This is a genomic window from Brucella sp. JSBI001 (assembly GCF_026014005.1).
In the GTDB taxonomy this organism is placed as follows: domain Bacteria; phylum Pseudomonadota; class Alphaproteobacteria; order Rhizobiales; family Rhizobiaceae; genus Brucella; species Brucella anthropi.
In genome coordinates this window covers 516,241-573,165 of the sequence record NZ_CP110339.1, presented here as the reverse complement: position 1 = coordinate 573,165, position 56,925 = coordinate 516,241, and the positions used below count along the sequence as shown (strand labels likewise).

The following is a 56,925-nucleotide window of genomic DNA, read 5'->3' as shown; positions in this document are numbered from 1 at the left end:
ACGAAGGTGACCCAGAAATGCAGCTTGGCCGTAAACTCATTGTACATGTAGCCGCTCATCTTCGGGAACCAGTAGTACCAGCCCGCGAAGATCGCAAACACCGCACCCAGCGACAGAACGTAGTGGAAGTGCGCCACAACGTAGTAGGTGTCGTGCAGTGCGCGGTCGAGACCGGCATTGGCGAGCTGAACGCCCGTCACACCACCTACCGTGAACAGGAAGATAAAGCCGATTGCCCACAGCATCGGTGCGCGGAACGTGATCGAACCGCCCCACATCGTCGCGATCCACGAGAAGATCTTGATACCCGTCGGAACAGCGATGACCATCGTGGCGAACACGAAGTAACGCTGCGTGTCGAGTGACAGGCCAACCGTATACATGTGGTGAGCCCAGACGACGAAGCCCACGACACCGATTGCCACCATGGCGTAAGCCATGCCGAGGTAACCGAAGATCGGCTTGCGCGAGAAGGTCGACACGATGTGGCTGACAATGCCGAAGCCCGGCAGGATCAGAATGTACACTTCCGGATGCCCGAAGAACCAGAACAGATGCTGGTAAAGGATCGGATCACCACCACCGTCCGGCGTGAAGAAGGTCGTTCCGAAATTGCGATCGGTCAGCAGCATGGTGATGCCGCCTGCCAGAACCGGCAGCGAAAGCAGCAGCAGGAATGCCGTCACCAGAACAGCCCAGGCGAAGAGCGGCATCTTGTGCAGCGTCATGCCCGGAGCGCGCATATTCAGGATCGTGGTGATGAAATTGATCGCGCCGAGAATCGACGAAGCACCGGAAATGTGCAGCGCCAGAATGGCGAAATCGATTGCCGGACCAGGCTGGCCGGTCGTCGATAGCGGCGGATACAGTGTCCAGCCGCCACCAGGGCCCCAACCACCGGGTGCCGAAGGCATGAACAGCGAAATCATCAGCAGCAACAGCGCAGGCGGCAGAAGCCAGAACGAGATGTTGTTCATGCGCGGGAAAGCCATGTCCGGCGCGCCGATCATCAGCGGCACCATCCAGTTGGCAAAACCACCGATCAGCGCGGGCATGACCATGAAGAAGATCATGACCAGAGCATGCGCGGAGGTGAACACATTGAACATCTGCTTGCCGGCATCAAGCGCGGCATCGCCCTCAACACCGTAAACCATGGACGCCAAGCCATGGAAAATCTGGATGCCCGGTTCCTGGAGTTCGGCGCGCATCGCGATCGACAAAGCGCCGCCGATGATACCGGCGATGATTGCAAAAATCAGGTACAGGGTACCGATGTCTTTATGATTGGTCGAGTATACCCAACGAACCCAGCCGTGCGGCTTGTGGTCGTCGTGAGCACCATGCTCGTGAGCTGCTGTGCCAGCCATGGAATTCGCTCCCGTTTTTCAACAGTCTTGGCGTTCGGGATCAGAGACCCGCCGCAGCCACTTTATCGTTTGCGCCACCTTCAACAGCGGCCTGAAGCGCCTTGTTCGCGCCGTTCAGATCCGATCCCGCAGCGGCGATCCAGGTCTGATACTGCTCTTTCGAGACAACGCGCACGGCGATCGGCATGAAGCCATGATCCTTGCCGCAAAGCTCAGAGCACTGACCGTAGTAGAGGCCTTCCTTGTCTGCTTTGAACCAGGCTTCGTTGATACGACCCGGAACAGCGTCCATCTTCACGCCGAAAGCCGGAATGGTCCACGAATGGATCACATCGGCAGCAGTGACGAGAAGACGAACCGTTTCGCCGACCGGAACCACGACTTCATTGTCGACGGCCAGAAGACGCGGATAACGCGCGCGGTCTTCCTTGCCGGCAGCGGCGCGATCGCCATCCTTCAGAAGAAGGGCATCAAAGCTGACCGGATTATCGACTTGATATTCGTAACCCCAATACCACTGATAACCCGTCGCCTTGACCGTCAGCGTCGGATCTTCCGGCGAATACTGCGCCGTCAGAAGCTGGAAAGACGGAACCGCCAGAAACAGAAGAATGATCACAGGCCCGATGGTCCAGACCACTTCAATAGCGGTATTGTGGCTGGTTTTGGACGGCTCCGGGTTCGCGCTCGCACGAAAACGAAACACCACCCAAAGCAACAAAAACAGAACCAGCAAGGTAATTGGAATGATAAACCAGAGCGTATAGCGCTCAAACCAATGAATCTGTTCGGCAATTCCAGTCGCTGCGTCCTGAAATCTCCATTCCCAGGGACGGGGCTGGTCCGCAAAAGCGGCACCAGTCGTCCACAGCACTGCAAGAGCGCCGCCGAAGGCGCCCTTCGTTGTGGCAACAATCTTATCCACCAGAACTCTCTCCCTTTTCGCCCTTTCGAGCTGGACGCCGGACGCTAAAGACGGCCGCATCCCCCGTCGGCGTTCAAACCACACCTTAGCGCACACCGCAAGGAAGGCGAATATGTTCCTGTGCGGCATTTTTGCGCGCAGTCCATGTGGGAAAGAGCCGATGTCCGAGTTTAATCAATGCGCCGGAGCTGCTCGTTTTCACCGTGAAAACTTGGGAAAACCGTACGAAACCCATAATGAAGCCATGATTTGACAAGACGTTTCCTTTAACGTGCCGCGTGACAATCGACGCAACAGACGGTATCACCGTTGCTATGATGGCCAGGACTGATAATCGCCAATCACGGCGCTTTTCATGGCCAATGCAGCGCGTTAACGTCCCGGTGATTCGATCTGGAGATTTCATGACTTTTCGCATGCTTGCCCGCCGCACGATCAGCCAGCGCCTCGCAACACTTGCAACAGGCGTCAGCTTGGCGCTTGCCGTTGCAGCGCTTCCTTCGGTTGCTCAGGAAACACCGGCGCAGTTACAAACCCCACAAGAGGCCCCCGCTGCCCAGTCGCAGGCGGCTCCGAGCAGCCCGCAGCAGAGCGGCAAGCTCAAGTCGCAGCATGGCGCATGGTCCGTTCTGTGTGATACGCCCGCGGGCGCCAAGACTGAGCAATGCGCGCTGATCCAGAATGTGGTCGCCGCAAAGCGCCCCGAACTGGGGCTTTCGGTCGTCGTTCTCAAGACCGCAGACAACAAGGCGCGCATTCTTCGTGTTCTGGCGCCACTAGGCGTTCTGTTGCCCAACGGTCTCGGCCTCAATGTCGACGGCAAGGATATCGGTCGCGCCTATTTCGTCCGCTGCTTCGAAGACGGCTGCTACGCCGAAGTGATCCTTGAGGATGAACTTCTCAAGACATTGCGTTCCGGTAAGGCTGCGACCTTCATCGTCTTCCAGACGCCGGAAGAAGGCGTGGGCATTCCTGTCGATCTCAAGGGGTTCGGTGAAGGCTTCGACGCTTTGCCTTGATAACAACTGAGATGACCGGTTGTTCTCAACCGATTTAAGGCTTACATCCTGCAGCAAACACATGCTGCAGGATTTATTTTATGAAAAGCCTGATCGACAGTTTCGACGCCAGCCGCGACGATATCGAGCGTCTTGTCGCCCAAAGCCTGAAGGGCAGCGACGACGGAGAGCTCTTCGTGGAATATCGCGAGGCGGAGGCGCTTGTTTTCGACAATGGTCGTCTCAAGACCGGCTCCTTCAATCAGGATCAGGGATTCGGCCTGCGCTCGGTCGCAGGCGAAGCCATCGGCTATGCCCATGCGGGCGATCTTTCGCTTGCCGCCTTGAAGCGCGCTTCCGATGCGGTTTCTGCAACCCTTAAGGGCTATGGCGGAAGCTATTCGGCGGCACCTGCCGGCACGAACCGTCACCTTTACCCGGATGAAAACCCCATCGGTTCGCCGACATTCGATTCCAAGGTGCAGCTTTTGCAGCAAATAGACGCCTATCTGCGTGCCAAGGACCCGAAAGTACGTCAGGTTTCCGTTTCGCTCGCAGGCTCGTGGCAGCAGGTCGAAATTCTGCGCGCCGACGGTCATTTCGTACGCGATATACGGCCTATGGTGCGCCTGAGCGTTGCGGTAGTTGCAGGCGATGGCGACCGTCAGGAATCAGGTTCGCATACGGTTGGCGGACGCAAGGGGTTTGGCGAGTTCATCACCACTGAAAGCTGGCAGCATGCCGCCGATGAGGCATTGCGGCAGGCACTCGTCAATCTGGAAGCTATCCCCGCCCCGGCAGGCACATTCGACATCGTTCTTGCCAATGGTTGGCCAGGCGTCATGCTGCATGAAGCCGTCGGGCACGGGTTGGAAGGTGACTTCAATCGAAAGAAGACCTCTGCCTTTGCCGGTCTGCTTGGACAGCAGGTTGCCTCCAAGGGTGTCACGGTCGTCGATGACGGCACGATTGCCGAGCGCCGGGGTTCGCTGACCATCGATGACGAAGGCACCCCGACCAATCGCACCGTGCTGATCGAAGACGGTAAACTCGTCAATTATATGCAGGATCGCCAGAACGCCCGCCTGATGGGCATGGAAGCTACTGGCAATGGACGCCGCGAATCCTATGCTCACGCACCTATGCCGCGCATGACGAACACCTACATGCTTTCCGGCGACAAGACGCCGGAAGAGATCATCGCCTCCATGAAAAAGGGCATCTATGCCGTTTCCTTTGGCGGTGGTCAGGTCGATATCACCTCCGGCAAGTTCGTATTCGGCTGTACGGAAGCCTACATGATCGAGGACGGCAAGGTCGGCGCGCGATCAAGGGAGCGATGCTGATTGGCAATGGTCCGGATGCGATGCAGCGGATTTCGATGATCGGCAACGATATGAAGCTTGATACGGGTAGCGGCAATTGCGGCAAGGGTGGTCAGTGGGTACCTGTCGGCGTCGGCCAGCCGCATCTGCGCATGGATCAGGTAACGGTGGGAGGCACGGCTGTATAATAGCCCTGCCGTCTTCCGCGCTTTCGCTCAGATGCCTGCTTTTTGTGTCATCTAACTTGCAGATATCACCGGTAAAGTGCAGGCTGTCAGGGTAACAGCCTGCATAGCGATATTCGATGTCAGGCCGATCTGGAGAGAGGAATGCCTGAATCGCCTTACGACTGGACGGGCAAGCGAACGGAAAAACGTGACCGGCAAAAGCGTATGCTGGTCGTGACAGCCATCACGATGGGCACACTCATTCTTGTCCTCGGCATGGTGGACGGCCTGCTGATCCTGCTGGACTGATATGCTGCCGATTTACGAAATCGATTGTGCCGGGATAGAAAACCCTGACGATCTTTGGCGGCGGTATCTTTCCGCTGTTCCAGCCCAAGACCCGGAATCATTCGGTTACACACTCGACTCATTCTGGGACGCTGTGCAATGGCAAGGTCCAGGCTGGCCCGGTGAATGCGAACTCGTTTTCAGGAACTCCGAAGCTCTGGGCAAATTGAAAACACGCGGCGGCAAGCCGTTTCTCGAAGCGTTCAAGCGCCTCGTGAGCGAAACAGATCGGATAGTCGTCAGATTCGCGTAAAAACCGGGTCTCGATTTATATGCCCGGATTTTCTTCCAGCAAACCGGTCACGAAATCGAACAGACCCGGGCGGCGGTCACGACGAAGACGTTCAGCTTCAATGATCGACTTGATGGCCGCAAAGGAGCGATCAAGATCTTCATTGATGACAATATAATCGTACTTCACCCATTTCTGGATTTCAAAACGCGCATTCTGCAAACGGGTCTCGATGACATCCGCCGTATCTTCCGCGCGACGGTTCAGGCGCTGCTGCAATTCGCGCATGGTGGGCGGAAGAATAAAGATCGACACCACATCGGCTGGCATCTTTGCTTGCAACTGGTCTGCACCCTGCCAGTCAATGTCAAACAGCATATCCTGACCGTCGGCCAGCGCGATCTCAGCCGTTTCGCGCAGCGTGCCATAGAAATTGCCATGGACCTCGGCCCATTCAATCAGCTCATCATTGTCACGAAGGCGTTCAAACTCGCGGATCGTCTTGAAATGGTAGTGAACCCCTTCGATCTCGCTCGGGCGGCGCTGGCGCGTCGTCACGCTGATCGACAGCGAGAGGTTCATCTTCTTGTCTTCCAGCAACAACCGGGCAATGGTGGACTTACCGGCTCCGGATGGCGACGAGATCACCACCATCAAGCCTCTACGTGCGACGCCATTTTCAACCGAAGAGATGGCCATGATACCTGTTACTCCAGATTTTGTACTTGTTCGCGAAACTGGTCCACGACTGCCTTCAGTTCCAGACCGATGGCTGTGATCGACGCTGCATTCGATTTGGAACACAGTGTATTAGCTTCACGATTAAATTCCTGTGAAAGAAAATCGAGCTTGCGCCCGACGGGGCCACCATCCGCCAGAAGCTTGCGGGCAGATGCCACATGGGTCTCCAACCGGTCAAGCTCTTCCTGAATATCGGCCTTGGTCGCCAGAAACGCCGCTTCCTGATAGAGCCGCGTCTCATCAAGCTCGCGTGCGGAATCCATCAGCAGCGCCACCTGTCCAGCGAGACGGGCCTTGATCGCGTCTGTGCTCCGCGACGGGTCGCAGCGGGCATTCACGGTCAGGCGCTCGATACTATCGACATGCGCGGACAGAATAGTGAAAAGAGCCTTGCCCTCCTGCTTGCGGGCATCGGCGATTGCTTTCAGCGTTTCCTCAAAACCTGAGACGACAGCGGCTTCCAGTCCGCCGCGCTCGTCTTCGTCATCAGCCATCTGTGCCTGATCGATGATACCGCGCAACGAAAGAATGCCGTCTACGCTGGCGGGGGCCAGTCCGTGCGTTGCCTGCAAATCCGCACCGAGTTTCAGGATCTCGGCGAGCATGGCCTGATTGATACTGAAACCGGCCTGTGCCTCGCTGCGTTCCACGCTGAGGCTTGCCTGAAAATTGCCACGCGAAAAATGACGCGCCAGCATGGAGCGTACAGGATGTTCGGCGGCTTCAAGGCCTTGCGGCAAACGCAGCCGAAGGTCGAGCCCCTTACCATTGACGGAACGCACTTCCCAGACGATGCGCGCTTCTCCGCCTTCCATGGCATGTTGCACGGCATGGCGTGCAAAACCGGTCATGCTTTGGAGCGCCATGCGTTCCATCCCCCTCAACTCACGCCCGCGACAGTGCGGACTTACTCTAAAAACCAATCCGAAGCCGGTGGCGAACACCGGCTTCGGTTACACATTCTCAAACCCACCAAAGCCGTAGCGAAAAGCTACTGCCCCGCGCTTTGGTTTGTATTGCTGCCGCTATTGTTCTGTTGCTCGATATTCTTTTGCTGTTCCACGGAGCGCCATTTACGGACGTTGGCGTTGTGTTCCTGCAGCGTCTTCGAGAACACATGGCCACCCGTGCCATCGGCAACGAAATAGAGGTCTTCCGTATCCAGCGGATTAGCGACAGCTTCCAGCGCAGCCTTGCCCGGATTGGCAATCGGCGTCGGCGGAAGACCGTTGATCACATAGGTATTGTAAGGTGTCGGCTTTTCGATGTCCGACTTGAAGATCGGCCGATCAGAAGGTTTGCCAGCTCCGCCGAACAGGCCATAAATAATGGTCGGATCGGACTGGATGCGCATGCCCTTCTTCAAGCGATTGACGAAGACCGACGCCACATGCGGGCGTTCCGACGCGATACCGGTTTCCTTTTCAACGATGGAAGCCAGCGTCACAAATTCGTTCTTGTCCTTGATCGGCAGGTCGGAACCACGCTTTGCCCAGGCGTCGTCCACGAGCTTCTTCTGGGAGGCGACCATACGATCGATGATTTCCGAACGCGTCGTGCCACGCGTGAAATTCAGCGTATCGGTGAAGAGCGAACCTTCCGGCGGCATGTCCTTCGGCATGTCACCAACCAGTGTCGGATCAGCCGAGATACGATCGAAAATCTGCTTGACCGTCAGACCTTCCGGAATGGTCAGCGGATACATGATGGATTTGCCGCTGATGAGGATATTCATCACATCGCGCATCGAAGCGCCCGCCGGAATGGCGTATTCGCCCGCCTTCAGATCATTTTCATGACCGAGCGTCCGCATCCCATAGCGGAAAATACGCGCATCACTGACGATTTCACGATTTTCCAGGCTGTTGGAAACTTCGGCGATACCAGCGCCGCGCTTGACGAGAAACGTCGTTTCGGCAGTAAGCGGACCTTGTCCGTCAAACTGCATCTTGCCGAAATAGAACAAGGCCGACGCGCCGAGCAGAACAAGCACGACCAGCGACAGCATGAAATTCATGAAAACGACGATCTGGCTGCGCGCATGGCGCGAACGCTTGCGCGGCGGCGGCGTTCCCGGCTCGGGCCGCAGAGCTTCAGACGCGGATTTCGGCACGAACGGCTTTGAAGTCGCGTTCGTTTCCTGCGTCGCGCCCTTGGGCTGCTCGTCTGCAGGGGGTGTTCCGGATGGCGCCTCTGAATTCACTCAATCACCTCGGTCCAGAGTATTTCGTTGGTTCAAACCAAACCACGAGAACGGCTCTGTCTATCTATTTTGGCGAACCTCCCGACACATTGTGCCGAATGCCCGCCCAGAACGGCTTTTTGCACTTATTTCGTCAGAGTGGCTGAAACTCTTCGGAGTCGTGACCACACTAACCGCTGTTCGCGATTTTAAACATCGCATCCGGTTTTATTTTGGCAAAAACGCGGAGAAATCCCCGCGTTTTTTTAAATTCGATATTCTATTTTCAGCGATACTGATCAGGAGTATCGGCGCAGGACCAGCGAAGCGTTGGTTCCGCCAAATCCGAAGGAGTTCGACAGAGCCACATCGATCTTGCGTTCACGCGCCTTGTGCGGAACCAGATCGATCTTCGTCGAGACAGCCGGATTATCGAGATTGAGCGTCGCCGGCGCGATATTGTCGCGGATGGCAAGCGTCGAGAAAATCGCTTCGGCTGCACCGGCAGCACCAAGCAGATGGCCGATAGCCGACTTGGTCGAGGACATCGAAATCTTCGACGCAGCATCGCCGACCACCCGCTCGACAGCGCCGAGCTCGATAGTGTCAGCCATGGTCGACGTGCCATGGGCGTTGATGTAATCGATCTGGTCCGGCGTGATTTCAGCGCGCTTCAGGGCAGCGACCATGCAACGTTCGGCACCCTCGCCGCTCTCGGTCGGAGCAGTGATGTGGTAAGCATCGCCCGAAAGACCGTAGCCGATAACTTCCGCATAGATTTTCGCGCCGCGCGCCAGTGCGTGTTCCAGCTCTTCGAGAACCACAACGCCCGCACCTTCGCCCATCACGAAACCGTCACGGTCTTCGTCATAGGGACGGGAAGCTGCGGTCGGATCGTCGTTACGCTTGGTGGACAGCGCCTTGCAAGCGGCAAAGCCTGCCAGCGAAATGCGACTGACCGGCGATTCCGTTCCACCGGCAACCATGACATCCGCATCGCCGAAAGCGATCAGACGGGCAGCGTCGCCGATAGCATGTGTGCCGGTTGCACAAGCCGTTACAACCGAATGGTTTGGACCGCGCAGCCCGTGCTTAATGGAAACATGGCCGGAAGCCAGATTGATCAGGCGGCCAGGAATAAAGAACGGAGAAATGCGGCGCGGGCCCTTGTCGCGCAGCGTGTAGCCGGCCTCGACAATACCTTCGATGCCGCCAATGCCGGAACCGATAAGAACACCGGTACGGACCTGATCTTCGTCGCTTTCAGGATGCCAGTCGGCATCGTCCAGCGCCTGATCGGCAGCGCCGACAGCATAAACGATGAAAGGATCAACTTTGCGCTGTTCCTTGGGCTCCATATGGAGGTCGGCGTTGAAGGTGCCATTGGTGCCATCGCCAACCGGAATGCGGCAGGCTATCTGGCAGGCCAGATCGTCAACTTCAAATTCCGTGATGCGGCGAGCACCGCTTTCACCGGCAATAAGACGCTTCCAGGTCTCTTCGACACCGCTGGCAAGCGGCGACACCAGACCAAGACCGGTGATGACGACACGCCTCATATCCACCCCTTAAAACTTTGTTATGTCACGAACACCGCCCCGCAGGCTTTAACCGGCAGAACATATGTCCGGGCCTGATTGGAAGGGATGGTGCTCCAATTGTTGAAACCGGAGCCTGCCATTGCGAACACGATCTTCGATCAGCGTTCCAGCAGATTCACAAACAGGCCGCTGAACGGCCATTTTGCATGTGCGTCCCGATCGTGAAGACGAAAGAAACGACTTAAAATAAGCAGGGCTGGGATTCGCGAGAACCCCAGCCCAATGCCCAAGTTCAGATTAGGCGGAAGCCTTGTCGATGAACTTCACAGCGTCGCCGACCGTAAGGATCGTTTCGGCAGCGTCGTCAGGAATTTCAACGCCGAATTCTTCTTCGAAAGCCATGACCAGCTCGACCGTGTCGAGGCTGTCTGCGCCGAGGTCATCGATGAAGCTTGCGCCTTCCGTGACCTTGTCGGCATCTACGCCCAGATGTTCAACAACGATTTTCTTGACGCGCTCTGCGGTATCGCTCATGTCGGAACCTCGACCTGTGTGTTTGTTGCTCTGCCTTGGTTAGCGGCATGCAGGATTGTAATCAAGTTATAAGATGTCTGCCAAGTTTCGAGCGAAGCCGCCCGGACAGTCATCCTGTGGATATTCCTTTCGGAACAGGATCGCGGCACTTCTACTCAGAATGCCGCAATTCTCGATGGGCGCATTACCATGCTTCTTGAGCAAGGCAAAGCGCCTTTTCCTTCTTCAGCCCCCGTATTAAGGCATTTTATACCATAATAGGGAGAAGAAGGAGGGTTAGATCATGGCCATGCCGCCATTGATGTGCAGGGTCTGGCCCGTCACATAGGCAGCCTGGTCGCTTGCCAGATAGACAACTGCCGCTGCAATATCACCACCAACGCCCATGCGCTTCATGGGGATATTGCTCATGATCGCTTCCTTCTGCTTTTCGTTCAGCTTATCGGTCATGGCCGATTCGATGAAGCCCGGAGCGATGCAGTTAACCGTTACATTGCGGCTGGCGATTTCCTGCGCCAGCGACTTGGAGAAGCCAATGAGGCCTGCCTTCGACGCGCAATAGTTTGCCTGACCCGGATTGCCGGTCACGCCAACAATCGACGTGATGTTAATGATACGACCATTGCGGCGGCGCATCATCGGATGGGTCAGCTCACGCGTCAGATTGAATACCGACGTCAGGTTGACGTTGAGAACCGCATCCCAGTCTTCGTCGCTCATGCGCACAAATAGGCCGTCGCGGGTAATGCCGGCATTGTTGACGAGAATGTCGACGCCGCCCATTTCCTCTTCCGCCTTCTGGCCGAGAGCCTTGACGGCTTCACGGTCAGAAAGATTGGCCGGAAAGATGAAGGTGCGGTCACCAAGTTCAGCGGCAAGCTCTTTCAGCTTTTCTTCGCGTGTGCCGTGCAGGCCGACGATTGCGCCCTGCGCATGAAGAGCGCGGGCAATCGCTTCGCCAAGACCACCGGTTGCGCCGGTTACCAGAGCCTTGCGGCCAGTCAGATCAAACATGCGAAATCCCTTTTAGCTTCTCAATTTCCATCGCATGATCTTATCCGAAAAGTCTGCAACTTTTCGGGATCAAGCGCCGAGAACAGCAAGCGCTGCTTCGATTTCTTCAGCCGAACCAACGGCGGCGCCAGTCACATCCTTCGAGATGCGGCGCGCCAGACCAGTCAGAACCTTGCCTGAACCTACTTCATAAAGCGTGGTGACGCCATTGGCCGCAAACCATTCGACCGTTTCGCGCCAGCGCACCTGACCTGTAACCTGCTCAACCAGCAGATCGGCAATCTCGTTGGCGTCGGTAACCGGCGCTGCGCGCACATTGGCGATGAGCGGCACGATCGGATTGTGCTTTTCAACCGAAGCAAGCGCTTCACGCATTGCGTCAGCAGCGGGGCTCATCAAAGTTGAATGGAAGGGAGCGGATACGGGCAGCATGATGGCCCGCTTGGCGCCCTTTTCGGATGCAAGCTTTGCAGCCAGCTCGACCGCAGCCTTGGAACCGGAAATAACGAGCTGCCCACCACCATTATCATTGGCGATCTGGACCGAGCCGGATGCCTTGGCTTCAGCGCAAACAGCTTCCACGTCGCCATGCTCCAGGCCGATGATCGCGGCCATCGCGCCTTCGCCAACGGGAACAGCCTTCTGCATCGCATTGCCGCGAATGCGCAGGAGGCGCGCCGTATCGGCAAGCGAGAATGTTCCGGCTGCGCAAAGTGCTGAATATTCACCAAGCGAATGTCCGGCAACGTAGGAAACCTTGTTTTTCAACGAAAAGCCGCGCGCTTCCATGACGCGCAGCACGGCCATTGAAACAGCCATCAGCGCAGGCTGGGCATTGGCGGTCAGCGTCAGGACATCTTCCGGCCCTTCGAACATGGTAGCGGAAAGCTTTTCGCCCAGTGCCGCGTCCACTTCATCGAAAACGGCGCGCGCTTCAGCGAACTGTTCGGCCAGAGCCTTGCCCATACCCACAGCCTGACTGCCTTGTCCGGGGAAAGTAAATGCTACCGCCATTGATGCCTCGTTCTGGTTTTGAGCATATGATAATGTCGAAACCGATATCCGTTTCGCCGACATGCCCTGCAATTAAATGCACAATTTGGCGGGATGTGCCTCAGTGAGGGCAGCAAAGTCAAGTATTTCCCGGTTTTTGTGCGGTTTGCGCCTTGCAAAGCCGGGGAAAAACACGTAATAGCCGCCCGTTCATTGCTCGGCACCAGCTGGGGGCTGAACGGAGGGCCGGTTGTTTGTGCAGTTAAATTCACGAACATCCGTAGAGTCACAAGCGCTTCTGCCTCCCGTGTCTCCGCTCTCGATCGTCTCAGTGAGCGTCCTTTCTTCACCGGTTTTCCGGCAAAAGAGAAGTCGCAGAGGCTTAGCCGTTGGTGTCGGCATGTTGTAACAGAAGAAAGGCAAAGCCAATGGCTCTTTATGAACATGTGCTTCTTGCCCGCCAGGACATTTCCCAGCAGCAGGTCGACGCTCTCGTCGAACAGTACAAGGGTGTCCTCGAAGCTAATGGCGGCAAGGTCGGTAAGGTCGAAAGCTGGGGTCTGCGTCCCCTCACCTACCGTATCAAGAAGAATCGCAAGGCGTATTACACGCTCGTAAACATTGACGCTCCGGCTGCAGCCGTTGCCGAAATGGAACGCCAGATGCGCATCAACGAAGACGTTCTTCGTTTCCTCACCGTTCGCGTTGAAGAACACGAAGAAGGCCAGTCGGCCATGCTCACCCGCCGTGACGACCGTCGCGAACGCGATGGTGATGATCGTCCGCGTCGTCGTGAAGGCGGTTTCGACCGTGGTGATCGCGGTGACCGTGGTGATCGCGGCCCACGTCGCCCACGCGACAACGAAGCTGGTGAAGGAGCATAATCATGGTTGATATCAATCAGATCCCGACCCGTCGTCCTTTCCATCGCCGTCGCAAGACGTGCCCGTTCTCCGGCGCAAACGCACCGAAGATCGACTACAAGGACATCAAGCTTCTGCAGCGTTACATTTCCGAACGCGGCAAGATCGTTCCTTCCCGTATTACGGCTGTCAGCCAGAAGAAGCAGCGTGAACTCGCCAAGGCGATCAAGCGCGCTCGTTTCCTCGGCCTGCTGCCTTACGTTGTGAAGTAAGAACAAGATTCTGGGAGGCGTTCTCGCAGAGATTGCCTCCCACTCCCCTTTCCTTCATTGCGATGGGCGCAACGAAGCGTAATAAAAACCCAAGTTGGGGCAGCGGCCTCTAACTGCACGAACCGGCAAGACCGGAGCAGGACAGCGAAACTGATGAAATTCAATGGAACCATTATCGGTATCGGCATATTGGCGGGGCTTGCCTCGGCCTTGATGTCGTCCGGCGTCATCGCCCAGGGTGGTGCGATGGCTGCTATGGCCATGGTTCTCTACTTCCTGACACCACTTCCCATCTTCGTTGTTGCCCTTGGCTGGGGTTCGAGCGCCGGTATCGTTGCCGCCGCCACAGCTACGGTTGCCGTCGGCGTTGTCGCCGTCCCGCTTGCAGCACTTCTGATGGCATTGACCAGCTTCATTCCCGCAGCAACCGGCGCCTATCTGTCCGGCCTCGCGCGGCCAGCCGAAGAACTCGGCGGACCGCAGGATGTTCTGGTCTGGTATCCGCTTTCAGACATTGTGTTCCGGCTTGCCATGATGGTGGCGCTCAGCTTCATCGTCATCGGTGCGATCCTGGGCTTTGGCCCGGACATGGCGCGCGAACTCGCAAATACGCTTATCGACCGGGTTGCCGAAGCCGATCCGCAGTTCACGGCCAGCGATGACATTCGCAGCAATGTAACGTCGCTTCTGATGGTCGCCTTGCCTGCAATCCAGCCGGCAACCTGCCTCGCGATTCTCGTTGGCAATCTTTATCTGGCACAGCGCCTGATCTCCATGTCGGGTCGCCTGCGCCGTCCGCGTGATGACTGGCCCGCAACACTGCGTATGCCGCGCCCGGCCTTGCTCGTCTTCGCGGTCGCTCTTGCGGTTGCATTTGTTCCCGGCGGCGCCGGATTGATCGCAACCGTCGTTGCAGGCGCGCTTAGCGCTGGTTTCATGATGTCAGGTCTTGCCATTATGCATTTCCGCACACGCGGCAAGGTGTGGCGCCCGGTAGCGCTGTGGCTCGCTTACTTTGCGATCATACTCTTCGCATTCCTGCTTTTCATCTTCATGGTTCTCGGACTTTTCGACACTTCGCGCGGCGCGCCGGTCTCGAAAATGCCGGGCGCTGACAGTCAGTAACCGAATCAGAAACTCGAAAGGAAACTCCAATGGAAGTCATTCTTCTGGAACGCATTGGCCGCCTCGGCCAGATGGGCGAAACCGTCAAGGTCAAGGACGGCTATGCTCGTAACTTCCTGCTCCCGCAGGGCAAGGCTCTTCGTGCCAACGAAGCCAACAAGAAGAAGTTCGAAGGCCAGCGCGCTCAGCTCGAAGCCCAGAACTTGGAGCGCAAGAACGAAGCTCAGGCCGTCGCTGAAAAGCTCAATGGCGAAAGCTTCATCGTTGTACGTTCGGCTGGTGAAACCGGCCAGCTCTACGGCTCCGTTTCGACCCGTGACATCGCCGACATCATCTCAGCCAATGGCTTCACCCTGCACCGCAACCAGGTTGAACTGAACCATCCGATCAAGGCGATCGGCCTGCACGAAGTCTCGATTTCGCTGCATCCGGAAGTTCAGGTTCAGGTTACGGTCAACATCGCACGTTCGACCGAAGAAGCCGAACGTCAGGCAAAGGGTGAAGACCTGACCTCGATCGAAGCCATCTACGGCATCGAAGAGCAGCCTCTGTCGGAAGAAGTTTTCGACGAAGAGGACGAAGCTGAAGATCAGGCTTAATTTAGCCACCTATTATCTATGGGAATGCAAAGCCAGACAGTCCGCATTCCCATCGTGGTAAACTTTATATGATCGTGCCCGGCGGCCTCCGCCGGGCATTTTCTCTTTTCAGATCGGCAAAACTCCTTATTCTACATATTAGTATTGGATTGGAGAGGTGCTGACGGAAACGTCCGCGTTGCTTGGGCATTACTCCCGAGGCCGATTGACCGAGGGGATATTGCCTGAAAATCTGATGACAGAGCGGCTCTGATACTTATGCACCGCCGCCTGCCATGCAAACGCATGGACGTACGCCTGCTTCGATCCCCAAGAGGAGATGGGGCCGATGTATGGAATGATGCGTACTGTTCTTTCGCATATGATTAAAACCGGCGACCTAACGGTCACCGATTCTAGTGGTGCGCTTACCCGGTACGGCGACAGGACTGGCGAACCAGTTCATATACACTTCAAGACAAAGCACGCCGAGCGGGCCGTAGCCCTCGATCCGGAGTTGAAACTCGCCGAGTGTTTCATGGATGGCGAGATCGATTTTCTGAACGGCAACATCTACACGCTGCTTCAGGTTGTGTTCGAGAATACCGGACCGACTGCGGCGACCGAACCGTGGATGAAAGCTCTGGCGAAGCTGCGTATTTTTTTCCGCCGCTTCCAGCAGATGAACACGATTTCGCGGTCTTCAAACAATATCAAAAGTCATTATGATCTTTCCGGTGAACTCTACGACCTGTTTCTCGATCCGGACAAGCAGTATTCCTGCGCCTATTTCGATCCACCAAACGCTACACTCGCCGAGGCGCAGCTTGCCAAAAAGCGCCATATCGCGGCGAAATTATTGGTGAAGGAGGGCGACAAGGTGCTCGACATTGGCTGCGGCTGGGGTGGTATGGGGCTCTATTTGGCTCGTTATCTCAAGGCCAATGTCACCGGCGTAACCTTATCCGAAGAGCAGCATGCCATTGCTAATCAGCGAGCGCAGGATGAAGGACTGGCTGACCGTGCGAAGTTCGAATTGACCGACTATCGCAACATCGACGACAAGTTTGACCGGCTGGTATCGGTTGGCATGTTCGAGCATGTTGGTGTCGGGCATTTCGCCGAGTATTTCCAGCACGTCGCTCGCCTAATGAAGCAGGATGGCGTTTTCCTTCTGCATGCCATCGGACGTGCCGATGGGCCGGGAGCGACCAATCCGTTCATCCGCAAATATATCTTTCCGGGCGGGTATATTCCGGCACTTTCTGAGGTTCTACCGCATATCGAAAAAGCCGGCCTCTATGTCACCGACATAGAAATCCTGCGGCTTCATTATGCGGAAACGCTCAAGGCTTGGCGGGAAGCGTTCATGGCCAATCGTGACAAGGCCAAGGCGCTTTATGACGAGCGTTTCTGCCGCATGTGGGAGTTTTATCTGGCTGCGTCTGAAAGCGCTTTCCGCTGGCAGAACATGATGGTGTTCCACATTCAGATCGCCCACAAACAGGAATCCGTTCCGCTAACCCGCAACTATATTGAGGCCGAGGAAAAGCGTCTCAAGCGCCTCGACAGCGCGCCCAAAGGCGCCAACAGCGAGGGGCGGGCCGTCAAGAAAAGCATGAACGCCTGAGGTGAAGCCGATCTGCTATAAATAAGGCGGGCCGTTCCGTTGGAGCAGCCCGCTTTCTCTGATCTTATTCCGGCTTTGGCACGCCTGCTTCCCATTTGTCCCAGTGGGTGACGATGTCGCTCACGACCGGAGCGCCGACGAGGTAGATGTTTTCGACCGTTTCCGCAAACCCCCCTGCCGTTTCGCCCGGCGCTGGATCCAGATGCTGCAGCGTGGTTTCTTTCGGATTTCCCTGATCGAAGTTTACCGAACCACGCAGGCTGAGGATGCGGTCTGTACCGTGCTGCCGCTTGATAACGAGCGCAAGCGCTGCGGCTTCCATCTCGGTGGCGAGATAGTCGTCGGCACCATAGAGCTTGGCTATATACTGAGCCTCTTTCGACAATCCGGGACCATGGAAAAATGTATCTCCGGTCATATGCGTGCCCGTCTTCAATGCCGGTTTCGCCTGCGCAGCCTTGTCGGGATAACGCATGCGATACGCCTGGGCCTCCGGCGAATCGCGAAGCTCCGCATTGGAGCCCAAACGCATTGCCGCTGCGACCAAATCAGGATCAAGCTTGAAAACACGATACTCTTCATATCCCTTTCGTGGGATGAATACCGGTTCGCCCGGCTTGCCTTCTTCCGGTGCCCAGCGATGGCCCAAATCGTAATCGACGAGCCACGTCGCCCAGCTGACATCACCTATCGTTCCGCGTGAAGGTGGTGTGCCGGCCACACCGGACAGGATGTAATAAGTTTTAGAGAAGTCGAAGGCTGGGTCGAGCATGATTGCCTGCATGCTGGCCGAGGAGTTCACCTTACCCATGCCGAGAACTGAGCCGCATACACCGTCAACGTTGCAATAAACGGGTTTCAGCGCCCCTTTGACTTCGATGGGCTTCGCATCCTTCCAGTAATGCTCGTACCACCGTTGAAACTCACCGGCCCGATCGCCACTGTTCTGACCGATCTCGAACATGGCGGCGATAAACACTTTGACCTTGATCGGTTCCGAGGCTGCCGACGAAGCCGTTGATGAAAAAAAGAGAGCCAATGCTGTCAGAAGCCAGGCTGCAATGGTGCGGTGTCGCATGAATATTCCTCGTGAATGTAAGGCGGGCTTTGCTTTGAATGCCCGCACAGATCAGGGAGCTTTGGGGTGGGAGAAGATTAATATCGCCGATTGCTCCCCGCAATCTCCGTCAATAGGAAGTGCATAAAGGCAACGCCTGAACTGTGGATCAGTGTGAATCATGGTATAGGTTTTCTCTTCCATCAGGAATCATCCGAAGCTGCGTTGCGTTTGGCATCGCTTGATGGCTAGCTGGGTGCATCAGGGACAGGATTTAGAATCATGGCGGAAGCGGCGGTACGCAAACTCGACGATGCGCGGGATCAGAAAGACGCGCTCTATCGGGAAGCACCCCATAATATTGAAGCGGAACAGGCGCTGCTGGGCGCGATCCTGATCAATAACGATGCCTTTTACCGGGTATCGGACTTCCTCAAGCCAACCCATTTTTTCGAACCCTTGCACCGCCGCATCTATGAAATCACGACCGATCTCATTCGCGTCGGCAAGATGGCCAATCCCGTAACGATGAAGACCTTCCTGCCTACCGAAGGCAAGGTGGGTGATCTCACGATCTTCCAATATGTGACTCGCCTCGCAACCGAAGCCGTCACCATTATCAATGCCGAAGATTACGGCCGCGCGATTTACGATTTGGCGACGCGTCGCGCGCTGATTGGCATTGGCGAGGACATGGTGAACGTTGCCTATGATGCGCCTGTCGACATGGCACCGCAGGAGCAGATTGAAGACGCCGAACGCCGCTTGTTCGAGCTTGCCGAAACAGGGCGTTATGATGGCGGTTTCCTGCCCTTCAAGGATGCAGTGACCACAGCAGTTGACATGGCCAACGCCGCCTTTATGCGTGATGGCCATCTTTCGGGTGTTTCCACCGGCATCCATACGCTCGATGGCAAGATGGGCGGTCTACAGCCTTCCGACTTGATCATCCTTGCAGGCCGTCCGGGTATGGGCAAGACCTCGCTTGCCACCAACATCGCATTCAACATCGCCAACGCCTACGAAGGCGAACAGCAGGCCGATGGTAGCGTAAAAGCCATAAATGGCGGCGTCGTCGGCTTCTTCTCGCTCGAAATGTCGGCGGAACAGCTTGCAACCCGTATCATTTCCGAGCAGACGGAAGTCTCCTCTTCAAAAATCCGTCGTGGTGACATCACCGAAACCGATTTCGAGAAGCTTGTTGCATGCTCACAGGTGATGCAGAAAATCCCGCTCTATATCGACCAGACGGGCGGTATCTCCATTGCGCAGCTTGCAGCGCGAGCACGCCGCCTGAAGCGCCAGCGTGGCCTCGACGTTCTGGTGATCGACTACGTGCAGTTGATGACCGGCTCGTCGAAGGCCTCAGCGCAGAACCGCGTGCAGGAAATCACCGAAATCACTACCGGCCTTAAGGCGCTCGGCAAGGAACTCAATGTTCCGATCATTGCGCTTTCACAGCTCTCCCGTCAGGTGGAGAGCCGCGACGACAAGCGCCCGCAACTCTCCGACCTTCGTGAATCGGGCTCCATCGAGCAGGACGCCGACGTGGTGCTTTTCGTGTTTCGCGAGGAATATTACGTCAAGAACCTCGAACCGCGTGACGAATTCGACCCGAAATATGAAGAATGGAAGCAGCACTTTGAAAAAGTGCGCGGCACAGCTGACGTCATCATCGCCAAGCAGCGTCACGGACCGACCGGCACCGTCAAGCTCGCCTTCCAGTCTGAGTTTACGCGATTTGCAGATCTGGCCGAGGGTTCCTATCTGCCGGATCAGTATGAATAGTAAGATCACGATCAAGATGGAGCGCGTCTGATGGCCAAAGCGCGCGTTCAATTCATCTGCCAGAATTGCGGCGCGGTTCATTCGCGCTGGGCGGGCAAGTGCGATTCCTGCGGTGAGTGGAACACGCTTGTCGAGGAAGGCACCAATAGCGGCATTGGGTCTGGTCCCGGCGCCATGTTGTCCAAGCGCAAAGGTCGCGCCGTCGCCCTTACCTCCCTGTCTGGCGACATTGAAGATGCGCCACGCATCATTTCCGGTATCAGCGAGCTTGACCGGGTTACCGGCGGCGGTTTCGTGCGCGGTTCAGCCCTTCTGATCGGTGGCGATCCCGGGATCGGCAAATCCACGCTGTTGACGCAGGCTGCAGCCGCCCTTTCCAATCGTGGCCATCGCATTGTTTATGTTTCGGGCGAAGAAGCCGTCGCGCAGATACGTCTGCGTGCGCAGCGTCTCGGTGTGGCATCGTCAGCGGTGGAACTAGCTGCCGAAACCAACGTCGAAGACATCATCGCTACTATTTCTGATACCAAGCGACCCGATCTCGTCATCATCGATTCGATCCAGACGCTCTGGACCGATATGGCTGATTCTGCTCCCGGTACGGTCACGCAGGTGCGTTCGTCGGCACAAGCCATGATCCGCTATGCCAAGCAGACTGGTTCAGCAGTCGTGTTGGTGGGACATGTTACCAAAGACGGCCAGATTGCAGGCCCTCGCGTGGTCGAACATATGGTCGATGGCGTCCTCTATTTCGAAGGTGAAGGCGGACATCACTATCGCATCCTGCGCACGGTGAAGAACCGTTTCGGCCCCACCGACGAGATCGGTGTATTCGAGATGTCCGATGGTGGGCTGCGTGAGGTTTCCAACCCGTCCGAGCTTTTCCTCGGAGAGCGTAACGCCAAGGCTCCAGGTGCGGCAGTCTTTGCCGGCATGGAAGGCACGCGCCCGGTGTTGGTGGAGATACAGGCGCTTGTCGCCCCTTCCTCGCTCGGCACCCCGCGTCGTGCGGTCGTCGGCTGGGACGGCGGACGACTTGCCATGATCCTCGCCGTGCTCGAATCGCATTGCGGCGTTCGTTTCGGCCAGCATGATGTCTACCTGAATGTCGCGGGCGGTTATCGTATCAGCGAGCCTGCCGCCGATATAGCTGTGGCTGCTGCACTAGTTTCATCCATGGCCGGTATTGCCCTTCCGCCAGATTGTGTTTATTTCGGCGAAATCAGCCTTTCCGGTGCTGTTCGCGCGGTAACGCATGCAGTACAGAGGCTCAAGGAAGCCGAGAAACTTGGTTTTCGGCAGGCAGAAGTGCCCGGCGGCAGTGGCGAACTTTGGAAAGATCGCAACTTCCGGCTTATGGAAACTTCGGCTCTGCCCGACCTTGTTGCGCGCATCGCGGCTTCAGGCTCCGGAAAGAAGCAATAAATCTGGAGTTTTATGACTGGAAGAATCTGTCAACCTTCCGGTGATAAGCTCCAGCATCTTTGACTGCCCTGCGTATTAAAGTGATTGCGCACAATAACTGAGGACAGGCAGAATGCCGATAACCATGCTTGATGGAATTCTACTCGGGATAACGCTGGTTTCAGCCGTTTTGGCGATGGTGCGCGGTTTTTCCCGCGAGGTGCTGTCGCTGGTATCGTGGGCGGCTGCGGCCGCTGCGGCCTACCTTTTCTACCAGCCGGTTCTGCCTTTCGTGCAGCCCTATATCAACAACGAAACCATAGCGAAGATTGCCGCCGCTGGCGCCGTCTTCCTCGTCGTTCTGATCATCGTTTCGCTGATCACCATGAAGATCGCCGATTTCATCATCGACAGCCGTATCGGCGCGCTTGACCGCACGCTCGGCTTCCTGTTCGGCGGCGTGCGCGGTGTGCTTCTCGTTGTCGTTGCCATGCTGTTCTTCAACTGGCTCGTCCCAACGAACCAGCCAGCCTGGGTGACAAACGCGAAATCGAAGCCAATGCTCGATTCGTTCGGCCAGCAGCTGATCGACCTTCTGCCGGCTAATCCCGACCAAATGATCGACAAGTTCAAGCCACAGCAAAATGCTCCGGCCTCTGGCGAGCAAGAAGAAGCGCCTGTTCCGGACGATACGCCTGCACAGCAATAAGCTGTTCCAAGATATCGAGAAGCCGTCGGCACTGCTGGCGGCTTTTTCAATTCTGGATGCAAAAGCCGACAGATGTGAAATAGCCAAAATGACGCGTACACATTGTCATTTCGGTTCCGCGAACATATTTCAGGCGGTAATTTGCGAGATTATTCTTGGACATCGTGCGATACTAATGTTCATGAGACTATATCGACGCAGCGGTGAACTCTTCGCTTTTAACAAAAAGCCATCTTGTGATAGAGAGGCGCTTTAGTTGCCTCTGCAATCGAAAGGCCTTGCGGCAATGACCAGCCATTCTTCTGAAAATGCCTCCTTTATGCTGGACGAAGACACCCTGCATGAAGAGTGCGGCGTATTTGGCATACTTGGCCATGAAGACGCAGCCGCGCTGACCGCATTGGGCCTGCATGCCCTCCAGCATCGTGGGCAGGAAGCCGCCGGTATCGTTTCTTATCACAATCGCCGTTTTCATTCCGAACGCCATATGGGTCTCGTCGGCGATCATTTCACCGATGCAGCAACGCTGAACCGCCTACCCGGTGACCGCGCCATCGGCCATGTGCGTTACTCCACCACCGGCGAGACGATCCTGCGCAACGTGCAGCCATTGTTCGCGGAACTGGAAGTCGGCGGCATTGCCATTGCCCATAACGGCAACTTCACCAACGGCATTACGCTGCGCAAGCAGCTGATTGCTTCCGGCGCGATCTTTCAGGCAACTTCCGATACGGAAGTCGTGCTGCATATGATTGCCCGTTCGCGCCATTCATCTTCTTCCGACCGTTTCGTCGATGCGATCCGGCAGGTCGAAGGCGGCTATGCCATGCTGGCGCTGACCCGAACCAAACTGATCGCGGCGCGTGACCCTATCGGCATCCGCCCGCTCGTCATGGGCGAGCTCGACGGCAAGCCAATCTTCTGCTCGGAGACCTGTGCCCTCGACATTATCGGTGCGAAATATGTTCGCGACGTCGAAAATGGCGAAGTGGTCATCTGCGAGATTCAGAAGGACGGCTCCATCACCATCGAATCCATCAAGGCTGAAAATCCGCAGCCCGAACGGCTCTGCCTGTTCGAATATGTCTATTTCGCCCGTCCCGACTCCGTCGTCGGCGGTCGCAGCGTCTATGTCGCGCGCAAGAATATGGGCATGGAGCTTGCCAAGGAAGCCGGCATCGAAGCGGATGTTGTCGTGCCGGTGCCTGACGGCGGCACACCTGCCGCACTCGGCTTCGCGCAGGCAAGCGGCATTCCGTTCGAATATGGCATCATCCGCAACCATTATGTGGGCCGTACCTTCATCGAACCGACGCAGCAAATTCGCGCGCTTGGCGTCAAGCTGAAGCATTCCGCCAATCGCGCCATGATCGAAGGCAAGCGGGTCGTGCTGGTGGATGATTCCATCGTACGGGGCACCACGTCCGTTAAGATCGTCCAGATGATCCGCGACGCGGGCGCAAAGGAAGTGCATATCCGGGTGGCAAGTCCAATGATCTACCACCCGGATTTCTATGGTATCGACACCCCCCATGCCGATAAGCTGCTGGCCAACCAGCACAAAGACCTGGAATCCATGTGTCGCTACATCGGCGCGGATTCCCTGGCGTTCCTTTCCATCGACGGGCTTTACAAGGCTGTTGGTGGGAAGCCGCGTGATCCGAAGGCGCCAGCTTTCACCGATCACTACTTCACGGGCGAATATCCGACCCGCCTTCTCGATCAGGAAGTAGAGAGCAACGTGCATACGCTGTCGCTGCTCGCAAGCAACGGCTGATCGCCCAATTCTTCACGCAGGCGGCCCAAAAGGCCGCCTGTTTCATGTTCTTGCATCATATGGGGACTAGATGAGCATCGACCTTACGGGCCGCATCGCACTGGTAACAGGCGCATCGCGCGGTATTGGCTACTTTCTTTCGCTTGAACTGGCAAAACGCGGCGCGCATGTGATTGCGGTTGCCCGCACCGTCGGCGGACTTGAAGAATTGGACGACGATATCCGCAAACTGGGAGGCAATGCGACGCTAGTGCCTCTCGATATCACCGACATGGAAGCGATCGATCGTCTCGGCGGCTCCATTCATGAGCGCTGGGGCAAGCTCGATATCATGGTTGCGAATGCGGGTGTCCTTGGCACGATTTCACCGATTGGCCATGTCGAGGCCAAGACGTTCGAGAAGCTCATGAACGTCAATGTTACTAGCGTCTGGCGCCTCATTCGGTCCACTGATCCGCTGCTGCGCGCTTCCGACGCGGGACGTGCCATTCTGCTTTCCTCCGGCGTGGCGCATACCTGCCGCGCTTTTTGGGGTCCCTATGCTGCCTCGAAAGCTGCTGTCGAAGTCATGGCACGCAGCTGGGCTGAAGAAACGAAGCAGATGAAGCTCAAGATCAACTCTGTCAATCCGGGCGCCACCCGCACCGCCATGCGCGCGCAGGCCATGCCGGGCGAAGATCCTGAAACGCTGCCAACACCGCAGTCAGTCGCTGAAAAGATCGTCAAGCTCGCCGATCCGAACCTTGAAGTTAGCGGCAAGCTTTTCGACGTGCGTCAGGAACGCTTCCTCGACTATCATCTGCCGAGCTGATTTCGGTCCTCCGGCCTTGCCTATATGCAAGGCCGGTTCTATGTATTTACTTATTAAGTTTTCCCGCCTGGCCATCTGTTGGCTCTTTTTTCAGCGGGCATTTCTCCCCCTCTCAGACCCCTTTGTCACGTGCTGCCAAATTTGGCGCGCGTTCCCTTTGCTATTGGAGGACTTATGACCAAAGATCACCAGCGTTTCATTATCATCAGCGGCGGACCCGGATCAGGCAAAAGCACACTGATCGATGCACTCGAGAGGCAGGGCTTTTCCCGCACCGTGGAAGCCGGACGCGCCATTATTCAAGATCAGGTCGCTATCGGCGGCAAGGCCCTGCCCTGGAGTGATCGCGCGATTTTTGCAGAGCTAATGCTTTCATGGGAAATGCGCTCGCACACGATGGCGAAACAACAACGCGGGACGGTCTTCTTCGACCGCGGCGTGCCCGATGTAATCGGCTATCTGATGCTGTGCAACCTGCCCGTTCCCCAACACATGGAAAAGGCCGCACGGCAATTTCCATACTACAGAACAGTTTTCCTGGCTCCGCCTTGGAGAGAAATCTTCGGTCAGGATGCTGAGCGAAAGCAAGATTTCGAGGAAGCCGCACGCACTTTCGACGCGATGGATAAAACCTACAGACGGCTTGGATATGAAATCGCACTCCTGCCGAAATCATCGGTCGAGGAGCGCGTCAGTTTCATCAAGCAGACATTGCCGTCAGTTTTCCTCTGACGGCCTATCTTCTTCAGTGACGGCCTCTTCCTCGGCCTTTCGATCAGCAGCTTCGCGCTTGTTCCAGGCAGCCAGGCTGAACGGAAGAAATGCGAGATAGGCAAGCGCCGTGAGGCTTAAAGTCTGCCAGGTGAAGCTCATCAGGAAGGCGACGTAAACCACCACGAACAGGATGAGCGGCATGACGATATCGCGCCGGACGAGGCTTCCGGCGGACTTGCCATTATAGACTGGCAGACGACTTACCAACAGGAACGCGATTGCCACGGTATAGATCGCCACGCCAAAAGCGAGCCCCCGCGTTGGCGTCAAACCCAGAAAGCCAAGATAGACCGGCAACAGAACGAGCATGGCACCGGCCGGTGCGGGCACGCCAATGAAATAGTTACTTTGCCATGCCGGACGGTTCGGGTCTTCGAGCATGACATTGAAACGCGCAAGCCGCAGGCAGCAGGCAATGGCATAAAGAAGTGCTGCGATCCAGCCGAACGAGCGCGCCTGATCGAGCATGAAGGCGTAAAGCACCAAGGCGGGCGCTACACCGAAATTGACGATATCGGCTAGCGAATCCATCTGGGCGCCGAACTTGGACGATCCCTTCATCATGCGGGCTACGCGCCCATCAATGCCATCCAGAAAGGCAGCCACGAGCACCATCACGACGGCAAGCTCGAAGCGGTTCTCGAAAGCTAGACGGATACCAGTCAGACCGGCACAGATGGCCAGAACCGTTATGACGTTGGGAACGACAATACGCAGCGGTATCTGCGACAGCTTTGGGCCGCGCGATAAATCCACGCGGCCATTGGGCTCAAAAGGCGGAAAAGGCGTCTCCATCGGCTCAGCCGATCCGCACCACAGGTTCGCCGCGCATGCTGCCGTAATCGGCCAGCACGGTTTCACCGGCGACTGCCGTCTGGCCAACTGCAACACGAATGGTCGCATCAGCCGGAAGATAAACATCGACGCGCGATCCGAAACGGATCAGGCCGAACCGTTCGCCCACGGACAAATCATCATCCTCGTTCGACCAGCAAACGATGCGCCGCGCGACCAGACCGGCAATCTGGACAACACCGATCTTGCCATGCGGGCTTTCGATAAGGACGCTGTTGCGTTCATTTTCCGTGCTCGCCTTGTCCAGTTCCGCGTTGAGGAACTTGCCCGGACGATGCACGACCTTGTCGATCTTGCCACGCACCGGAGACCGGTTGATGTGAACCGAGAACACATTCATGAAAACCGACACGCGCATGCGTGGTTCAGCGCCAAGATCCAGCTCGGCAGGTGGCACAGCCGGTCCGACGAAGGAGACCTTGCCGTCAGCGGGGCTGATGACCAGATCGTCGTCCATCGGCGTCACGCGCTCCGGGTCACGATAGAAGTAGATGCACCAGACGGTCAGCACCATGCCGATCCAGAACAACGGGTCCCAAAGCCAGCCCAGAATTAGCGAAACCACGAAAAAGCCCGCGATAAACGGATAGCCTTCCCGATGGATCGGCACGAAAGTATTGCGGATGGTGTCAGTAAGGCTCATCGCTCTTCCTTTGAGTTTGGCCGTTATTTACCTCATCCTGTTCAGAATCGAAATCCATTTCGCAAATTATTCACGGCTGTTAGGGCACGTGATCGCGCCCTAATATAACTAGCTGCCGATAAACTGCCTATTCCGCCGCCGGAACACCACGTGTGACGATACCCAATTCGTCACTTTCGCGAACCTGACGCAGACGCTCTTCCGCCTCATCCGCCTCGCGCTGACGAGCCCACATGGACGCGTAAAGCCCCTTATGCTTGAGAAGCATGCGGTGAGTGCCGCGCTCGGCAATCAGACCGTCCTTCAGAACGATGATCTCATCCGCACTGATGACGGTCGACAGACGGTGCGCGATGACTAGCGTGGTACGCCCACGGCTAACGATGTCAAGTGCAGACTGGATTTCCTGCTCGGTCGCGGTATCGAGCGCGGAGGTCGCCTCATCGAGTATCAGGATTGGAGGCGCTTTCAGGATCGTGCGCGCAATGGCTACACGCTGTTTCTCACCGCCCGAAAGCTTGAGGCCGCGTTCGCCAACCATGGCCTGATAGCCTTCCGGCAGATGCTTGATGAAGCCGGAAATCTGCGCGAGCTCAGCCGCCTTTTCCACTTCTTCGGTCGTGGCATCAGGACGGCCATAACGAATGTTGTAAGCGATGGTATCGTTGAACAGAACCGTGTCCTGCGGCACCATGCCGATGACCTTGCGCAGGCTTTCCTGCGTGACGTCGCGGACGTCATGCCCGTCGATGGAAACCGATCCCGACTGGACATCATAGAAGCGGAACAGCAATCGCGAAATCGTGGATTTACCCGCACCTGACGGTCCGACTATCGCCACCGTCTTTCCTGCCGGAACTTCAAAACTGATGCCCTTGAGGATCGGGCGGTTCGCATCATAGGCAAAATGCACATCATCGAAACGGATTGCGCCGTGATCGATTTTCAATGCTGGTGCATTGGGCTTGTCGACGACTTCCTGCTTCACATCGAGAAGATCGAACATCTGCTCGATGTCGGTCAAACCCTGACGGATTTCGCGATAGATGAAACCGATGAAATTGAGCGGGATGGATAGCTGCATCAGCATGGCATTAATGAAAACGAAATCGCCGATGGATTGCGTTCCGGCCCGGACTTCCAACGCCGACATGACCATGACCACCGCCATGCCGACACCAAAGATAACGGCCTGACCGAAGTTCAGCCAGCCAAGCGACGTCCAGGTCTGGGTTGCAGCCTTTTCATAGCGAGCCATCGAAGCATCGAAGCGCTTTGCTTCCATGTTCTCGTTGCCGAAATATTTGACCGTTTCGAAGTTGAGCAGCGAGTCGATTGCCTTGGTATTGGCATCCGTATCGGAGTCGTTCATTTCGCGGCGAATATTGATGCGCCAGTCGCTCGCCTTGATCGTAAACCAGGTATAGAGCCAGACCGTCGCCGCGACCACAAGCAGATAGGAAATGCCGTAAGCGAAAGCGAAAATCACCGCTGTCAGCGCAAACTCAAGAATGGTGGGCAGGGTGTTGAGGATCGTGAAACGAACAATCGTTTCGATGCCCTTGGTGCCGCGCTCAATGACCCGCGAAAGCCCGCCCGTGCGTCGTTCAAGATGGAACCTGAGCGATAGCTGGTGCATGTGCACGAAGGTTCGGTAGGCCAGCTGGCGCACCGCATATTGCCCGACGCTTGCAAACAATGCATCGCGAAGCTGGTTGAGGCCAGCCTGTACGATCTTGGCGCCGTTATAAGCCAGCACAAGCATCACTGCGCCGACCAGAAACAGCGGGATATAATCCGGCGGGTTCAATTGACCAGTCAAGGCATTCGTCACCCATTTGAAGAAATAGGGCACGAGGATGAGCACGATCTTGGAAATCACCAGGTAGAACGTGGCCCAGACGACTCGCATACGCAGATCGGGCCTGTCGGACGGCCACATATAGGGCCAGAGATTTCGCAGTGTCTTGAACGTTTCGCCAGAGTCGGCGGAAACCGTTTTGGGGGAACTCATGGTGCGTTCTTTCAAGTCGGTGGGCTCAAGCGATTTCGTACGAGATGAAACTCCGTTATCGCTCTATCTCTTTGTTTTCACGCATGTCTTTATCCCGAAACCGGTTCACACTTTCGGGAGACATGCTCTAGCCGCAGCATCTGCTCTTGAAGGAAGCAAAATGCGTGCGGACAGCGTTTAGTTGCCGCCAGTTGACGCTGTAACGCGAGGACTGGCGCTCCGGCCGATAGTCGATAAGACCAGCCTGCACGAGGACCTTGAGGTGTTGGGAAACCGTTGATTGTGCAAGGTCGAGCTTGCCGACAATATCCTTGCAGCAGCAGGCGTCCTCCATCATCAACTGGCGAATAATGCGAATGCGGACAGGATGGCCCAGCGCGGCGCAAATGCGCGCTGCCGCTTCATCATCAATGCCGAGCTGCGCCAGATCGGCGACAGTTTCGGTCGAGCTTTTGTCCAGAACCATCTTCATCGTATATCGACGATATACGATTATGCTCTGAAGTTCAAGATTTGGAGACGTTCATTCCAGAAAAGACAGCCAAAACGGAAACACACTATCGTGACAGGCGCTTATTGCCGAAGCGCACCTCCCTGCGTTAGGAGCCGCGCATCAGTTCCATGAACTCTCCGTCAGTTAGCTCTATCTTCCAACTGGCGTTTGGCCTCGCCATCGCCCAAGGGTTCCTTCGGCATGTTGAATACCTGACCCGGCCAGATGAGATCTGGGTTGCGGATTTGGTCGCGGTTGGCGAGATAGATCGTCGTATATCGCGTACCCTTGCCATAGGCGCGCTTGGAAATCGTCCAGAGATTATCCCCACGCCGAATGATGACGGAGCCATCGACTTTCTGCAGTGGAGTTGCCGACGAAGCAGCCTTATCACCGATCGCTTCCGATGCAGCCGCCGTCTGACCGTCCGTGTCGGAAGCAACAGCCGAGATATTCTCACCAGCTTCGCGACGGAACGGGACGCGGGCTGTGGCCAGAACCTGATTGGCATTGTCGAGCAGGTCAGCGCGAACGATGTAATCACCAACGCTGAGCGGTTGTTTGCTCTGCACGAGGAAACGGCCATCAGGCGAAATGAGGCTTGCGCCAAGCAATGTATCATTGGCGTGGACGATCACGCGATTGCCGCCTTTGGCTTTACCCGCCACGAAAACAGCCTGACCTTCAATCTCCACAGCCTCAATTGCAATCGGCAAATCCTGTGCAGGTTTGGCTTCCGGCTTGTCGGCCTTAGTCGCAGCTGCAGGGTTAGCTCCCGCATCGTCCTGTGGCTTCTCTGCCGTTTCAGGCTTGGTAATCAGGCGGCTCGCCTGCCCCGGCTCCTCAACCAGCGCCAGCACCTGCCCCGACTTGGTTTCAGGCACCGACACGATGGCGGTCTGGGCGGAAGTGGCAACATTGTTGTCAGCACCAGTTGAACGCAAGACCAGCTGATGATCACCTGCCTTCAAAGGATTATCCAGAACAATGGCAAAATCCCCATTGGCTCCGGCCTTGGCTTTGCCCACAACGGTGGCACCTGCGACAACCTCGACATCAGCGCTGGGAAGGGACTTGCCTGCGATCACGACCGAACCGTCAGGCTCGACACGAAGGAGATCGAAAACCGGCGTTTTGCTGGCCTGCTCTGCGGGAGCGGCATCAGCCTGCTTGGCTGGCTCTTCTGATTGCACGCCTTGCGGCTTCGCATCATTTGCCGCAGCATCGCCCGCAGGCTTGGCAGCGTCTGGCGTCTTCATCTCGGATGGTGTTGCTTCTGGCTGCGCTGGCGCATTGCTCGAAGCTGGTGCAGTGGCATTAGGTTGCGGGGCTTCAACGCGAGATCGTGTTGCATTCCAATAGAGACCGAGCCCGGCGACGATTGCGACGAGCCCGATACCGAGCAATCCTAAACTGTTCTTTTGCATTTCGTTTCGAAATCCACGCCAGAGACTATAATAGCGGGTTTATAGCTTTTGGCTTCCCCCTACAAGGAATCTGCACCGAAACAGCAAAAGGTACGAGGCTTTTTATTAGCTAGGTTACTGTTCTACACAGTTTGTCGGCTTTGATTGGTCCGGATCGTCCATAAGGTTATAGAGATCGGCCGTTTCGCCCTTGGTCCACCAGATATAGACGCCACCGGCATATTTGGCTCCAGACCCTGAAATGACGTTGGAAGCGACAATAGTCTCGTCTTCAAGCTCCAGTTCAGCAAGCGAAATATCACCAGCATTGTAGTAGGTTACCGAGACATTCTTCTCGCCACATTTATACAGAACGGAGTTGGTCGTTACTTCGGTATCGTCCGGCAGTTTGATGTTGATCTCGCCAGCCGATGCGGATGATGCGGCAAAGGTGAGCCCGAGAAACACAACCCAGTTCTTCATATCCAATCCACTTCTCAATCTGGAGTACATACGGATTGAGATATAACAATCACTGTGAATGTCCACCCGGAACCTGACGTAAACGTCTCACTGACGGCAATCTTCACTGCAAAATGAAATCGCAGACGCTTGACGCTGAAAGGTCAAAAGCGCACAAGAAAATCATGTCTGAGATTCGATCCATCTGTGTTTATTGCGGCTCGTCTACGGGCCTGAATCCCATCTATCGCGAAGCGGGCGTCACACTCGGCCGGTCCATCGCCGAACACGGTCTGCGCCTTGTTTATGGCGGTGGCACGCGCGGCATCATGGGCGCGGTTGCGCAAGGCGTGATGGAGGCCGGCGGCGAAGTCACCGGCATCATTCCGACCTTCCTGCTCGACAAGGAAGCGAGCCTTGAAAAGGCCGAACAGCTCACCGAACTTATCGTCGTGGGTGACATGCATGAGCGCAAACACCTCATGTTCCAGAAGTCGGATGCGTTCGTCACCCTTCCCGGTGGCATCGGCACGGTTGAGGAAATCGTGGAAATGATGACCTGGGCGCAGCTCGGCAAGCATCGCAAGCCGATGGTGTTCGCTAACATCAACAACTTCTGGCAGCCTATGCTTTCGCTTCTTGAGCACATGACGACCGAAGGCTTCCTGCACACCGCACATCAGGTGAAGCCGTTGGTCATCGACAAGGCGGAGGACATCGTTCCCGCCATTATCGCTGCCAACGGCAAGGCGCATGAAGGCGACCAGAAGATCATCGAAAAGATGTGATTGCGGCTTTCGCCCAAAACACAAAACCGAGTAACAAGGGCGGAGTGATCCGCCCTTAATTTTATCCGGGAGGGGTTGATGAAGACGATCGGGCTTATAGGCGGGATGAGCTGGGAAAGCTCGCAGGAATATTATCGCATCATCAATCAGGAAATCCGCACACGGCTCGGCGGCACGCACTCCGCCAAGAGCCTGATGTGGTCGATGGATTTTGGTGAAATCGAGCAGCTTCAGCATCAAGGCAAATGGGACGAGCTGACCAGGCTCATGATCGAGGCCGCGCAGAACCTTGAAAAGGGCGGCGCGGATTTCATCCTGATCTGCACAAACACCATGCATAAAATGGCTGCTGACGTCGAAAACGCCACATCGATCCCGCTTGCGCATATTGCTGACCCGACAGCGGAGAAGATCAAGGCTGCAGGCTTGTCAAAAGTTGGGTTACTTGGCACCGCCTTCACGATGGAGCAGGAATTCTACAAAGGCCGCCTCGCGGCCAAACATGGGCTTGAGGTTCTGACGCCCGACGATGCCGACCGCAAAACCGTTCATGACATCATCTATCACGAGCTGGTTGTCGGCGAAGTACGCGATGCGTCACGCGAAAAATACCGTGCTGTCATCAGTCGGCTGGTTGAGCGCGGGGCCGAAGCCATCATTCTCGGCTGCACCGAAATCATGCTGCTCATCGGCCAGCAGGATAGCCCCGTGCCAGTATTCGATACGACGCGCCTACATGCCGAAGCGGCGGTGGATTGGGCGTTGATTTAAACGCTCACTTCTTCACCAGCGTCGCCACAGCTTCAACATGTGGCGACCAGAGGAACTGGTCAATCGGCGTGACACGCGTGACGCGATAGCCGCCCTTCGTCAGAATGGCGAGGTCGCGGGCGAGCGTCACCGGATTGCACGAAACCGCGACAACCTTCTCCACCTTGGACTTCGCCAGTTCAAGCGCCTGTTCTTCCGCACCTGCTCGCGGCGGATCGAAAACCACGGCGTTGTAAGGCAGCAATTCCTTCGGCATCAGCGGACGGCGGAACAGGTCGCGACGTTCGACTGAAACGGGCTTCAATCCCTGCACATGGCGCACGCCACGGTCGAGAGCCGCAAGGGCCAGCGCGTCGTTTTCAACGGCATGAACTGCACTCTTTTCAGCAATACGCAATGCAAATGTGCCGACACCGCAGAACAGGTCCGCCACACGCTTGGCCTTACCGACATGGTCCAGAACAAGCTGCACCATCGCCTCTTCAGCATCGGCTGTTGCCTGCAAGAAACAGCCGGGCGGAACAGGAACCGGCACCTTGCCGAAATGGATGAGCGGCTTCTTCGGCTCGACAATGATCTCGCCTTCATGCGAAAGGCGCGCAAAGCCCTTTTTCATGACAAGCGCAGTTAGCGCGCGCCGTTGCTCATCGCTCAGCTTGCCGCAACCGCTTGCCGCAAGATCGAGGCCGGATTCCGTCTGCGTCGCTGCCAGCTTGAACGGTTTGGAGCCAGGTGCAATCAAGGCCCCGACTTCACGCAGGTCGTCGAGCCGCGCAATGATTTCCGGCACCGTGACCGCACATTCGACGATATCGATGATTTCATGGCTGAGGTGACGGTTGAAGCCGAGTAACACGCCCTTCTCCGTCTTTCGCGCCGCAAAAACAGCGCGGCGGCGCGTGCGCGGCTGGCAAGCCACCAGAGGCGCAACCTCCGTGTCGATCCCCCTGCCCTTCAGCGAGGAGACAACCAGTTCTCGCTTCCACAGGCGATAGGGTTCATCCTGCCAATGCTGCAGTGCGCAGCCACCGCAATCCTCGAAATGCTGGCAGGCAGGCGCCTGCCGCTCGGGCGATGTTTCGAGAAGCGCCATAACCGTTGCGCGGTTTTTGTCGCGCGCAACATTGGCCACTTCGCCCGGCAGTGTGAAGGGCACATAAATCTGGCCATCAGGAAGGTTGGCGACGCCATCGCCGCCCGCACCAATCGAGCGGATTGTTATTTGCCCCATTGCCTGCGTTGTCATAGGTCCTTCTTTCCTGCCAGGAGATATTCACGATTGCCATCGCCGCCTTCGATTGGCGACGGGCAGAGGCCGAGCGCGCGCCAGCCGGGCAGCGTCTCAAGCCATGATTTCAGTTCTTCTGCTATGCGTTCGCCATCTTTCGGATCGCGCAAAATGCCGCCCTTGCCGATAGCCTCGCGGCCCGCTTCAAATTGCGGCTTTACGAGAAGCGCGCAGATAGCACCTTTTTGCGCAAAGGCCAATGCCGGAGGCAAGGCAAGTTTCAGCGAAATAAAACTCACGTCCGAAACCACGCAATCGATTTCGCGTCCATCGAGATGGGAAAGTTCCAGAGCACGAGCGTTGAGCCCTTCCTTGTTGGTGACGCGAGGATCGGCGCGCAAGCTTTCGTGCAACTGGTCGTGGCCGACATCGATGGCAAGAACATGGCTTGCGCCGCGCTTCAGCAAAACTTGCGTGAAACCGCCTGTCGATGCGCCTATGTCGAGCGCGGTGCGCCCCTTCACATCAAGCTCGAAATGGTCAAGCGCCGCGATAAGCTTCAAGGCAGCGCGAGAAACATAAGCACTCGCCGGATCATCCACGGCGATCTTTGCAGTGCGCAAAACCGTCTGGCCCGGCTTGGTGACGGGCTTGCCGTCCACCTTGACCGTGCCGCGCTGGATTGCATCACGCGCCCGCGAACGCGTCGCAAACAGTCTAAGCTCCACCAGCAACTGATCGAGCCGCAGGTTCTTGTCGCTCGTTTCTCCGCTCATCGGTCAGGCGCTAAACGGCGCTGCAACCGCCTCGCGGCCAAGAGCTGCAAACACCGCATGCACGATGCCTGCCCGGTCAAGACCGGCCTCCGCATACATGGCATCCGGCTTACCGTGGTCCTGATAAGTATCCGGCAAGGTCAAAGCCCGCACCTTGAGGCCACGATCCAGAAGGCCGTCAGTCGCAAGGAATTGCAGCACGTGGGAAGCAAAGCCACCGACAGCACCCTCTTCCACCATAACCAGCACTTCATGTTCGCGTGCCAGACGACGGATCAGATCGTGGTCGAGTGGCTTGGCAAAGCGTGCATCGGCAACCGTGGTGGAAAGACCGGCGGCCCCCAGCTCATCGGCGGCGGCAAGACATTCCTGCAAGCGCGTTCCGAAGGATAGCAGAGCAACCTTCGTGCCTTCGCGCACGATACGTCCCTTGCCGATTTCGAGCAGTTGTCCACGCTCTGGCAGGTCAACACCGACACCATCACCACGCGGATACCGGAAAGAGATCGGGCCTTCATCATATTCGGCAGCCGTGCACACCATATGGCGCAGTTCGGCTTCATCCGATGCAGCCATCACTACAAAACCGGGAAGAGCTGCGAGAAAGCCCGTGTCGAAGGAGCCTGCATGGGTCGGGCCATCGGCACCAACCAGTCCGGCGCGATCAATGGGGAAGCGCACCGGCAGATTCTGGATCGACACGTCATGCACGACCTGGTCGTAACCACGCTGCAGGAAGGTGGAATAGATCGCGCAGAAGGGCTTATAGCCCTCGCTAGCCAAACCGGCGGCGAAGGTTACCGCATGTTGCTCGGCAATACCGACATCGAATGTGCGCTGCGGAAACACTTCGCCAAAAAGATCAAGCCCGGTGCCCGATGGCATGGCGGCGGTGATCGCCACTATTCTGTCGTCGTGACGGGCTTCCTCGATCAGGCTCGTGCCGAAAATCTTGGTGTAGCTCGGTGCATTTGCAGGCGGCTTCGACTGCTTGCCGGTGATGACGTCGAACTTGTTGACGCCGTGATATTTGTCGGCGGCAGCTTCTGCGGGCGCATAGCCCTTGCCCTTCTGTGTCACCACATGAATGAGCACCGGGCCTTCCTGCGTATCGCGTACGTTTTTCAGGATCGGCAGCAGATGATCCAGATTATGGCCGTCGATAGGACCGACATAGTAGAAGCCAAGTTCCTCGAACAGGGTGCCGCCTGTAAAGAAGGCACGCGCATATTCTTCCGATTTGCGAGCCTTGTCCTGCAAAAACTTCGGCAGTTTCTTGGCGACCTGCTTGGCGGCCTCGCGAACGCTGCGATAGGTCTTGCCGGAGACAAGACGCGCCAGATAGGCGCTCATCGCACCGGTCGGCGGCGCAATCGACATATCATTATCGTTGAGGATGACAATGAGGCGCGCGTCGAGCGCACCAGCATTATTCATAGCCTCATAGGCCATGCCTGCCGACATGGAGCCATCGCCAATGACGGCAATAACATTGCGCTTTTCGCCCGAAAGATCGGATGCGACCGCCATGCCGAGGCCAGCGGAAATCGATGTCGATGAATGTGCAGCACCGAAAGGATCATATTCACTTTCAGTACGCTTGGTGAAACCCGAAAGGCCGCCGGTCTGGCGCAACGTGCGGATACGGTCGCGGCGCCCGGTCAAAATCTTGTGCGGATAAGCCTGATGACCAACGTCCCAGATGATACGGTCGTGCGGCGTGTCGAAAACATGGTGCAATGCCACTGTCAGCTCCACCACTCCCAGTCCCGCTCCCAGATGCCCGCCGGTGGTTGAAACCACGTCGATCAGCTCTGCACGCAATTCCTGCGCGAGCTGCGGCAGATCAGATTCCGGCAATGCGCGCAGGGCTTCCGGGATCGGTGCCTTGTCAAGCAATGGGGTCGTGGGTCGGGACATTAAAACAACCTGTTTCTGGTTCGGTTTTGTTGTCGGTATAGTAGCAACGCGACAGGATCAAGCAGGGCGGGACATCGTGTCCTACAGCGGGAGGCAATCCACATTATTCAGGCAGAGGTATGAAATCCTTCTCGTCACCGGGCACGATGTCGAAACGCCCGCTGCGCCATTCTTCCTTGGCCTGCTCTATCCTCTCTCGCGATGAGGATACGAAGTTCCACCATACATAGCGCTTCGAGCCGAGGGTTGCACCGCCAAAAAGCATAATATGAGCACCTTCCGGCCCGGCCTGCACGACAATATCGTCGCCAGGGCGGAATGCCAGCAAGCGGTCCGGTGGGAAGACCTCACCGCCAATGCCGACATTGCCCTGCAGCGTATAGATGGCGCGTTCTTCGGCCACGGGCGGGATCGGAAAGCGCCCGTTCGGTTCTATACGAATATCCGCATAAAGCGTATCGGCGTGCTGGATCACCGGAGACTCCAGCCCCAGCATGGAGCCCATGATCAGCCGACCAGAGAAATCGCGATCCTCCATCACCGGCAGTTCTGGCGCATTAGTGTGAAAGAATTCCGGGCTGATTTCTTCCAGCGCATCGGGCAGCGCGAGCCAGGTCTGAATGCCGGAAATGGACAGTGGCCCGTTGCGCTCCTCTTCTGGCGATCGTTCGGAATGCACGATGCCACGACCGGCGGTCATGAGGTTCACGTCACCGGGACGAATAACCATTTCGGTGCCGAGACTGTCTCTGTGGCGGATATGTCCGTCAAACAGATAGGTCACGGTCGAAAGTCCGATATGCGGGTGCGGGCGCACATCCAGCGCATCACCATCCCTCAGAACGGCGGGTCCCATGCGATCAAAGAAAATGAACGGCCCGACCAGACGGCGGCGCACGGTCGGCAAGGCTCGCCGCACTTCCAGTCCACCGATGTCGCTTGTGCGTGGAATGACCAGCGTTTCAATGCTGTCTACCGACGTCTTGTCGCCAAGAACCGGATCAGGACACGGAAAGAAACTCATGCAACGCAACTCCAGCTATTGCTCTACAACGCATATATAAGCGGCGCCGTCATTTTATCGAATGTAGCCCCAAAACAAAACCGCACCGACAAGCGGTGCGGTTCGATCAGGATGCAAATTCTGTCAGCGTCCCTGCAACAGCTTGGAAAGCGAGCTGGCGTCAGGTACCTGTCCGTTGGTCGTCAGCTTGTCCACCAATCCCGGCAGAACCTGCGACAGCTGATCCAGAAGTTCCTGCTGGTCGATACCGGCGTGCTGAGCAATTTCGCTCAGTGTTTTCTGGCCGATTGCGTCGCCAAGCTGGCCCGGCTCGATTGAATGATTGGTTCCCTGGCCGACCCAGGAATCCACCTTTTCACCGAGGCCAGCCTGTTTCAACTGATCAAGGAGGCCGCCAAGACCGCCGCCCAGTGAACCCGGAGCCGAGGGAGCTGCTGAGGCATTTCCGGCAGCCGCACCGCCAAGCAGGCCGCCAAGCCCGCCAAGGATACCGCCGAGCAGGCCGCCGCCCGCTTGCGACTGATCCGGTACTGGTATGGGCTGCGCCTGAGTGGCCTCCGTCTCTTCGCTATTACCCTTCAGCATCTTGCCGATCAGCAGGGCGCCGAGCGCAATCAGAACCGGTTTCGCGAGGCTTCCGCCGGGAATGGGCGAATTGCCTGAGTTGTCGTCATAACTTCCCATCACACGATACTCCCTGTTATCCGATGCCAACTGTGCATTCGGTAAGTTAAAGTTAAATGGGTTTCCCGATTTGACAAGCATTATACCTTGCAAATTTTATAGCAGTGTGAAAATTTCCTAAGTGCGTGATGCAAAAGTGTATTTACGCATCGGGAGATATTAGATGTCTGTTATAAGCTGGATAATACTAGGCTTGATTGCCGGCTTCATCGGCAGCAAGATCGTTAATAAAAGTGGCCAGGGCCTGTTCCTGGATATTGCTCTCGGCATTGTCGGCGCCATTGTCGGCGGTGTGATCTCGTCTCAGCTTTTTGGACGTGGCGTCACTGGCGCATTCGATCCGATCAGCCTTGTTATCGCGATCATCGGCTCAATAATCGTGTTGTGGGTATACCACGCAATTACCGGCAAGCGTTCCATCGGCTGATGTGATAGTTACAGATTTCAGGCTCCGGCTCGTCCGGAGCCTTTTTAGTTCTGTCGGCCGAAAGACCTGCCAATCCATGAGCTTTCTGGAACCATATATTGCAGCCTATGGCGCGCTCGCGCTTTTCGTAATCGTATATTTTGAATCTTTCGGCGCACCCTTGCCCGGTGAAAGCGCCCTTATAGCAAGCTCGCTGCTTGCCTTGCATGGAACGCTCAATATCGAAGCCGTACTGATTGCCGTATTCATCGGCGCCGTACTTGGCGATTGCACCGGATACCTGATCGGTCGTTTCGGTGGCCGCCGCCTGATCCTGCGATACGGGCACCTCGTCAAGCTGACGCCTGAACGGCTGGAACAGTTCGAGAAACTGTTCGACAGCAAGGGAATTTACGTGGTCGCGACGGCTCGTTTCGTCGTGCTCCTGCGACAGCTCAACGGCATCGTTGCGGGTTCGATGAAAATGAACCCGCTGCATTTTCTGGCGGCCAATATCGTCGGAGCTGCAGGATGGACACTGGTCTGGGGCCTAGGTCCCTACATGCTGAGCGGGATTCTCGCGCCTTATGTCACCCAGCTCAAAACGCTGTTCTGAGCAGAATTATTGGACCAGTTTATTCCGGATCGAGCGGTTCGGTTCCGACCGGCTGGCCGTCGCGGCCAATGCGAATCTTCTCCACCTTGTCCTCGGCAGACTTCAGAAGCGTATCGCAATGCTTTTTCAGAGCCTCGCCACGCTCATAGATGCGAATGGACTCTTCCAGCGGCACGTCGCCCCGCTCCAGATCGTCGACGATCTTCTCAAGCTGCTTCAACGCATCCTCGAAGCTCATTACTGCAATGTCGGCGTTGGACGGTTCGGTTACCATGATTCATCCTTTCAACAGCCGCGTAATATGCGTAGACGCGGACTGCGACAAGCCCTCTAGATCATATCCACCTTCAAGCACACTCACTAGCCGGTGATCGCAGAACCTTTCTGCCCGCTCCATGAGTTTGCCCGTCGCCCAGTCAAAATCCGCTTCGTCAAGATTAAGCTCGGCCAGCGGATCGCGAAAATGAGCATCGAAGCCCGCCGAAATAAGGATCAAATCTGGCCGGAAATTGTCCAAAGCGGGCAATACACGACTATTAAATGCCTCGCGGAATTCGCGGCTTCCCGTATCGGGGGAAAGTGGTGCATTGAAGATGTTGCCGACGCCGGTTTCGTCCTTCGACCCCGTTCCGGGATACAAGGGAAACTGATGCGTCGAACAGAACAGGACGCTTGGATCGTCCTTGAAAATATCCTGCGTTCCGTTGCCGTGATGGACATCCCAATCGACGATAGCGACACGTTCCGCGCCGTGACGCTGCTGTGCATGACGGGCGGCAATCGCAATATTGTTGAAAAGGCAAAAGCCCATCGCAGTGGAACGCTCGGCATGATGTCCCGGCGGGCGGGCTGCAACGAACACGTTGTTTGCAGCACCGGAAAAGACATCATCGACCGCCGCTGTCGCCGCACCAATCGCCGTCAGCGCTGCATCCAGACTTTTCGGGCTGACATAGGTGTCGCCGTCAAGCTTCACCACGGGCGCTGGCGCTGCCTCGTCCGAAGCAGGCTCCGGTATTCCGGCGCGTATGGCTTCCAGATGCTTTTCCGGATGGGCAAGCAACACTGACGCCTCGTCGCCGCGCGCGCTTCCACCCGGTCGAGCCGATAGAAATCCGGCCCCTCCAATTCGCTCATCAAGGCCCGGATACGATCCGGGCGCTCGGGATGGCCGGGCGGGGTCAGATGTTCGAGATAGATCGGATGCCAGTAAAGCCGTGTCGTCATCGATTCACTATAGCATCTCACCGGCACATGACCATGACGGCCATGCGCCAGCTTTGTCTGAAGGAGACTAGATGATTTCCGTACGGGCGATGTGGATGCCGAAACCTTCAAGGCCAACATAGTGACGCTCACGCGATGCCAAAAGCACAATCGACGTGATTCCGAGATCCTTCAATATCTGCGCACCAAGGCCGATCTGACGCCATTCCTCCTCGCGGGCAACCGCTTCGGCATGGCTTTCATGCTCGCTCTGGATCGCGTCACGGGCGCGGGTGTCGTGGTGATCGGAACGCACGCCAACAGAACCTTCGCGCAGATAGACCAGTACGCCGCGACCTTCCTTGCCCATCTTTTCCATGATGGCATCGAGATTGCTGCCGCCTTTGCCAAAAACATCGTTCAGCACATCTTCGCGATGCAGGCGGACCGGCACTTCCTCGCCGTCACGAATATCGCCGAACACGACGGCTACGTGCTGCATGGGTTCCCATGGCAGTTCGTAGGTGTAGGCATGGGCCGCACCTGCACAGGTCTTGACCGGTGCATCACCAACGCGCTTGACCAGCGTTTCCTTGCGCTGGCGATAGGCGATGAGGTCGGCGACCGTAACCCGATGCAGCGTGTGCTTTTCAGCAAAGGCCTTCACGTCCGGACCACGCATGACGGAACCGTCATCGTTGACCAGTTCGCAGATAACGCCGATGGGCGGCAGGTTTGCGAGCTTGCAGAGGTCGACAGCGGCTTCCGTATGGCCGGAGCGCATCAAGACGCCGCCTTCGCGGGCAACCAGCGGGAAAATATGTCCGGGACGCACAAAATCCGAAGCACCGGCATTCGGGTTCGCCAGATTGCGCACGGTCAGCGTGCGGTCTTCTGCCGAAATGCCGGTCGTCGTGCCATGGCGGTAATCGACCGTCACAGTGAACGCTGTTGTGTGAGCGGATTCGTTTTCGGCAACCATCGGCGCGAGGTTGAGACGCTTGGCTTCGTCGCGAGTCATCGGCGTACAGACGATGCCGGACGTATGGCGGACGATGAAGGCCATCTTTTCCGGCGTGCAATGCACGGCGGCAACAATCAGGTCGCCTTCGTTCTCGCGCCCGTCATCATCCATGACCACAACGATTTCGCCGCGTTCGAAAGCGCGAAGCGCATCCACGACCTGTTTCTGGTTATAGCTCATTTCGACCTCTATGTGTCAGGCAACCAACGGGCCCTATCGTCGGTCAGATATGGCCAATATGGCCGAATTCAATCAGATGCGGCCAGTCTGGCCCCAAATTGTTTAGACGCGGCCAGTGTGGCCCCAAGTTAGTCAGACGCGGCCAGTCTGGCCGCGGTGACGCAGATAATGATCTGCAATCGCACAGGCCACCATCGCCTCGCCGATCGGTACGGCACGAATACCCACACACGGATCGTGACGACCCTTGGTCTTCACATCCACTTCCTTGCCGTCCTTGTCGATGGAGCGGCGCGGGGTCAGGATCGACGAGGTCGGCTTGACGGCGAAACGCGCCACAACCGGCGCACCAGTCGCAATGCCACCGAGAATCCCGCCAGCATGATTGGACAGGAACAGCGGCTTGCCGTCATTGCCCATGCGCATTTCGTCGGCGTTCTCTTCGCCGGTAAGACGGGCAGCCTCGAAACCGTTGCCGATTTCCACACCCTTGACCGCATTGATCGACATCAGCAGGCTGGCAATATCCTGATCGAGCTTGCCGTAGATCGGCGCCCCGATACCAGCAGGCACACCTTCAGCGATAATCTCGATGACTGCGCCGACCGACGATCCGCTCTTGCGAATGCCATCAAGATAGTCTGCGAACAACTCGACCGAACCGGCATCCGGCGAGAAGAAAGGGTTGTTGTCCACTTCCGACCAGTTCCAGCGACGGCGGTCGATACCGTGCACGCCCATGGCCACCAGCGCGCCCTTGACCTCAAGCCCCGGCACGACCTTGCGCGCTATGGCGCCTGCTGCCACACGAGCTGCCGTTTCGCGCGCCGACGAACGTCCGCCGCCGCGATAGTCGCGAATGCCGTATTTGACGTCATAGGTATAATCGGCATGACCGGGACGATACTGACGGGCAATCTCGCCATAATCCTTCGAGCGCTGATCGGTGTTCTCGATCATCATCGAGATCGGTGTGCCAGTCGTCGTCATGGTCACGCCGTCGTCGCCCAGAAGAACACCGGAAAGCACGCGAACCTGATCCGGTTCGCGGCGCTGCGTCGTATATTTGGACTGGCCGGGCTTGCGCTTGTCGAGATAGGCCTGAATTTCGGCTTCCGTGAACGTAATGCCGGGCGGGCAGCCGTCAACAACGCAACCGAGCGCCAGACCGTGGCTTTCGCCCCAGGTGGTTACGCGGAACAGATGACCGAAACTATTGTGAGACATGCGCGACGCCTGAATAAATTGTCCTTGTCCGGAGCGGGTCAAGGAGAGAGCAGCTACTTTACGGCCCGGTTTTATTGAGCTTTTTGACGCCGGTCAAATCAAGCTCCTTGAGGACGTAAAATTTCCTTCTGAAGTTCGATATCCGGCATTTTTTTTGACACATTCCGCACGCTACACTGTGGGATATCCGGCGCAACGCGCTGAAAATCGCAATCACGACAATCGTGTCGAATCGGTCAGGCGACAACCCAACCCGAGGCACAACCAAAGGAACGGAAAGTCATGCATTATCTGGTCGGATTAATTCTCATCGTGGCGTCGCTTTTCTCGACGGTAGCGATGGCAGACGATGCCGAAGGCAAGATCACCGGTATCAACAAGGACAGCGAAACCATAACACTCGATGACGGCCAGACATACAAGCTGCCCGGTGAGTTCGATTACAGCGCGATCAACAAGGGCATGAAGGTCCTTATCATTTATGACATGGTCGACAGCACGCGCTTCATCACCGACATTCAGGAAGCGCCGTAAGCACGCCCCCAGAAAGAGAATGAGCGGCTCATAAGCCGCTCTTTTCATGTGGGCTGAAACCAGCCACTTCTGACAACACGCGCCCAATCGGCGCGACCGTTGTTCTCCGCCATCCGGACCATCCGCGCCGTATCGTAGGGAATATTGCGCAGGGTTATCTGCCAGCCAGACCCGGTCTGTTCGATGACAGCGTAGGATGCATTGGGATTGCCGGTCTGGACGACGTGCGGAACCGGATGATCGTCGTCGTAACCGGGGCAACCCACGCTTCCCGGATTGACCAGCATTCGCCCATCTCCCAGGCGAACGATCCTCGGCGTGTGCGTATGCCCGCAAAAGATCAGCGATGCAGCTATATCTTCAGCTTCGGCCTCGATCTCATCTCGGGTTCGCAGAACGACTTCGCCGTTCGCGGTCACTTTCTCCATCCAGTAGGTGGTATCGCTTGACGGTGTCCCGTGGCAGATGAATATCCGTCCATCGACCAGAGACTGCGATGCGGGCATTGCAAGCAGCCATTCGATGTGTCGGTCATCAAGCTGCTCGCGCGCGACCCGATCCGACGGCCCCATATCTGCGAGCGGCTTTTTGACAAGCCAGCGATCATGATTGCCACGAATGCAGATCATTTCTCGCGCCATCAGCATATCTGCTGTCTCACGCGCGGCCAAAGGACCACTTAGATGATCGCCGAGATTGATAATCGTCTGGATTTGCAAAGCATCGATATCGGCCAGCACTGCAGCCAAGGCGTCACTGTTACCGTGAATATCCGATATGACCGCGAAACGTTCGAAAGGCATAAAACGCCTCCACCGCTGGCAAAATTATGTTTACGGTCACTATAGACTGATTTGCGGGATCAAACCCACTCCAGCTTGCCGTTTGCAAACTTCAGAATCTTGTCCTGCGGGATGGAGAGATTGGCAGCGGCGTGGCCGTCCATGTCCCCGTAGAGGTAAAACAGCGTGCGGATGCAGCCACCATGCGTCACGCAGATAGTCGGCCATTCCACGGCTTCCACCCAGCGCCCGATGCGGCGCGACAGGCCCATGTAGCTCTCGGCGGTTGTGCCCGGCGGCACGAAATTCCACTTGTCGCGGGCGCGCGCTTCCAGAAGGTCTTCACGCTCCCTGGCAATGTCTTCCATCATGAAGCCCTGCCAGTCGCCGAAATTGACTTCCATCAGTTGTGGATCGGTGCGGTATTCATACGGATCAAGACCCATGCGCAAACGGATACGTTCCATCGTCTCGCGCGTGCGTCGCAGCGGGCTTGCAACGAAGTCGAAGCCTGCACCCTCGCCAATCAGCGATTTCAGCATATCGCCGTTGCGGTCGGCCTGGCTGCGCCCATTATCGTTGATATCGATATCAAGCTGCCCCTGAATACGCTGCGAAACATTCCAGTCTGTCTCGCCGTGACGCGAAAAGTAGATGATCTCCCGAGCCACAGCCCTACCCCTATCTGCCGCCAATGAATAATCTGGATAACTTCCCCGCAGCGGGAAAGACAAAGAAAAATCCCGAAAAGCCGGTCAGCCTTTCGGGATTTTGTATTCGCTGCTTCAGTCTTTCACGACCGAAATATCCGGAGCGTCAACCGCTTTCATGCCGATGACATGATAGCCGCTATCCGCGTGGTGAACTTCGCCAGTCACCGAACGGGACAGGTCGGAAAGGAAATAGAGGCCGACATCGCCCACTTCCTCGATGGTGACGGTACGGCGCAGCGGCGCATTGTATTCGTTCCACTTGAGGATATAGCGGAAGTCACCGATGCCCGAAGCGGCAAGCGTCTTGATCGGGCCAGCCGAGATTGCATTGACGCGGATGTTCTGGGGGCCGAGATCGACGGCCAGATACTTCACGCTTGCTTCGAGAGCAGCCTTGGCAACACCCATGACGTTATAGTTCGGCATGACCTTTTCGGCGCCGTAATAGGTCAGCGTCAGGATAGATCCGCCGTCCGCCATCAGCTTTTCCGCGCGACGCGAAATAGCCGTCAGCGAATAGACCGAGATCAGCATCGTGTTGGTGAAGTTGGCTTCCGACGTATCGACATAACGACCCGTCAGCTCATCCTTGTCGGAAAAGCCGATGGCATGCACCACGAAATCGAGCTTGCCCCACTTCTTTTCAAGCGTCTCGAAAACAGCATCCATGCTGGCAGCATCAGCCACATCGCAATGTCCTGCCACGAATGCGCCGAGCTCTTCAGCCAGCGGTTCGACACGCTTCTTCAATGCATCGCCCTGATAGGTGAATGCGAGCTCTGCGCCTGCATCACGAGCGGCCTTGGCAATACCCCATGCGATGGAGCGGTTGTTGGCGACGCCCAGAATCAATCCACGCTTGCCCTGCAACAAACCTGACTGTGCGGTCATTAGGGGTCCTCATTGAAAACAATTAACTTGTTGCCCTATCGCACAGGCTCGGCTCTCCTTCAAGCAATTGCAGTGAAAAAGCCGGGCATTGTCACTTTACTGCCGCAAAGAGACAACACCCGGCTTTAAACGATTGAAGTCGAGTTTTGGTTAAGCCTGTGCAACGATTGAGCATTTTCAGGGCGTGATGCGCTAGCGTCTCAGCGCCCTGGTATCAGGCGACTCTGCGCTTTTGCAGGAACTCTTCCAGTTCCTTGTCGCCGCCTTCCGGCAGCATGATCCGCACATGAACGTAGAGATCGCCGCGCCCATCAGCTTTCAACGGGAGGCCTTTTTCTTTCAGGCGCAGCACGCGATCGGAACTCGACCAGGCCGGAATTTTGACTGCGATACGCCCATCCAGCGTTTCGACTTCCTGCTTGCCGCCCAGAACCGCATCGGCAAGCTCGACCGGCATATCTACATGGACATCACGTCCTTCGAGGCGAAACCGCGGATGTGCCTTGAAGTGTATCGTGACCAGCGCATCGCCTGCCGTTCCGCCCATCAACGGCTCGCCCTGCCCTTTCAGGCGAATGGTCTGACCGTCTTCAACGAATCTCGGCAACTTGATCTTCAGGTGCTTGCCATTCGGGAAGATCGCCTCGACCTTCTCCGCACCGGCCGCCTGCTCCAGCGTAATATTAATAGACGCGGAAAGGTCAGCTCCCTTGGCCGGGCCGCGCTGACGCGCACCACCACCAGCACGGGCGCCTCCACCGAAAGCGCCGCCGAAAAGGTCGTTCAGAATATCATCCGCGCCGCCGAAACCGCCGCCTTGCTGAAAGCCGCCGGGACCAGAACGGAATTCAAAGTGACTGTTGCCGTCGCCACCTTGCCGGAAACCGGCAAACGGGTCGCCATGAGCGCCGCCGAAGCCCTGTCCGCCGGTGAAACCCTGAAAGGCAGGCTTGCCTTCGGCATCTATCTCGCCCCGGTCAAACTGACCACGCTTGTCCTTGTCGCCCACAATTTCATAGGCCTGGTTCAGTTCTGCAAAGCGCTCCTGCGCTTTCGGATCATCCTTGTTCTGATCCGGATGGTGCTTTTTGGCCAGTTTGCGAAAAGCCGATTTTATTTCCTCGGGCTTCGCCGTTTTGGCGACGCCCAGCACGCTATAGGGATCGCGCATATAGTTCCTCTTTCAGGAAAATAACTATGAGATGAGTAAGACTCGTTGCCCATAATATGCGCATATGGCCGGAAAAGTTCCAGTCAGGCCGGGCTTTTCTTTTCAAATGGGCGCGAACGAAGTCACCGTCCATTGACCCCCACGCTGCATGCAGGTTTCGCCGCGATAGATGGAAACACCGTCAAAAGCTTCACGCGAGGTTTCGAATTCGCGGCAAAGCTGGTTGTTCTTGCTGTTCTCGGCAATGGTGGTGATCGTGCCCTGGCTGCCCGTATCGGGATTGGCCCACGGTACGGGCTTCTTGCCCCATTCCGTGAAATTGAGCGCTGAAACAACGTTCCTGATCGCGGATTGGTCGGAAAGCTTGCCAGTATCGGTCTCAACCGGCTGCGGCTGTTTCACCGATCCGGTGATCGTGGAAGAATCGGGAACGGCCTTTTCAATGCTCACGCCACCCATGGCGCAACCGGCAAGCGAGAGGATGCATATGCCAATCACGGCCTTGCGCAGCGCATTTGCGCGGCAGCTCAAGCTCCAGAGATTGTCCTTGTGGCGAAGCGTCTCGACAGCCAACGCTATTCCCTTATTTTTACACGCTAAAGATGCAGGGATTATGAGTGAACTTGAGTTAACAAGCAGTGTGCCGGAAAGGTAAACAAATCGGAATCAGAGCACAACGCCCAACTCCGCACTTTATTCAGCCATCAAACGATTTGCCCGGTTTTCTGCATCCGGTTCGAGAAAGACCAATCAACCGGCAGCTCGTTGCCAGTCCGAAAATGAAGAGTGCGGCGCGTTCACCGTTGCCGTGCGTGTTGCGTAGCCGTTCCGGCCAGCCTGCTTTACCTTGTAAAGCGCGAGATCGGCCCGGGCAAAAACGTCAAGGTCACTCGTTTCGTTGTCGCGTTCCTCACTGGCAATGCCGATACTGACAGTCATGGCGAGTTTCTGTCCATTGAAGGCAAGCGGGGCATCGTTGATCGCCCTGACGATGTCGCGTGCGATTTCCGTCGCTTCCTGCTCGTCCATCTTTGTCAGCAGAATGGAAAACTCATCACCGCCGAGACGTGCCAGCACACCGCGCCGATTAAGGACGTCGACCGCCACATCGGCAAAATGCACGAGCGCCTGATCGCCCAGCGCATGACCATAGGTGTCGTTCCATTGTTTGAAATTGTCGATATCGATCAGCATGACGCTATAGGCTGTACCGTCCTCGCTGAACGCCAACTCCGCCCTTGCGAGTCTTTTCATGAAATGACGGCGGTTCGGAAGCCCGGTCAGCTCGTCGGTTTCTGCTACCTTTGCCATATCGCCATGCAAGCGGTTCATCGCCATGACGATAAAGCCGAAATTCCAGATCATGCCGCTATAGATCACACAGACAAGCGCATAGCTTTCGATGGTAAAATAGAGCGACTGATCGAACTCACCCACCCATGCGGCGATGTTCAGCGAGGTCTCAATGGCGTGCCCAATGATACCGAGCAAAAAGGCCATGATAGCAATCTGACCGCCGAGACCAATGCCCTTCTGCCGGGCCAGATAGAAAACCGTCATCCCCATGGGTACTGACTGCCCCACGGCATAAGCAATGTTGCGCCCCTGCCAGCTCGAATGAAATGCCGCCATGACGGCGAAACTTGCGAGCGATATTCCCATTGCCAGCCGCCAGCCGCCTTTGTGGCCATAGAAATAACGCGCACCAACCCAGGCAAGGCAGAAACCGTAAATGATGATGGTATTACCGGTGACCGCAGGCCAGAACGCGCCCTCATTACCCTGCAGCGAAAGCACGAAGCCTCCGACCAACAGAAGCGTCGTCGAAAGAAGCCAGATTCTGGCAGGCCGGAATTTGCGATAAGAGAAGGCGATAGCGGTCCAGATGATGCAGACCGTCAGCGAATTTAAGAGAATTACAATATAAAGCGTCAAAAAGTCGAGTTTTGGCATAGCCCCCACCTTGACCGGCGCCCTACAAAAAGTTGCCCGCTAAGTAAAGCCATGTCGAACCCTGCGACGACACATCCCGGCAAGACCATGGACAAAATGCCGGTTATGGAAGAAGCTCCCTCCCGACCCGCCCCATTGGGGTTTCTTTGGCGGGGATTCCCTTGCAGGATGATCCGCAAATTCCGACAGGCTTTTGAAATATCCAAAATGACAAACGCAAGCGACGACTTCACCGAATCCTCCCAGCCGTTCAAACTTTTTGCAGACTGGCTGACCGACGCCAAAGCGAGCGAACCGAACGATCCGAATGCGGTCGCGCTGGCAACAGTCGATCCCGACGGCCTGCCCAATGTGCGCATGGTGCTGTTGAAGGATTTCGACGAACAGGGGTTCGTCTTTTACACCAATTATGAAAGTACCAAGGGCAAGGAAATCCTGTCAGCGGAAAAGGCCGCGATGTGCTTCCATTGGAAGACGCTGCGCCGTCAGGTGCGCGTGCGCGGCGCGGTGGAGAAAGTCAGCGATGCCGAGGCCGATGCCTATTACGCTTCACGCCCGCGCGGCAGCCGCATCGGCGCCTGGGCATCCAAGCAGTCACGCCCGCTGGAAAGCCGTTTCGCGCTGGAAAAGGCCGTTGCGGAATATACCGCAAAATATGCCATCGGCGACATTCCACGCCCGTCCTACTGGTCGGGTTTCCGTATTCGTCCGGTCTCGATTGAATTCTGGCATGACAGGGCCTTCCGCCTGCATGACCGCGTTCTGTTCACACGTCCCGCACCTGAGGGCGACTGGAACAAGGAACGGCTTTATCCATGATCCCATAATAAGAAGGCCACCGGACACGGTGGCCTTCTTATTTATACCAGCGGCTTGACCGCCACCCAGAGACTTCCGAGAACAAGCCCGAGGAAAATCAGCCAGCCAACAATATTGTTGGATTTGAACAGTTTCAGGCACTGGTCGGGATTGTCGATATCGAGCACGATGATCTGACGATAAAGATGTACGCCCGCTGCGAGCAACCCAGCCAGTGCTGGCATCGGCACCTGTGCCACGGCAAAAGCGGCGGCAAAGAAGCCGATAGCACCACCATACAGGATCATCAGCGCCGTCTTGGTGTGCTTGCCGAACAGACGCGCCGTGGAGCGCACGCCCACCAGCGCGTCGTCTTCCTTGTCCTGATGCGCGTAGATCGTGTCATAGCCGATCGTCCACAGGATCGCGCCGATATAGAGAAGCACCGGCGCAAGGCTGAGTGAACCCTCCACCGCAGCCCAGCCCATGAGTGCGCCCCATGAGAACGCAAGACCAAGCACGAATTGCGGCCAGTTGGTAATGCGCTTCATGAAAGGATAAGCAGCGACGATCAGAAGCGAGAAAATGCCAAGCCCGATGGAGAACCAGTTGAACTGCAGCACCACCACAAGACCAACCAGCGCCTGCAGAACCAGAAAAATCTTGGCCTGACCACGTGTCACCTGCCCCGACGGCAGTGGCCTTGAACGCGTGCGATCCACCTTGTCGTCAATATCCTGATCGACAAGATCGTTATAGGTGCAGCCGGAGCCACGCATGGCAATGGCGCCGATCAGGAACAGAACGAGATGCCAGATCGAAGGCATGACGGCCCAGGCGCCATCGCCCGGCTTGGCGCCCGCACCTGCCACCAACGCTGCCGACCACCAGCATGGCCAGAGCAGGAGCTGCCATCCGATGGGACGATCCCAGCGGGCGAGCTGCGCATAGGGCCAGAGCCAGTGCGGCAGCAGCTTATAGACCCAATGGCCCGATGGAGCATCCTTTACACGCCCTTGCGCATTGCGTGACTGAATCGATCCGTGTAGTTCGGGCTGTGACATGGCGAAATCCTTGATATATGCAGCCATCACTATAACCCCGACGAAGACGGAGCAAGCAATGAGAGTTCTTTTAATCGGTTCTGGCGGTCGTGAACATGCTCTGGCCTGGAAACTGTCCGCTTCTCCGTCACTGACAAAACTCTATTGCGCTCCCGGCAATCCCGGCATTGCGACGATCGCAGAACTCGTCGACATCGGTGTCGATGACCATCAGGCTCTGATTGCCTTCGCCAAGGACAAGAAGATCGATCTCGTGGTGGTCGGGCCTGAAGCGCCACTGGTGGCTGGCCTTTCCGATGAAATGCGTGCCGAGGGTATCCGTGTGTTCGGCCCGTCCAAGGCTGCGGCACAGCTTGAAGGCTCGAAGGGTTTCACCAAGGATCTCTGCGCGCGCTTCGATATTCCGACAGGCGCTTATGGCCGCTTCAACAATGCGCCCAAGGCCAAGGCCTATATCCGCCAGCAGGGTGCGCCCATCGTCGTCAAGGCCGACGGGCTCGCCGCAGGCAAGGGCGTGATCGTTGCGATGACGCTCGATGAAGCGCTCGACGCCGTGGATGCCTGTTTCGAGGGCGCATTCGGTTCCGCCGGTGCCGAAGTGGTGGTTGAGGAATTTCTGGACGGCGAAGAAGCAAGCTTCTTCTGCATATGCGATGGCAAGACCGCCTTGCCGCTCGGCTCGGCGCAAGATCACAAGCGTGTCGGCGACGGCGACACCGGCCCGAATACAGGCGGCATGGGTGCCTATGCTCCAGCTCCGGTCATGACGCCGGAAATCGTCGAACGCACCATGCGCGAACTGATCGAACCGACCATGCGCGGCATGGCGGAAATCGGCGCGCCCTTCTCCGGCATTTTGTTCCTCGGCCTGATGATCGGCAAGGACGGCCCGAAGCTCATCGAATACAACACCCGTTTCGGTGACCCGGAATGCCAGGTGCTTATGATGCGCCTCAACAGCGACCTGCTCGCGCTCATCAATGCTGCCGTGGACGGCAAACTTGATGAAGTCTCGCTCGACTGGAAAAACCAGCCTGCGCTGACGGTTGTGATGGCTGCGGAGGGCTATCCGTCCAATGTGAAGAAGGGCAGCGTCATCCGCGATCTCGACAAGCTCGAAGGCATTGATGGCGTCAAACTCTTCCACGCGGGAACGGCGGAGAAGGACGGCAGCATCGTTGCCAGCGGAGGCCGCGTGCTCAACATCACTGCCATTGCCGACACGGTCGCCGAAGCACAGGCGCGCGCCTATGAAGCCGTAAAGCTCATCGACTGGCCGGAAGGCTTCTATCGCTCCGATATCGGCTGGCGCGCTGTCGAGCGGGAAACCCAAGCCGACAAGAAATAGCCTCGACAGCATTATCTGTAACCGCCGAGTTTCGGCCTCACAGGCGGACAATGCCTAGTGGATTGCATTTGACGTTTGATATCCGTCCGATATTAATCCCGTTTCAAACGTCAAATTCGAAAAATCCACGAGATTGTTCACCTCCGTACAAATGGCTGTGAAGCCGCAGCACAATATTGACGTTTACGTAATAAGCCGATAGCTCTTGTATTGAACAGCCAAAATGGCTCCTGCCGGATTGCATGAAGCACCGGCGCAGGGCGGGCTTCCGAGGAGAAGTCCGCGAAACATACTCGGAGGAAAGATGTATCGCGCGCCGGTTTCTGAAATTTCCCATACGCTGATGAAGGTTGCAGGGCTGGAGAAAGCCCTCGACGACAACCGCTTCCCCGAATTCTCCGCCGATCTTGCCGCTGCCATTCTGGAAGAAGCCGGCAAGTTTGCCTCAGAGCGCGTCGAGCCGCTGCGCATCACCGGCGACAAGCATGGCGCGACCGTCAAGGACGGCGTTGTCACCACCGCGCCGGGCTGGAAAGAGCTATATCGCGACTGGATCGAAGGCGGCTGGAACTCGCTGACCGGCACGCCGGAATATGGCGGTCAGGGCCTGCCCACGATGATGTCGGTGGCAGTGAGCGAAATGTGGAACTCCGGGACGCTTGCCTTCGCCATCGCGCCGACACTGACCATGGGCGCAGTCGAAGCGGTCGAAAAGCACGCCTCCAAGGAGTTGAAGGACATCTATCTCGAAAAGCTCATCAGCGGCGAGTGGATGGGCACGATGAATCTGACTGAACCGCACGCCGGTTCCGATCTTGGTGTACTGCGTACCCGTGCGGAACGTGCCGGTGACGGCAGCTACCGCATCTTCGGCCAGAAGATTTTCATCACCTATGGCGAGCATGACCTGACCGACAATATCGTGCATCTGGTGCTGGCGCGCCTGCCCGATGCACCGGCCGGGACGAAGGGCATTTCGCTTTTCCTCGTACCCAAATTCCTCGTCAACGATGATGGCTCGCTTGGCCGCAGGAACGATCTGTTCTGCTCCGGCCTTGAGCACAAGATGGGCATCCATGCCTCGCCAACCTGCACCATGATCTATGGTGATGGTTTCGTGAAGGGTGAAGAACAGGGCGCGGTTGGCTACCTGATCGGCGAGGAAAATCGTGGGCTGGCCTGCATGTTCACCATGATGAACAATGCGCGTCTTCTGGTCGGCATTCAGGGTGTCGGCGTTGCCGAGGCCGCTTATCAACAGGCCCTTGCCTATGCCAAGGAGCGCAAGCAGGGCCGCGCCATCGGCGCTGATCCTAAGCAAGGCATGAGCCCGATTATCGAGCATCCCGATGTACAGCGCATGTTGCTGACCATGAAGGCGCTAACGCAGGTTGCCCGTTCGATCACCTATTCCTGCGCACATGCCATCGACATGAGCCATGCAACGGAGGGCGCAGACCAGCAGTTCTGGTCGGATCGCGCCGGTCTGCTGACGCCGCTCGCCAAGAGCTTTGCGACCGATGCAGGCGTGGATGTTGCTTCGCTGGGCATCCAGATTCACGGCGGCATGGGCTTCATCGAAGAGACAGGTGCTGCGCAATTGCTGCGTGATGCCCGGATTACCCCGATCTACGAAGGCACCAACGGCATTCAGGCCATCGACCTCGTGGCGCGCAAGCTGCCGCTTGGGCATGGCGAGCATATCAAGGGCTTCCTTGCAGAATTGCAGGACGACGCCGACAAGGCCGCCGCATCCAATCGTCCGGAACTCGGCGAAACCGGCGCTCGCCTTTCCAAGGCCATCAATGAGGCCCGCGAAGCCACGGACTGGCTGCAAAAGGCAGTTGCCGAAGGGCAGCTTGAGGCAGCACTTGCCGGAGCCACGCCTTATCAGCGGCTTTTGTCGCTCGTTTCCGGCGGCGCCTATCTCGCGCGTGCGGCGCTCGCGGATGACGATAGCGGCCGCGCAGTGCTGAGCCGCTTCTTTGCGGAAAATATGCTTGCCGAAGTATCGTCCCTGAAAGACACCGTCATCACCGGCGCTGCCAGCCTAGCCGCCGCCAAATCCGCGCTGGAGGCATAGGCATGAGCGAACACATCCTGATTGAGCGCAAAGGCGCGATCCAGATCATCCGTCTTAACCGGGCCGACAAGAAAAACGCCATTACCCGCGCCATGTATGCCACCATGGCAAAGGCGCTCAAGGACGGCGATGCCGATGACGCGGTGCGTGTGCACGTGTTTCTCGGGGTTCCGGGTGCATTCTCATCCGGCAACGACATGCAGGATTTCATGGTCGCGGCATCGGGCGGCGATCTCGGCAACGACATTCTGGATTTTCTGGGTGCTCTTTCCAGCGCAAAGAAGCCGATCGTTTCCGGTGTCGATGGCCTTGCCATCGGCATCGGCACGACCATCCACCTGCATTGCGACCTGACATTTGCAACGTCGCGCGCCTTGTTCCGCACGCCTTTCGTCGATCTCGGCCTTGTGCCGGAAGCAGCTTCCAGCCTGCTGGCACCACCGCTGATGGGACATCAGAAGGCATTTGCCCTGCTGGCGCTCGGTCATGGATTTACCGCGGAAGCCGCACAGGAAGCCGGGATCGTCTATCAGATCGTTGCCGAAGATGCGCTGGAAACGGAAGTAATGAAGGCCGCAGAAGAAATCGCTGCCAAGCCTCCGCAGGCCATACAGATCGCCCGTGCGCTGATGCGCATGCCAGTTGAAAAAGTTTCCGAACGTATTGCACGTGAGGCCAAACATTTTGCTGAACGGCTTACCTCAGATGAAGCCCGCGAGGCCGTCATGGCATTTCTCAGCCGAAAAAAATAAACCCGAACGTTGTGAACGTTCGGGGGCTTTTTGGAGGTCAGCCAAGATTTTTTGAAGGGGTCGCCTTATCTCAGGCGACCCTTTACCCTTTCTAGAGCGCATCTCGTCCGAAAACCGTTTCACACTTTTCGGGGATGCGCTCCAATTCAATTTCGAGCAATGATTTCCTTGCCGGAGATCACCAGACGGACGCCAAGCGTACCTGTCTTGCGGCGAGCAAGAAAACGCGGACGGCGACGGCGCGGCTCTTGTCCCTGACGGCGAGCCTGCGGCTGGCTGGTGCGGACCGCACCGGTGCTTTCGTAAAGCGGGCGGGCAACGCCGTCCTCCTCGACCAGCATCATCGGCAGATTGAAGCTTGCCGCCCAGGCGCGCCAGTCGGCGGCAACGTCAGTCAGATCATGTGCGACAAGCAAGGGAACGGAGAGCTGCGGGTCTTCATGCATCAGCTCCAGCGTCACCGTGATTTCGCCGAACTCGTCTTCCACCGCACGGGCGGCAACGCCGACAAATGCGTTGGCCGGGAGAGCGATCGACATCGGCAGACCGCTTGAAGGCAGAACCTGCCGGATCACTGCGCCGCGCTCGTTGATGGTGAAGGTAACGTCGCTGCTCCCGTCATGGGTCGCATAGCTCACAACCTGCGGAAAGTGAAACGGATCAAGCCGCAATTCCCGTCCTGCCCAGTCGGGCTTCAGTCCCTTGCTCATCATTTTCGACGCCTCTGTCTCTCTGCTTTTTATTTTTGAGAGCCGGTTATTCCGACTTCCCTTTGTCGAGCTGTTTGCTCTTCGTTGAGATGGAGAATAGGCGCGGTTTATTACCGACGGGCTTAATGAGTTAAGTTAACTTTTTCCTGCCTTTTCCTTTGGTTAGCAGATTGCAACCAGGTGTAAGAATTCGGAAATTCTTCTGAAGAAGTGTTTACTAAAACAAACGGGCGGTTAATACCGCCCGCCTTACTCGATTAAATAGTGATACTTTATAGAACCTTGCCGGGGTTCATGATGCCCGCCGGATCGAAAGCCGACTTGATGCGGCGCATCAGGTCAAGCGCGACATCCTGCTTGAAGAAAGCCAGTTCTTCACGCTTGAGCTGACCAATGCCGTGTTCTGCCGAAATCGAACCCGTATAGCTCGCAACGATCGTATGAATACGGTGGTTCAGCTCGTGCCAACGCGCAAGAAAGGCTTCCTTGTCAGCGCCTACCGGCTGCGAAACGTTGTAATGCAGGTTGCCGTCGCCGATATGGCCGAAGCAAACGATGCGCGCACCGGGAATCATTTCCAGCGTCGCAGCATTGGCTTCGTGGATGAAGGCGGGGATGGATGCGACGGGCACAGATATATCGTGCTTGATCGAGCCACCTTCCGGCTTCTGTGCCCAGGACATTTCCTCGCGCATTTTCCAGAAGGACTGCGCCTGCGCAACGCTTTCGCCGATGGCCGCATCCTGAATAATGTCGCTCTCGAAGGCTTCGGTCAGGATCGTTTCCAGCGTCGTGCGCGCATCTTCTTCTGAGCGAGTAGAAGAAATATCGATCAGCACATACCAGTCATGCGGGCTTTCGAGCGGATCGCGCACGCCATCGACATGGCGCACCGTAAACTCAACCCCCACGCGCGGCATCAATTCGAAGCCGGTCAGCGACGGACCTGCATGTTCCGTTGCAAGCTGGAACAGGCGCAGCACGTCTTCCGGATTGCGCAGGCCTGCATAAGCCACGCCCTTGCCCTTCGGCTGCGGGAAGATTTTCAGCACCGCAGCCGTGATGACACCAAGCGTGCCTTCCGAACCGATGAAAAGGTCTTTCAGGTCGTAACCGGTATTGTCCTTTTTCACATAGCGAAGATCGTTGAGAATCTCGCCGGTCGGCAGCACAACCTCAAGGCCGAGGCAAAGCTCGCGCATGTTGCCATAGGCAAGCACTGCCGTGCCGCCAGCGTTGGAGCCA

Annotated in this window: 55 protein-coding genes and 2 pseudogenes (2 of these 57 cut by a window edge); 23 read left to right on the top strand and 34 right to left on the bottom strand. The window is 56.9% G+C overall.

Annotated elements, in window-relative coordinates:
• Both ctaD and coxB read right to left on the bottom strand, forming a co-directional pair.
• Positions 1–1,370: the 5' portion of a cytochrome c oxidase subunit I gene (gene ctaD, locus LJ361_RS02680; RefSeq protein ID WP_010658398.1), read on the bottom strand. Its footprint begins 289 nt before the window's first position; the window shows 1,370 of its 1,659 coding nt (coding positions 1–1,370); the start codon lies at positions 1,368–1,370; the stop codon falls past the left edge of the window.
• A 40-nt stretch (positions 1,371–1,410) separates the two neighbouring features.
• Positions 1,411–2,295, bottom strand: coding sequence for a cytochrome c oxidase subunit II (coxB, locus tag LJ361_RS02675; RefSeq protein ID WP_010658397.1), 885 nt, complete (start codon positions 2,293–2,295; stop codon positions 1,411–1,413).
• A 404-nt stretch (positions 2,296–2,699) separates the two neighbouring features.
• On the opposite strand from coxB, the gene LJ361_RS02670 reads away from it, so the two are divergent.
• From LJ361_RS02670 to LJ361_RS02660, 3 genes and pseudogenes are all read left to right on the top strand, one after another.
• On the top strand, positions 2,700–3,314 hold the full coding sequence (locus LJ361_RS02670; RefSeq protein ID WP_010658396.1) for an invasion associated locus B family protein: 615 nt from the start codon (positions 2,700–2,702) through the stop codon (positions 3,312–3,314).
• A gap of 80 nt (positions 3,315–3,394) precedes the next feature.
• A pseudogene (gene tldD / locus LJ361_RS02665) lies at positions 3,395–4,806 on the top strand (metalloprotease TldD).
• Positions 4,807–4,947: 141 nt separating this feature from the next.
• The gene (locus LJ361_RS02660; RefSeq protein WP_192799029.1) at positions 4,948–5,094 is read left to right on the top strand and encodes a hypothetical protein; all 147 of its coding nucleotides are present in this window, start codon (positions 4,948–4,950) and stop codon (positions 5,092–5,094) included.
• 307 nt (positions 5,095–5,401) lie between these two features.
• On the opposite strand, the gene gmk is transcribed toward LJ361_RS02660, so the two are convergent.
• The 7 genes from gmk to fabD all read right to left on the bottom strand — a co-directional run bounded on the left by gmk (position 5,402) and on the right by fabD (position 12,391).
• A complete protein-coding gene (gmk, locus tag LJ361_RS02655) occupies positions 5,402–6,064 on the bottom strand; it encodes a guanylate kinase (RefSeq protein WP_010658393.1) in 663 nt (220 codons plus the stop codon).
• Positions 6,065–6,072: 8 nt separating this feature from the next.
• Complete coding sequence (locus LJ361_RS02650; protein WP_010658392.1) at positions 6,073–6,972, bottom strand: YicC/YloC family endoribonuclease; 900 nt, start codon at positions 6,970–6,972, stop codon at positions 6,073–6,075.
• A 125-nt stretch (positions 6,973–7,097) separates the two neighbouring features.
• On the bottom strand, positions 7,098–8,309 hold the full coding sequence (mltG, locus tag LJ361_RS02645; RefSeq protein WP_010658391.1) for an endolytic transglycosylase MltG: 1,212 nt from the start codon (positions 8,307–8,309) through the stop codon (positions 7,098–7,100).
• 278 nt (positions 8,310–8,587) lie between these two features.
• Complete coding sequence (gene fabF / locus LJ361_RS02640) at positions 8,588–9,847, bottom strand: beta-ketoacyl-ACP synthase II (protein ID WP_010658390.1); 1,260 nt, start codon at positions 9,845–9,847, stop codon at positions 8,588–8,590.
• Positions 9,848–10,126: 279 nt separating this feature from the next.
• The gene (locus tag LJ361_RS02635; RefSeq protein WP_002963616.1) at positions 10,127–10,363 is read right to left on the bottom strand and encodes an acyl carrier protein; all 237 of its coding nucleotides are present in this window, start codon (positions 10,361–10,363) and stop codon (positions 10,127–10,129) included.
• A 276-nt stretch (positions 10,364–10,639) separates the two neighbouring features.
• On the bottom strand, positions 10,640–11,377 hold the full coding sequence (gene fabG / locus LJ361_RS02630) for a 3-oxoacyl-[acyl-carrier-protein] reductase (RefSeq protein WP_264812598.1): 738 nt from the start codon (positions 11,375–11,377) through the stop codon (positions 10,640–10,642).
• A 69-nt stretch (positions 11,378–11,446) separates the two neighbouring features.
• A complete protein-coding gene (gene fabD / locus LJ361_RS02625; protein ID WP_043062669.1) occupies positions 11,447–12,391 on the bottom strand; it encodes an ACP S-malonyltransferase in 945 nt (314 codons plus the stop codon).
• 407 nt (positions 12,392–12,798) lie between these two features.
• Here fabD and rpsF point away from each other — a divergent pair, with 407 nt between their 5' ends.
• The 5 genes from rpsF (at position 12,799) to LJ361_RS02600 (ending at position 16,838) form a co-directional block, all read left to right on the top strand.
• On the top strand, positions 12,799–13,254 hold the full coding sequence (gene rpsF, locus LJ361_RS02620; RefSeq protein ID WP_010658387.1) for a 30S ribosomal protein S6: 456 nt from the start codon (positions 12,799–12,801) through the stop codon (positions 13,252–13,254).
• Positions 13,255–13,256: 2 nt separating this feature from the next.
• Positions 13,257–13,505: a 30S ribosomal protein S18 gene (gene rpsR / locus LJ361_RS02615; RefSeq protein ID WP_006466219.1), complete on the top strand. Its 249-nt coding sequence runs from the start codon at positions 13,257–13,259 to the stop codon at positions 13,503–13,505.
• Between the two features lie 153 nt (positions 13,506–13,658).
• The gene (locus tag LJ361_RS02610) at positions 13,659–14,630 is read left to right on the top strand and encodes a DUF2232 domain-containing protein (RefSeq protein ID WP_012090837.1); all 972 of its coding nucleotides are present in this window, start codon (positions 13,659–13,661) and stop codon (positions 14,628–14,630) included.
• A 29-nt stretch (positions 14,631–14,659) separates the two neighbouring features.
• Complete coding sequence (gene rplI, locus LJ361_RS02605; RefSeq protein WP_012090836.1) at positions 14,660–15,229, top strand: 50S ribosomal protein L9; 570 nt, start codon at positions 14,660–14,662, stop codon at positions 15,227–15,229.
• A 328-nt stretch (positions 15,230–15,557) separates the two neighbouring features.
• Positions 15,558–16,838 carry an SAM-dependent methyltransferase gene (locus tag LJ361_RS02600; RefSeq protein ID WP_151691254.1) on the top strand — a complete coding sequence of 427 codons (1,281 nt, stop codon included), beginning with the start codon at positions 15,558–15,560 and terminating at the stop codon, positions 16,836–16,838.
• A 64-nt stretch (positions 16,839–16,902) separates the two neighbouring features.
• On the opposite strand, the gene LJ361_RS02595 is transcribed toward LJ361_RS02600, so the two are convergent.
• Entirely contained in the window at positions 16,903–17,916 is a 1,014-nt protein-coding gene (locus LJ361_RS02595; RefSeq protein WP_264812591.1) for a purine-nucleoside phosphorylase, read from the bottom strand.
• Between the two features lie 261 nt (positions 17,917–18,177).
• On the opposite strand from LJ361_RS02595, the gene LJ361_RS02590 reads away from it, so the two are divergent.
• From LJ361_RS02590 to LJ361_RS02565, 6 genes are all read left to right on the top strand, one after another.
• A complete protein-coding gene (locus LJ361_RS02590; protein WP_094514861.1) occupies positions 18,178–19,683 on the top strand; it encodes a replicative DNA helicase in 1,506 nt (501 codons plus the stop codon).
• 30 nt (positions 19,684–19,713) lie between these two features.
• Positions 19,714–21,108, top strand: coding sequence for a DNA repair protein RadA (radA, locus tag LJ361_RS02585; protein WP_012090832.1), 1,395 nt, complete (start codon positions 19,714–19,716; stop codon positions 21,106–21,108).
• A gap of 112 nt (positions 21,109–21,220) precedes the next feature.
• Positions 21,221–21,796, top strand: coding sequence for a CvpA family protein (locus tag LJ361_RS02580; RefSeq protein ID WP_105528869.1), 576 nt, complete (start codon positions 21,221–21,223; stop codon positions 21,794–21,796).
• Positions 21,797–22,082: 286 nt separating this feature from the next.
• On the top strand, positions 22,083–23,573 hold the full coding sequence (gene purF, locus LJ361_RS02575; RefSeq protein ID WP_029375904.1) for an amidophosphoribosyltransferase: 1,491 nt from the start codon (positions 22,083–22,085) through the stop codon (positions 23,571–23,573).
• A gap of 70 nt (positions 23,574–23,643) precedes the next feature.
• A complete protein-coding gene (locus tag LJ361_RS02570) occupies positions 23,644–24,384 on the top strand; it encodes an SDR family NAD(P)-dependent oxidoreductase (RefSeq protein ID WP_010658378.1) in 741 nt (246 codons plus the stop codon).
• A 174-nt stretch (positions 24,385–24,558) separates the two neighbouring features.
• Positions 24,559–25,116, top strand: coding sequence for an AAA family ATPase (locus LJ361_RS02565; RefSeq protein WP_010658377.1), 558 nt, complete (start codon positions 24,559–24,561; stop codon positions 25,114–25,116).
• On the opposite strand, the gene pssA is transcribed toward LJ361_RS02565, so the two are convergent.
• The 6 genes from pssA to LJ361_RS02535 all read right to left on the bottom strand — a co-directional run bounded on the left by pssA (position 25,102) and on the right by LJ361_RS02535 (position 31,052).
• The gene (gene pssA, locus LJ361_RS02560; protein ID WP_010658376.1) at positions 25,102–25,953 is read right to left on the bottom strand and encodes a CDP-diacylglycerol--serine O-phosphatidyltransferase; all 852 of its coding nucleotides are present in this window, start codon (positions 25,951–25,953) and stop codon (positions 25,102–25,104) included. The genes LJ361_RS02565 and pssA overlap by 15 nt on opposite strands.
• 4 nt (positions 25,954–25,957) lie before the next feature.
• Positions 25,958–26,656: a phosphatidylserine decarboxylase gene (locus tag LJ361_RS02555; protein WP_105528868.1), complete on the bottom strand. Its 699-nt coding sequence runs from the start codon at positions 26,654–26,656 to the stop codon at positions 25,958–25,960.
• A 127-nt stretch (positions 26,657–26,783) separates the two neighbouring features.
• On the bottom strand, positions 26,784–28,670 hold the full coding sequence (locus LJ361_RS02550; protein ID WP_010658374.1) for an ABCB family ABC transporter ATP-binding protein/permease: 1,887 nt from the start codon (positions 28,668–28,670) through the stop codon (positions 26,784–26,786).
• A 127-nt stretch (positions 28,671–28,797) separates the two neighbouring features.
• Entirely contained in the window at positions 28,798–29,142 is a 345-nt protein-coding gene (locus LJ361_RS02545; RefSeq protein ID WP_264812586.1) for an ArsR/SmtB family transcription factor, read from the bottom strand.
• Positions 29,143–29,303: 161 nt separating this feature from the next.
• Positions 29,304–30,590 (bottom strand): Ig-like domain-containing protein, encoded by a 1,287-nt coding sequence (locus LJ361_RS02540; RefSeq protein WP_264812585.1) that lies wholly within the window; start codon positions 30,588–30,590, stop codon positions 29,304–29,306.
• A gap of 114 nt (positions 30,591–30,704) precedes the next feature.
• Positions 30,705–31,052 carry an MliC family protein gene (locus LJ361_RS02535; protein ID WP_029925558.1) on the bottom strand — a complete coding sequence of 116 codons (348 nt, stop codon included), beginning with the start codon at positions 31,050–31,052 and terminating at the stop codon, positions 30,705–30,707.
• A gap of 164 nt (positions 31,053–31,216) precedes the next feature.
• Between LJ361_RS02535 and LJ361_RS02530 the strand changes: the two genes are divergently transcribed.
• The gene (locus LJ361_RS02530) at positions 31,217–31,819 is read left to right on the top strand and encodes a TIGR00730 family Rossman fold protein (protein ID WP_040130239.1); all 603 of its coding nucleotides are present in this window, start codon (positions 31,217–31,219) and stop codon (positions 31,817–31,819) included.
• A 78-nt stretch (positions 31,820–31,897) separates the two neighbouring features.
• Positions 31,898–32,590 (top strand): aspartate/glutamate racemase family protein, encoded by a 693-nt coding sequence (locus tag LJ361_RS02525; protein WP_264812584.1) that lies wholly within the window; start codon positions 31,898–31,900, stop codon positions 32,588–32,590.
• Positions 32,591–32,594: 4 nt separating this feature from the next.
• On the opposite strand, the gene LJ361_RS02520 is transcribed toward LJ361_RS02525, so the two are convergent.
• The 5 genes from LJ361_RS02520 to LJ361_RS02500 all read right to left on the bottom strand — a co-directional run bounded on the left by LJ361_RS02520 (position 32,595) and on the right by LJ361_RS02500 (position 38,222).
• Positions 32,595–33,836 carry a class I SAM-dependent RNA methyltransferase gene (locus LJ361_RS02520; protein WP_264812583.1) on the bottom strand — a complete coding sequence of 414 codons (1,242 nt, stop codon included), beginning with the start codon at positions 33,834–33,836 and terminating at the stop codon, positions 32,595–32,597.
• Positions 33,833–34,594 carry a TlyA family RNA methyltransferase gene (locus tag LJ361_RS02515; protein WP_264812582.1) on the bottom strand — a complete coding sequence of 254 codons (762 nt, stop codon included), beginning with the start codon at positions 34,592–34,594 and terminating at the stop codon, positions 33,833–33,835. The genes LJ361_RS02520 and LJ361_RS02515 overlap by 4 nt, the downstream gene beginning before the upstream one ends.
• Before the next feature lie 3 nt (positions 34,595–34,597).
• On the bottom strand, positions 34,598–36,514 hold the full coding sequence (dxs, locus tag LJ361_RS02510) for a 1-deoxy-D-xylulose-5-phosphate synthase (RefSeq protein ID WP_264812581.1): 1,917 nt from the start codon (positions 36,512–36,514) through the stop codon (positions 34,598–34,600).
• Positions 36,515–36,617: 103 nt separating this feature from the next.
• Positions 36,618–37,538, bottom strand: a complete 921-nt coding sequence (locus tag LJ361_RS02505) for a pirin family protein (protein WP_036585963.1) — start codon at positions 37,536–37,538, stop codon at positions 36,618–36,620.
• 123 nt (positions 37,539–37,661) lie between these two features.
• Positions 37,662–38,222, bottom strand: coding sequence for a YidB family protein (locus LJ361_RS02500; protein ID WP_029925573.1), 561 nt, complete (start codon positions 38,220–38,222; stop codon positions 37,662–37,664).
• Positions 38,223–38,385: 163 nt separating this feature from the next.
• Between LJ361_RS02500 and LJ361_RS02495 the strand changes: the two genes are divergently transcribed.
• On the top strand, positions 38,386–38,649 hold the full coding sequence (locus LJ361_RS02495; protein WP_006466196.1) for a GlsB/YeaQ/YmgE family stress response membrane protein: 264 nt from the start codon (positions 38,386–38,388) through the stop codon (positions 38,647–38,649).
• Positions 38,650–38,725: 76 nt separating this feature from the next.
• Positions 38,726–39,244 carry a DedA family protein gene (locus LJ361_RS02490; RefSeq protein WP_010658363.1) on the top strand — a complete coding sequence of 173 codons (519 nt, stop codon included), beginning with the start codon at positions 38,726–38,728 and terminating at the stop codon, positions 39,242–39,244.
• A 19-nt stretch (positions 39,245–39,263) separates the two neighbouring features.
• Here LJ361_RS02490 and LJ361_RS02485 read toward each other — a convergent pair whose 3' ends face one another.
• From LJ361_RS02485 to aroC, 4 genes and pseudogenes are all read right to left on the bottom strand, one after another.
• On the bottom strand, positions 39,264–39,518 hold the full coding sequence (locus LJ361_RS02485) for an exodeoxyribonuclease VII small subunit (RefSeq protein ID WP_002963588.1): 255 nt from the start codon (positions 39,516–39,518) through the stop codon (positions 39,264–39,266).
• A 3-nt stretch (positions 39,519–39,521) separates the two neighbouring features.
• A pseudogene (locus LJ361_RS02480) lies at positions 39,522–40,471 on the bottom strand (histone deacetylase family protein).
• A 67-nt stretch (positions 40,472–40,538) separates the two neighbouring features.
• Positions 40,539–41,654 (bottom strand): 3,4-dihydroxy-2-butanone-4-phosphate synthase, encoded by a 1,116-nt coding sequence (gene ribB / locus LJ361_RS02475; protein ID WP_012090813.1) that lies wholly within the window; start codon positions 41,652–41,654, stop codon positions 40,539–40,541.
• A gap of 132 nt (positions 41,655–41,786) precedes the next feature.
• On the bottom strand, positions 41,787–42,881 hold the full coding sequence (aroC, locus tag LJ361_RS02470) for a chorismate synthase (RefSeq protein ID WP_036581406.1): 1,095 nt from the start codon (positions 42,879–42,881) through the stop codon (positions 41,787–41,789).
• 282 nt (positions 42,882–43,163) lie between these two features.
• On the opposite strand from aroC, the gene LJ361_RS02465 reads away from it, so the two are divergent.
• A complete protein-coding gene (locus tag LJ361_RS02465; RefSeq protein ID WP_010658359.1) occupies positions 43,164–43,415 on the top strand; it encodes a DUF1344 domain-containing protein in 252 nt (83 codons plus the stop codon).
• Positions 43,416–43,459: 44 nt separating this feature from the next.
• On the opposite strand, the gene LJ361_RS02460 is transcribed toward LJ361_RS02465, so the two are convergent.
• From LJ361_RS02460 to LJ361_RS02435, 6 genes are all read right to left on the bottom strand, one after another.
• Complete coding sequence (locus tag LJ361_RS02460) at positions 43,460–44,218, bottom strand: metallophosphoesterase family protein (RefSeq protein WP_191192349.1); 759 nt, start codon at positions 44,216–44,218, stop codon at positions 43,460–43,462.
• Positions 44,219–44,277: 59 nt separating this feature from the next.
• On the bottom strand, positions 44,278–44,868 hold the full coding sequence (locus LJ361_RS02455) for a histidine phosphatase family protein (RefSeq protein WP_036581416.1): 591 nt from the start codon (positions 44,866–44,868) through the stop codon (positions 44,278–44,280).
• 114 nt (positions 44,869–44,982) lie between these two features.
• Positions 44,983–45,801: an enoyl-ACP reductase FabI gene (gene fabI / locus LJ361_RS02450; RefSeq protein WP_010658356.1), complete on the bottom strand. Its 819-nt coding sequence runs from the start codon at positions 45,799–45,801 to the stop codon at positions 44,983–44,985.
• A 214-nt stretch (positions 45,802–46,015) separates the two neighbouring features.
• The gene (locus LJ361_RS02445) at positions 46,016–46,972 is read right to left on the bottom strand and encodes a DnaJ C-terminal domain-containing protein (RefSeq protein WP_036581419.1); all 957 of its coding nucleotides are present in this window, start codon (positions 46,970–46,972) and stop codon (positions 46,016–46,018) included.
• A gap of 102 nt (positions 46,973–47,074) precedes the next feature.
• Positions 47,075–47,503, bottom strand: a complete 429-nt coding sequence (locus LJ361_RS02440; RefSeq protein WP_236020272.1) for an RT0821/Lpp0805 family surface protein — start codon at positions 47,501–47,503, stop codon at positions 47,075–47,077.
• Between the two features lie 219 nt (positions 47,504–47,722).
• On the bottom strand, positions 47,723–48,925 hold the full coding sequence (locus LJ361_RS02435) for a GGDEF domain-containing protein (RefSeq protein WP_029925584.1): 1,203 nt from the start codon (positions 48,923–48,925) through the stop codon (positions 47,723–47,725).
• Between the two features lie 207 nt (positions 48,926–49,132).
• Here LJ361_RS02435 and pdxH point away from each other — a divergent pair, with 207 nt between their 5' ends.
• A complete protein-coding gene (pdxH, locus tag LJ361_RS02430; protein WP_029375899.1) occupies positions 49,133–49,744 on the top strand; it encodes a pyridoxamine 5'-phosphate oxidase in 612 nt (203 codons plus the stop codon).
• Positions 49,745–49,785: 41 nt separating this feature from the next.
• Here the strand turns inward: pdxH and ubiA are convergent, their stop codons facing one another.
• Entirely contained in the window at positions 49,786–50,787 is a 1,002-nt protein-coding gene (gene ubiA, locus LJ361_RS02425) for a 4-hydroxybenzoate octaprenyltransferase (RefSeq protein ID WP_029925587.1), read from the bottom strand.
• 58 nt (positions 50,788–50,845) lie between these two features.
• On the opposite strand from ubiA, the gene purD reads away from it, so the two are divergent.
• The 3 genes from purD (at position 50,846) to LJ361_RS02410 (ending at position 54,970) form a co-directional block, all read left to right on the top strand.
• A complete protein-coding gene (gene purD / locus LJ361_RS02420) occupies positions 50,846–52,135 on the top strand; it encodes a phosphoribosylamine--glycine ligase (RefSeq protein WP_012090805.1) in 1,290 nt (429 codons plus the stop codon).
• 304 nt (positions 52,136–52,439) lie between these two features.
• Positions 52,440–54,218 (top strand): acyl-CoA dehydrogenase, encoded by a 1,779-nt coding sequence (locus tag LJ361_RS02415; RefSeq protein WP_151576858.1) that lies wholly within the window; start codon positions 52,440–52,442, stop codon positions 54,216–54,218.
• 2 nt (positions 54,219–54,220) lie between these two features.
• Positions 54,221–54,970, top strand: a complete 750-nt coding sequence (locus LJ361_RS02410; RefSeq protein ID WP_264812564.1) for a crotonase/enoyl-CoA hydratase family protein — start codon at positions 54,221–54,223, stop codon at positions 54,968–54,970.
• Positions 54,971–55,116: 146 nt separating this feature from the next.
• Here LJ361_RS02410 and LJ361_RS02405 read toward each other — a convergent pair whose 3' ends face one another.
• Positions 55,117–55,683: a DUF6101 family protein gene (locus LJ361_RS02405; protein ID WP_010658347.1), complete on the bottom strand. Its 567-nt coding sequence runs from the start codon at positions 55,681–55,683 to the stop codon at positions 55,117–55,119.
• 269 nt (positions 55,684–55,952) lie between these two features.
• Positions 55,953–56,925, bottom strand: partial view of an FAD-binding oxidoreductase gene (locus LJ361_RS02400; protein ID WP_029925591.1) — the 3' portion only. It continues 440 nt past the right edge of the window; the window shows 973 of its 1,413 coding nt (coding positions 441–1,413); its start codon lies beyond the right edge, outside the window; the stop codon is at positions 55,953–55,955.

Coding starts and splice junctions, on each gene's coding strand:
- LJ361_RS02670 (WP_010658396.1), top strand. CDS start 2,700: ATGACTTTTCGCATGCTTGCCCGCCGCACGATCAGCCAGCGCCTCGCA.
- LJ361_RS02660 (WP_192799029.1), top strand. CDS start 4,948: ATGCCTGAATCGCCTTACGACTGGACGGGCAAGCGAACGGAAAAACGT.
- gmk (WP_010658393.1), bottom strand. CDS start 6,064: ATGGCCATCTCTTCGGTTGAAAATGGCGTCGCACGTAGAGGCTTGATG.
- LJ361_RS02650 (WP_010658392.1), bottom strand. CDS start 6,972: ATGGCGCTCCAAAGCATGACCGGTTTTGCACGCCATGCCGTGCAACAT.
- fabF (WP_010658390.1), bottom strand. CDS start 9,847: ATGAGGCGTGTCGTCATCACCGGTCTTGGTCTGGTGTCGCCGCTTGCC.
- LJ361_RS02635 (WP_002963616.1), bottom strand. CDS start 10,363: ATGAGCGATACCGCAGAGCGCGTCAAGAAAATCGTTGTTGAACATCTG.
- fabG (WP_264812598.1), bottom strand. CDS start 11,377: ATGTTTGATCTGACTGGCCGCAAGGCTCTGGTAACCGGCGCAACCGGT.
- fabD (WP_043062669.1), bottom strand. CDS start 12,391: ATGGCGGTAGCATTTACTTTCCCCGGACAAGGCAGTCAGGCTGTGGGT.
- rpsF (WP_010658387.1), top strand. CDS start 12,799: ATGGCTCTTTATGAACATGTGCTTCTTGCCCGCCAGGACATTTCCCAG.
- rpsR (WP_006466219.1), top strand. CDS start 13,257: ATGGTTGATATCAATCAGATCCCGACCCGTCGTCCTTTCCATCGCCGT.
- LJ361_RS02610 (WP_012090837.1), top strand. CDS start 13,659: ATGAAATTCAATGGAACCATTATCGGTATCGGCATATTGGCGGGGCTT.
- rplI (WP_012090836.1), top strand. CDS start 14,660: ATGGAAGTCATTCTTCTGGAACGCATTGGCCGCCTCGGCCAGATGGGC.
- LJ361_RS02600 (WP_151691254.1), top strand. CDS start 15,558: ATGTATGGAATGATGCGTACTGTTCTTTCGCATATGATTAAAACCGGC.
- LJ361_RS02595 (WP_264812591.1), bottom strand. CDS start 17,916: ATGCGACACCGCACCATTGCAGCCTGGCTTCTGACAGCATTGGCTCTC.
- LJ361_RS02590 (WP_094514861.1), top strand. CDS start 18,178: ATGGCGGAAGCGGCGGTACGCAAACTCGACGATGCGCGGGATCAGAAA.
- radA (WP_012090832.1), top strand. CDS start 19,714: ATGGCCAAAGCGCGCGTTCAATTCATCTGCCAGAATTGCGGCGCGGTT.
- LJ361_RS02580 (WP_105528869.1), top strand. CDS start 21,221: ATGCCGATAACCATGCTTGATGGAATTCTACTCGGGATAACGCTGGTT.
- purF (WP_029375904.1), top strand. CDS start 22,083: ATGACCAGCCATTCTTCTGAAAATGCCTCCTTTATGCTGGACGAAGAC.
- LJ361_RS02570 (WP_010658378.1), top strand. CDS start 23,644: ATGAGCATCGACCTTACGGGCCGCATCGCACTGGTAACAGGCGCATCG.
- LJ361_RS02565 (WP_010658377.1), top strand. CDS start 24,559: ATGACCAAAGATCACCAGCGTTTCATTATCATCAGCGGCGGACCCGGA.
- pssA (WP_010658376.1), bottom strand. CDS start 25,953: ATGGAGACGCCTTTTCCGCCTTTTGAGCCCAATGGCCGCGTGGATTTA.
- LJ361_RS02555 (WP_105528868.1), bottom strand. CDS start 26,656: ATGAGCCTTACTGACACCATCCGCAATACTTTCGTGCCGATCCATCGG.
- LJ361_RS02550 (WP_010658374.1), bottom strand. CDS start 28,670: ATGAGTTCCCCCAAAACGGTTTCCGCCGACTCTGGCGAAACGTTCAAG.
- LJ361_RS02545 (WP_264812586.1), bottom strand. CDS start 29,142: ATGAAGATGGTTCTGGACAAAAGCTCGACCGAAACTGTCGCCGATCTG.
- LJ361_RS02540 (WP_264812585.1), bottom strand. CDS start 30,590: ATGCAAAAGAACAGTTTAGGATTGCTCGGTATCGGGCTCGTCGCAATC.
- LJ361_RS02535 (WP_029925558.1), bottom strand. CDS start 31,052: ATGAAGAACTGGGTTGTGTTTCTCGGGCTCACCTTTGCCGCATCATCC.
- LJ361_RS02530 (WP_040130239.1), top strand. CDS start 31,217: ATGTCTGAGATTCGATCCATCTGTGTTTATTGCGGCTCGTCTACGGGC.
- LJ361_RS02525 (WP_264812584.1), top strand. CDS start 31,898: ATGAAGACGATCGGGCTTATAGGCGGGATGAGCTGGGAAAGCTCGCAG.
- LJ361_RS02520 (WP_264812583.1), bottom strand. CDS start 33,836: ATGACAACGCAGGCAATGGGGCAAATAACAATCCGCTCGATTGGTGCG.
- LJ361_RS02515 (WP_264812582.1), bottom strand. CDS start 34,594: ATGAGCGGAGAAACGAGCGACAAGAACCTGCGGCTCGATCAGTTGCTG.
- dxs (WP_264812581.1), bottom strand. CDS start 36,514: ATGTCCCGACCCACGACCCCATTGCTTGACAAGGCACCGATCCCGGAA.
- LJ361_RS02505 (WP_036585963.1), bottom strand. CDS start 37,538: ATGAGTTTCTTTCCGTGTCCTGATCCGGTTCTTGGCGACAAGACGTCG.
- LJ361_RS02500 (WP_029925573.1), bottom strand. CDS start 38,222: ATGGGAAGTTATGACGACAACTCAGGCAATTCGCCCATTCCCGGCGGA.
- LJ361_RS02495 (WP_006466196.1), top strand. CDS start 38,386: ATGTCTGTTATAAGCTGGATAATACTAGGCTTGATTGCCGGCTTCATC.
- LJ361_RS02490 (WP_010658363.1), top strand. CDS start 38,726: ATGAGCTTTCTGGAACCATATATTGCAGCCTATGGCGCGCTCGCGCTT.
- LJ361_RS02485 (WP_002963588.1), bottom strand. CDS start 39,518: ATGGTAACCGAACCGTCCAACGCCGACATTGCAGTAATGAGCTTCGAG.
- ribB (WP_012090813.1), bottom strand. CDS start 41,654: ATGAGCTATAACCAGAAACAGGTCGTGGATGCGCTTCGCGCTTTCGAA.
- aroC (WP_036581406.1), bottom strand. CDS start 42,881: ATGTCTCACAATAGTTTCGGTCATCTGTTCCGCGTAACCACCTGGGGC.
- LJ361_RS02465 (WP_010658359.1), top strand. CDS start 43,164: ATGCATTATCTGGTCGGATTAATTCTCATCGTGGCGTCGCTTTTCTCG.
- LJ361_RS02460 (WP_191192349.1), bottom strand. CDS start 44,218: ATGCCTTTCGAACGTTTCGCGGTCATATCGGATATTCACGGTAACAGT.
- fabI (WP_010658356.1), bottom strand. CDS start 45,801: ATGACCGCACAGTCAGGTTTGTTGCAGGGCAAGCGTGGATTGATTCTG.
- LJ361_RS02445 (WP_036581419.1), bottom strand. CDS start 46,972: ATGCGCGATCCCTATAGCGTGCTGGGCGTCGCCAAAACGGCGAAGCCC.
- LJ361_RS02435 (WP_029925584.1), bottom strand. CDS start 48,925: ATGCCAAAACTCGACTTTTTGACGCTTTATATTGTAATTCTCTTAAAT.
- pdxH (WP_029375899.1), top strand. CDS start 49,133: ATGACAAACGCAAGCGACGACTTCACCGAATCCTCCCAGCCGTTCAAA.
- ubiA (WP_029925587.1), bottom strand. CDS start 50,787: ATGTCACAGCCCGAACTACACGGATCGATTCAGTCACGCAATGCGCAA.
- purD (WP_012090805.1), top strand. CDS start 50,846: ATGAGAGTTCTTTTAATCGGTTCTGGCGGTCGTGAACATGCTCTGGCC.
- LJ361_RS02415 (WP_151576858.1), top strand. CDS start 52,440: ATGTATCGCGCGCCGGTTTCTGAAATTTCCCATACGCTGATGAAGGTT.
- LJ361_RS02410 (WP_264812564.1), top strand. CDS start 54,221: ATGAGCGAACACATCCTGATTGAGCGCAAAGGCGCGATCCAGATCATC.
- LJ361_RS02405 (WP_010658347.1), bottom strand. CDS start 55,683: ATGATGAGCAAGGGACTGAAGCCCGACTGGGCAGGACGGGAATTGCGG.